57 protein-coding genes, 1 tRNA gene and 5 pseudogenes (1 of these 63 running past the window's edge) are annotated in these 54,261 nt (G+C 61.5%); 34 read left to right on the top strand and 29 right to left on the bottom strand.

Translation table 11 applies throughout. The features are described 5' to 3' along the window. The first annotated feature begins 310 nt into the window (after positions 1-310). The 5 genes and pseudogenes from ACFOJ9_RS25345 (at position 311) to ACFOJ9_RS25325 (ending at position 4,210) form a co-directional block, all read left to right on the top strand. The gene (locus ACFOJ9_RS25345; RefSeq protein ID WP_127326738.1) at positions 311-544 is read left to right on the top strand and encodes a hypothetical protein; all 234 of its coding nucleotides are present in this window, start codon (positions 311-313) and stop codon (positions 542-544) included. Further along, positions 541-1,851: pseudogene (locus ACFOJ9_RS25340) on the top strand (TolC family protein); the annotation flags it as partial. The gene ACFOJ9_RS25345 and the pseudogene ACFOJ9_RS25340, both read left to right, overlap by 4 nt. A 163-nt stretch (positions 1,852-2,014) precedes the next feature. Continuing rightward, entirely contained in the window at positions 2,015-3,373 is a 1,359-nt protein-coding gene (locus ACFOJ9_RS25335) for a multicopper oxidase family protein (RefSeq protein ID WP_378982407.1), read from the top strand. A 43-nt stretch (positions 3,374-3,416) separates the two neighbouring features. Next, a complete protein-coding gene (locus ACFOJ9_RS25330) occupies positions 3,417-3,905 on the top strand; it encodes a cupredoxin domain-containing protein (RefSeq protein WP_378982405.1) in 489 nt (162 codons plus the stop codon). A 26-nt stretch (positions 3,906-3,931) separates the two neighbouring features. Then, positions 3,932-4,210: a copper-binding protein gene (locus ACFOJ9_RS25325; RefSeq protein ID WP_378982403.1), complete on the top strand. Its 279-nt coding sequence runs from the start codon at positions 3,932-3,934 to the stop codon at positions 4,208-4,210. A gap of 74 nt (positions 4,211-4,284) precedes the next feature. Here the strand turns inward: ACFOJ9_RS25325 and ACFOJ9_RS25320 are convergent, their stop codons facing one another. After that, positions 4,285-4,650, bottom strand: a complete 366-nt coding sequence (locus tag ACFOJ9_RS25320) for a hypothetical protein (protein ID WP_378982401.1) — start codon at positions 4,648-4,650, stop codon at positions 4,285-4,287. A 241-nt stretch (positions 4,651-4,891) separates the two neighbouring features. Here ACFOJ9_RS25320 and ACFOJ9_RS25315 point away from each other — a divergent pair, with 241 nt between their 5' ends. From ACFOJ9_RS25315 to ACFOJ9_RS25290, 6 genes are all read left to right on the top strand, one after another. Beyond that, entirely contained in the window at positions 4,892-5,224 is a 333-nt protein-coding gene (locus ACFOJ9_RS25315) for a hypothetical protein (RefSeq protein WP_378982399.1), read from the top strand. Positions 5,225-5,812: 588 nt separating this feature from the next. Continuing rightward, positions 5,813-6,220, top strand: coding sequence for a FixH family protein (locus ACFOJ9_RS25310; RefSeq protein WP_378982397.1), 408 nt, complete (start codon positions 5,813-5,815; stop codon positions 6,218-6,220). Further along, a complete protein-coding gene (locus ACFOJ9_RS25305; protein ID WP_378982395.1) occupies positions 6,217-7,662 on the top strand; it encodes an efflux RND transporter periplasmic adaptor subunit in 1,446 nt (481 codons plus the stop codon). Before ACFOJ9_RS25310 ends, ACFOJ9_RS25305 begins: the two co-directional genes overlap by 4 nt. Continuing rightward, a complete protein-coding gene (locus ACFOJ9_RS25300; protein WP_378982393.1) occupies positions 7,659-10,838 on the top strand; it encodes an efflux RND transporter permease subunit in 3,180 nt (1,059 codons plus the stop codon). Before ACFOJ9_RS25305 ends, ACFOJ9_RS25300 begins: the two co-directional genes overlap by 4 nt. A gap of 313 nt (positions 10,839-11,151) precedes the next feature. Further along, positions 11,152-11,343, top strand: coding sequence for a hypothetical protein (locus tag ACFOJ9_RS25295; RefSeq protein ID WP_378982392.1), 192 nt, complete (start codon positions 11,152-11,154; stop codon positions 11,341-11,343). 256 nt (positions 11,344-11,599) lie between these two features. Continuing rightward, positions 11,600-11,839 carry a hypothetical protein gene (locus tag ACFOJ9_RS25290; protein WP_378982390.1) on the top strand — a complete coding sequence of 80 codons (240 nt, stop codon included), beginning with the start codon at positions 11,600-11,602 and terminating at the stop codon, positions 11,837-11,839. Between the two features lie 87 nt (positions 11,840-11,926). Here ACFOJ9_RS25290 and ACFOJ9_RS25285 read toward each other — a convergent pair whose 3' ends face one another. Beyond that, on the bottom strand, positions 11,927-12,556 hold the full coding sequence (locus ACFOJ9_RS25285; protein ID WP_378982388.1) for a TetR/AcrR family transcriptional regulator: 630 nt from the start codon (positions 12,554-12,556) through the stop codon (positions 11,927-11,929). A gap of 229 nt (positions 12,557-12,785) precedes the next feature. Between ACFOJ9_RS25285 and ACFOJ9_RS25280 the strand changes: the two genes are divergently transcribed. After that, positions 12,786-13,907 (top strand): ferredoxin--NADP reductase, encoded by a 1,122-nt coding sequence (locus ACFOJ9_RS25280; RefSeq protein ID WP_378982386.1) that lies wholly within the window; start codon positions 12,786-12,788, stop codon positions 13,905-13,907. Positions 13,908-14,087: 180 nt separating this feature from the next. Here ACFOJ9_RS25280 and ACFOJ9_RS25275 read toward each other — a convergent pair whose 3' ends face one another. Continuing rightward, positions 14,088-14,516, bottom strand: coding sequence for a MerR family transcriptional regulator (locus ACFOJ9_RS25275; protein ID WP_378982384.1), 429 nt, complete (start codon positions 14,514-14,516; stop codon positions 14,088-14,090). Positions 14,517-14,602: 86 nt separating this feature from the next. On the opposite strand from ACFOJ9_RS25275, the gene ACFOJ9_RS25270 reads away from it, so the two are divergent. From ACFOJ9_RS25270 to merBA, 4 genes are read left to right on the top strand one after another with little or no spacing between them, the layout of a single operon-like run. Beyond that, a complete protein-coding gene (locus ACFOJ9_RS25270) occupies positions 14,603-14,995 on the top strand; it encodes a mercuric transporter MerT family protein (RefSeq protein ID WP_378982382.1) in 393 nt (130 codons plus the stop codon). A 20-nt stretch (positions 14,996-15,015) separates the two neighbouring features. Next, entirely contained in the window at positions 15,016-15,309 is a 294-nt protein-coding gene (locus tag ACFOJ9_RS25265; protein WP_378982380.1) for a cation transporter, read from the top strand. A gap of 1 nt (position 15,310) precedes the next feature. Further along, positions 15,311-15,493, top strand: coding sequence for a mercury transport protein (locus tag ACFOJ9_RS25260; protein ID WP_378982378.1), 183 nt, complete (start codon positions 15,311-15,313; stop codon positions 15,491-15,493). Beyond that, entirely contained in the window at positions 15,490-17,793 is a 2,304-nt protein-coding gene (merBA, locus tag ACFOJ9_RS25255) for a bifunctional organomercurial lyase/mercury(II) reductase MerBA (RefSeq protein ID WP_378982376.1), read from the top strand. The genes ACFOJ9_RS25260 and merBA overlap by 4 nt, the downstream gene beginning before the upstream one ends. 858 nt (positions 17,794-18,651) lie before the next feature. Here merBA and ACFOJ9_RS25250 read toward each other — a convergent pair. Beyond that, positions 18,652-20,656: pseudogene (locus tag ACFOJ9_RS25250) on the bottom strand (DUF4396 domain-containing protein). 85 nt (positions 20,657-20,741) lie between these two features. Beyond that, positions 20,742-20,978 (bottom strand): heavy-metal-associated domain-containing protein, encoded by a 237-nt coding sequence (locus tag ACFOJ9_RS25245; protein ID WP_378982374.1) that lies wholly within the window; start codon positions 20,976-20,978, stop codon positions 20,742-20,744. Positions 20,979-21,246: 268 nt separating this feature from the next. Here ACFOJ9_RS25245 and ACFOJ9_RS25240 point away from each other — a divergent pair, with 268 nt between their 5' ends. The 5 genes from ACFOJ9_RS25240 to ACFOJ9_RS25220 all read left to right on the top strand — a co-directional run bounded on the left by ACFOJ9_RS25240 (position 21,247) and on the right by ACFOJ9_RS25220 (position 27,419). After that, positions 21,247-23,703: a heavy metal translocating P-type ATPase gene (locus ACFOJ9_RS25240; protein ID WP_378988040.1), complete on the top strand. Its 2,457-nt coding sequence runs from the start codon at positions 21,247-21,249 to the stop codon at positions 23,701-23,703. Between the two features lie 77 nt (positions 23,704-23,780). Continuing rightward, complete coding sequence (gene cueR / locus ACFOJ9_RS25235) at positions 23,781-24,245, top strand: Cu(I)-responsive transcriptional regulator (RefSeq protein WP_378982372.1); 465 nt, start codon at positions 23,781-23,783, stop codon at positions 24,243-24,245. A 124-nt stretch (positions 24,246-24,369) separates the two neighbouring features. After that, positions 24,370-25,449 carry an IS630 family transposase gene (locus tag ACFOJ9_RS25230; protein ID WP_378977646.1) on the top strand — a complete coding sequence of 360 codons (1,080 nt, stop codon included), beginning with the start codon at positions 24,370-24,372 and terminating at the stop codon, positions 25,447-25,449. A 10-nt stretch (positions 25,450-25,459) separates the two neighbouring features. After that, a complete protein-coding gene (locus ACFOJ9_RS25225) occupies positions 25,460-26,965 on the top strand; it encodes a multicopper oxidase family protein (protein WP_378982370.1) in 1,506 nt (501 codons plus the stop codon). 13 nt (positions 26,966-26,978) lie between these two features. Then, the gene (locus tag ACFOJ9_RS25220; protein WP_378982368.1) at positions 26,979-27,419 is read left to right on the top strand and encodes a YqaA family protein; all 441 of its coding nucleotides are present in this window, start codon (positions 26,979-26,981) and stop codon (positions 27,417-27,419) included. Here ACFOJ9_RS25220 and ACFOJ9_RS25215 read toward each other — a convergent pair. Beyond that, positions 27,402-28,016 (bottom strand): cytochrome b, encoded by a 615-nt coding sequence (locus ACFOJ9_RS25215; RefSeq protein ID WP_378982366.1) that lies wholly within the window; start codon positions 28,014-28,016, stop codon positions 27,402-27,404. The genes ACFOJ9_RS25220 and ACFOJ9_RS25215 overlap by 18 nt on opposite strands. A gap of 42 nt (positions 28,017-28,058) precedes the next feature. Here ACFOJ9_RS25215 and ACFOJ9_RS25210 point away from each other — a divergent pair, with 42 nt between their 5' ends. After that, positions 28,059-28,856 (top strand): YdcF family protein, encoded by a 798-nt coding sequence (locus tag ACFOJ9_RS25210; protein WP_378982364.1) that lies wholly within the window; start codon positions 28,059-28,061, stop codon positions 28,854-28,856. Between the two features lie 77 nt (positions 28,857-28,933). On the opposite strand, the gene ACFOJ9_RS25205 is transcribed toward ACFOJ9_RS25210, so the two are convergent. After that, positions 28,934-29,500 (bottom strand): Crp/Fnr family transcriptional regulator, encoded by a 567-nt coding sequence (locus ACFOJ9_RS25205; RefSeq protein ID WP_378982362.1) that lies wholly within the window; start codon positions 29,498-29,500, stop codon positions 28,934-28,936. Between ACFOJ9_RS25205 and ACFOJ9_RS25200 the strand changes: the two genes are divergently transcribed. Then, the gene (locus tag ACFOJ9_RS25200) at positions 29,487-30,149 is read left to right on the top strand and encodes a Spy/CpxP family protein refolding chaperone (protein WP_378982360.1); all 663 of its coding nucleotides are present in this window, start codon (positions 29,487-29,489) and stop codon (positions 30,147-30,149) included. The genes ACFOJ9_RS25205 and ACFOJ9_RS25200 overlap by 14 nt on opposite strands. 189 nt (positions 30,150-30,338) lie before the next feature. Here the strand turns inward: ACFOJ9_RS25200 and ACFOJ9_RS25195 are convergent. The 15 genes and pseudogenes from ACFOJ9_RS25195 to ACFOJ9_RS25125 form a co-directional block, all read right to left on the bottom strand. Continuing rightward, positions 30,339-31,032, bottom strand: a pseudogene (locus ACFOJ9_RS25195) (DUF1007 family protein). A 67-nt stretch (positions 31,033-31,099) separates the two neighbouring features. Next, positions 31,100-31,288, bottom strand: a pseudogene (locus tag ACFOJ9_RS25190) (hypothetical protein); the annotation flags it as partial. Next, positions 31,285-32,247 (bottom strand): L,D-transpeptidase family protein, encoded by a 963-nt coding sequence (locus ACFOJ9_RS25185; RefSeq protein ID WP_378988036.1) that lies wholly within the window; start codon positions 32,245-32,247, stop codon positions 31,285-31,287. The pseudogene ACFOJ9_RS25190 and the gene ACFOJ9_RS25185, both read right to left, overlap by 4 nt. Positions 32,248-32,521: 274 nt before the next feature. Then, a complete protein-coding gene (locus ACFOJ9_RS25180; RefSeq protein WP_378982358.1) occupies positions 32,522-33,058 on the bottom strand; it encodes a hypothetical protein in 537 nt (178 codons plus the stop codon). Between the two features lie 51 nt (positions 33,059-33,109). Beyond that, positions 33,110-33,850 carry a cytochrome c biogenesis CcdA family protein gene (locus ACFOJ9_RS25175; RefSeq protein WP_378982356.1) on the bottom strand — a complete coding sequence of 247 codons (741 nt, stop codon included), beginning with the start codon at positions 33,848-33,850 and terminating at the stop codon, positions 33,110-33,112. Positions 33,851-33,882: 32 nt separating this feature from the next. After that, positions 33,883-34,674, bottom strand: coding sequence for a DsbA family protein (locus ACFOJ9_RS25170; RefSeq protein ID WP_378982354.1), 792 nt, complete (start codon positions 34,672-34,674; stop codon positions 33,883-33,885). A gap of 39 nt (positions 34,675-34,713) precedes the next feature. Next, positions 34,714-35,403: an SCO family protein gene (locus ACFOJ9_RS25165; RefSeq protein ID WP_378982352.1), complete on the bottom strand. Its 690-nt coding sequence runs from the start codon at positions 35,401-35,403 to the stop codon at positions 34,714-34,716. A 50-nt stretch (positions 35,404-35,453) separates the two neighbouring features. Then, positions 35,454-35,789 carry a hypothetical protein gene (locus ACFOJ9_RS25160; RefSeq protein WP_378982350.1) on the bottom strand — a complete coding sequence of 112 codons (336 nt, stop codon included), beginning with the start codon at positions 35,787-35,789 and terminating at the stop codon, positions 35,454-35,456. A gap of 14 nt (positions 35,790-35,803) precedes the next feature. After that, on the bottom strand, positions 35,804-36,331 hold the full coding sequence (locus tag ACFOJ9_RS25155) for a TlpA family protein disulfide reductase (protein ID WP_378982348.1): 528 nt from the start codon (positions 36,329-36,331) through the stop codon (positions 35,804-35,806). Further along, entirely contained in the window at positions 36,328-36,933 is a 606-nt protein-coding gene (locus tag ACFOJ9_RS25150; RefSeq protein WP_378982346.1) for a DsbE family thiol:disulfide interchange protein, read from the bottom strand. The genes ACFOJ9_RS25155 and ACFOJ9_RS25150 overlap by 4 nt, the downstream gene beginning before the upstream one ends. Before the next feature lie 90 nt (positions 36,934-37,023). Then, positions 37,024-37,464, bottom strand: a complete 441-nt coding sequence (locus ACFOJ9_RS25145) for a DUF411 domain-containing protein (protein ID WP_378982344.1) — start codon at positions 37,462-37,464, stop codon at positions 37,024-37,026. 29 nt (positions 37,465-37,493) lie between these two features. Next, entirely contained in the window at positions 37,494-38,930 is a 1,437-nt protein-coding gene (locus ACFOJ9_RS25140; protein WP_378982342.1) for a multicopper oxidase family protein, read from the bottom strand. A gap of 137 nt (positions 38,931-39,067) precedes the next feature. After that, positions 39,068-39,463 (bottom strand): hypothetical protein, encoded by a 396-nt coding sequence (locus ACFOJ9_RS25135; protein WP_378982340.1) that lies wholly within the window; start codon positions 39,461-39,463, stop codon positions 39,068-39,070. A gap of 98 nt (positions 39,464-39,561) precedes the next feature. Continuing rightward, positions 39,562-39,795, bottom strand: a complete 234-nt coding sequence (locus ACFOJ9_RS25130; protein WP_378982338.1) for a GDCCVxC domain-containing (seleno)protein — start codon at positions 39,793-39,795, stop codon at positions 39,562-39,564. A gap of 205 nt (positions 39,796-40,000) precedes the next feature. Further along, complete coding sequence (locus ACFOJ9_RS25125) at positions 40,001-40,669, bottom strand: ArsR/SmtB family transcription factor (protein WP_378982336.1); 669 nt, start codon at positions 40,667-40,669, stop codon at positions 40,001-40,003. 69 nt (positions 40,670-40,738) lie between these two features. Here ACFOJ9_RS25125 and ACFOJ9_RS25120 point away from each other — a divergent pair, with 69 nt between their 5' ends. Then, on the top strand, positions 40,739-41,479 hold the full coding sequence (locus ACFOJ9_RS25120; protein ID WP_378982334.1) for an MBL fold metallo-hydrolase: 741 nt from the start codon (positions 40,739-40,741) through the stop codon (positions 41,477-41,479). A gap of 3 nt (positions 41,480-41,482) precedes the next feature. Beyond that, on the top strand, positions 41,483-42,739 hold the full coding sequence (locus ACFOJ9_RS25115; protein ID WP_378982332.1) for an MFS transporter: 1,257 nt from the start codon (positions 41,483-41,485) through the stop codon (positions 42,737-42,739). A gap of 73 nt (positions 42,740-42,812) precedes the next feature. Here the strand turns inward: ACFOJ9_RS25115 and ACFOJ9_RS25110 are convergent, their stop codons facing one another. Continuing rightward, complete coding sequence (locus tag ACFOJ9_RS25110) at positions 42,813-43,001, bottom strand: DUF1059 domain-containing protein (protein WP_378982330.1); 189 nt, start codon at positions 42,999-43,001, stop codon at positions 42,813-42,815. 189 nt (positions 43,002-43,190) lie between these two features. Between ACFOJ9_RS25110 and ACFOJ9_RS25105 the strand changes: the two are divergent. The 3 genes and pseudogenes from ACFOJ9_RS25105 to ACFOJ9_RS25095 form a co-directional block, all read left to right on the top strand. Next, positions 43,191-43,374, top strand: a pseudogene (locus ACFOJ9_RS25105) (hypothetical protein); the annotation flags it as partial. 27 nt (positions 43,375-43,401) lie between these two features. After that, positions 43,402-43,797 (top strand): YkvA family protein, encoded by a 396-nt coding sequence (locus ACFOJ9_RS25100; protein ID WP_378982328.1) that lies wholly within the window; start codon positions 43,402-43,404, stop codon positions 43,795-43,797. Next, positions 43,794-44,306 carry an IS66 family transposase gene (locus ACFOJ9_RS25095; protein ID WP_378982326.1) on the top strand — a complete coding sequence of 171 codons (513 nt, stop codon included), beginning with the start codon at positions 43,794-43,796 and terminating at the stop codon, positions 44,304-44,306. The genes ACFOJ9_RS25100 and ACFOJ9_RS25095 overlap by 4 nt, the downstream gene beginning before the upstream one ends. A 199-nt stretch (positions 44,307-44,505) precedes the next feature. Here ACFOJ9_RS25095 and ACFOJ9_RS25090 read toward each other — a convergent pair. Then, positions 44,506-44,582: transfer RNA gene (locus tag ACFOJ9_RS25090), tRNA-Met, on the bottom strand. Between the two features lie 240 nt (positions 44,583-44,822). Here ACFOJ9_RS25090 and ACFOJ9_RS25085 point away from each other — a divergent pair. Then, positions 44,823-45,782, top strand: a complete 960-nt coding sequence (locus ACFOJ9_RS25085) for a Gfo/Idh/MocA family protein (protein ID WP_378982324.1) — start codon at positions 44,823-44,825, stop codon at positions 45,780-45,782. 185 nt (positions 45,783-45,967) lie between these two features. On the opposite strand, the gene mnmA is transcribed toward ACFOJ9_RS25085, so the two are convergent. Next, entirely contained in the window at positions 45,968-47,158 is a 1,191-nt protein-coding gene (gene mnmA, locus ACFOJ9_RS25080; RefSeq protein WP_378982322.1) for a tRNA 2-thiouridine(34) synthase MnmA, read from the bottom strand. A 288-nt stretch (positions 47,159-47,446) separates the two neighbouring features. Between mnmA and sciP the strand changes: the two genes are divergently transcribed. Further along, positions 47,447-47,722 (top strand): CtrA inhibitor SciP, encoded by a 276-nt coding sequence (gene sciP / locus ACFOJ9_RS25075; RefSeq protein WP_013529904.1) that lies wholly within the window; start codon positions 47,447-47,449, stop codon positions 47,720-47,722. Positions 47,723-47,794: 72 nt separating this feature from the next. Here the strand turns inward: sciP and ACFOJ9_RS25070 are convergent, their stop codons facing one another. Further along, a complete protein-coding gene (locus ACFOJ9_RS25070; RefSeq protein ID WP_378982320.1) occupies positions 47,795-48,721 on the bottom strand; it encodes an NADP-dependent oxidoreductase in 927 nt (308 codons plus the stop codon). A gap of 91 nt (positions 48,722-48,812) precedes the next feature. Here ACFOJ9_RS25070 and ACFOJ9_RS25065 point away from each other — a divergent pair, with 91 nt between their 5' ends. Further along, positions 48,813-49,211: a winged helix-turn-helix transcriptional regulator gene (locus ACFOJ9_RS25065; protein WP_378982318.1), complete on the top strand. Its 399-nt coding sequence runs from the start codon at positions 48,813-48,815 to the stop codon at positions 49,209-49,211. Between the two features lie 96 nt (positions 49,212-49,307). Here ACFOJ9_RS25065 and ACFOJ9_RS25060 read toward each other — a convergent pair whose 3' ends face one another. Further along, positions 49,308-49,685, bottom strand: a complete 378-nt coding sequence (locus tag ACFOJ9_RS25060; RefSeq protein WP_013529907.1) for a flagellar export protein FliJ — start codon at positions 49,683-49,685, stop codon at positions 49,308-49,310. 452 nt (positions 49,686-50,137) lie between these two features. Between ACFOJ9_RS25060 and ctrA the strand changes: the two genes are divergently transcribed. Then, entirely contained in the window at positions 50,138-50,833 is a 696-nt protein-coding gene (gene ctrA / locus ACFOJ9_RS25055; RefSeq protein ID WP_006203583.1) for a response regulator transcription factor CtrA, read from the top strand. 108 nt (positions 50,834-50,941) lie between these two features. On the opposite strand, the gene ACFOJ9_RS25050 is transcribed toward ctrA, so the two are convergent. Both ACFOJ9_RS25050 and chpT read right to left on the bottom strand, forming a co-directional pair. Then, positions 50,942-51,346, bottom strand: a complete 405-nt coding sequence (locus ACFOJ9_RS25050) for a response regulator (RefSeq protein WP_378982315.1) — start codon at positions 51,344-51,346, stop codon at positions 50,942-50,944. 238 nt (positions 51,347-51,584) lie between these two features. After that, positions 51,585-52,214, bottom strand: coding sequence for a histidine phosphotransferase ChpT (gene chpT, locus ACFOJ9_RS25045; RefSeq protein WP_378982313.1), 630 nt, complete (start codon positions 52,212-52,214; stop codon positions 51,585-51,587). Between the two features lie 414 nt (positions 52,215-52,628). On the opposite strand from chpT, the gene ACFOJ9_RS25040 reads away from it, so the two are divergent. After that, positions 52,629-53,165, top strand: coding sequence for a DUF1134 domain-containing protein (locus ACFOJ9_RS25040; protein ID WP_245270509.1), 537 nt, complete (start codon positions 52,629-52,631; stop codon positions 53,163-53,165). A 247-nt stretch (positions 53,166-53,412) separates the two neighbouring features. Next, positions 53,413-54,261 carry the 5' portion of a hypothetical protein gene (locus tag ACFOJ9_RS25035; RefSeq protein WP_378982311.1) on the top strand. It continues 282 nt past the right edge of the window, so 849 of the gene's 1,131 nt are visible here — the first part of the coding sequence; it begins with the start codon at positions 53,413-53,415; its stop codon lies beyond the right edge, outside the window.

Below are 54,261 nucleotides of genomic sequence, written 5' to 3'. Positions count from 1 at the left end.
GATGCGGTCGCAGCGGCCAAAACGGGTGTGGACAAGAAACATCCCGGTGGTGAGAAATCGGCAGATGAGAGCTGCGAGGTCCACTGCGCGCAGGTGTATGCAGTGCCGGTCGACTGTCCTGAGCTGGACCGCGTTGTCACCCGCTGCTTTCCGCCTGTCGTTGCCGAAGTGTTGCCAGGCGGCGAGTATACGGTGCACATAAGGCCTCCCAGACCCCTGAACTGACGCCGCCCCATCGAGGGCGCTCGCGAGCAGCGTGCGGAATCCGTTCCGGCGCGGCCTAACGCACACGTTTAGCTTCAGGTCTACAATGAAATTCGCAAGCCTCGCGATGCTCGCATCGCTTTTGGTTGCCGGATGCGCGGTAACCAGCCCACCGACCGTCCTTCCAGCTTTCAATCCGGCCGATCCCGTGATGGGCATCCGTGATGCGCACTATCACCCGGTCGTCGCCAATTATCACCAGCGGGAGCCCGTCGATCCGCAGAACTGGCGGCGTCTCAATGAAGAACGCTCCCCTGCAAAAACGGGAGCCGGATCATGAAGCGCCGGTCTCTGAACATAGCTGCGGCCATGGCCATCCCGCTGATCGCTGCCGGATGTACCACCACCGCTGGCCTTGACGACGTTTCCGACCCCGTCGCCGGCTTCACGACAGTCGCGGCACGCGCCGGAGCTGTGACCGGCAAGAGAACGGTTTGGGTGCAATCCCGCGAGGAAGCGCAGGCTCTTTCCGCGCAAGTAAAGAGCCTGGTGCAGAAGAAGACCATTGGTCCGGACGTCGCGGTGCAGGTCGCCCTGCTCAACAACAAGGGCTTGCAAGCGGCCTACGCCGAGATCGGTCTGTCGGCGGCCGATGTCTGGCAGGAAGGGATGCTCGTCAATCCGACAATCTCGGTTGGAATGATCGGCATCGATCCCGTACGCACGATCGAGGGGGCTGTTGCCAGCAACATCCTTGCGCTGATGACCCGTCAGCGACGCGTCGCGGTCGCGGATACGCGCTTCCGCCAGGCCCAGCTCCGCGCCGCCGAAGAAACGCTACGACTGGCCGCGGACACGCGGCGGGCCTGGATCAATGCTGTCTCGGCCCGAGAAAGCGTTTCCTATCTCAGTCAGGCGCAGGCCGCCGCCGACGCCGCGTCCGAACTCGCTCAGAAACTAGGCGAGACCGGCGCTTTCACAAAAACCGGCCAAGCCCGCGAACATGTCTTCTATGCCGAGATCACTGGTCAGGCGGCGGAGGCGCGGCTCGCCGCCAGGACCGCCAAGGAAGAGCTCACCCGGCTGATGGGTCTATGGGGACCGGACGTCGATTACTCAGTCCCCAACACGCTTCCAGCCCTGCCGAAGGGCGCCAAGGCCAAACGCGCGATCGAGGCGGAGGCGCTAAAAAACCGCGTCGACCTTGAGATCGCGAAACTTGAGCTGGAAGCGTTGGCGAAATCCTACGGCCTGACCGAGGTGACGCGCTACATCACCGATCTCGAACTTCTCTCCGGCGTGGAAGTGGAACGGGAGGAGTCGGAAGAGGGCGGAACGGAGACGACTGTCTCCCCCACTCTGGAACTCGAGGTTGTGATTCCGATTTTCGATACCGGCAAGGCCCGCATGCGCAAGGCCGAGCTTGCCTACATGCAAGCCGCAAACCGGATGGCGAAAAAGGCGGTCAACATCCGGTCCGAGGCCAGGTCCGCCTATGACGCCTACCGTTCGACCTATGACATTGCTCGGCACTATCGGAACAGTGTTGTGCCGCTGCGAACAAAGATCGAGGCGGAGTCGGTCCTCACTTACAACGGCATGATTACCAACACGTTCGAGCTTCTGGCGGACACCCGCGCGAAGATCAGCTCGATCATGCTTTCCCTCAACGCCAAGCGCAATTTCTGGCTGGCCGACGTCAATCTCGGAACCGCCATCCATGGTGGCGGCGCGAGCTCGCCGGGGGCGGCGACGCACCGGCCGCGGCCGAAGCCGGCGCCCAAGGCCACTGAACTCAAGGAGAAGAAAAATGCTTTCAAGACGTCAGTTGCTAAGCGCGGGAGCCCTGCTCGCCGGCGCCACGGCATGGACCAAGACATCTGCGATGGGCTTGCCGGACGCCGCTGTTATGGAATCGCCGGACATGCAGCCACCGATATTTCCGACGAGCGGACCGGACTACCAGCCGGTCGTGACGCTCAACGGCTGGACGCTGCCCCACCGCATGAACAATGGTGTGAAGGAATTCCACCTCGTCGCCGAGGCGGTCGAGCGGGAACTGGCACCCGGATCGACTGCCTATCTCTGGGGTTACAACGGTCAGTCCCCCGGGCCGACCATCGAGGCGGTCGAGGGCGATCGGGTCCGCATCTTCGTGACCAACAAGCTGCCGGAGCACACCACCGTGCACTGGCACGGCATGATCCTGCCCAGCGGCATGGACGGCGTGACCGGTCTTACCCAGCCCGGAATCCCCCCCGGCAAGACCTTCGTCTACGAGTTCGACCTCGTGAAGAGCGGCACCTTCATGTACCACCCGCACGCCGATGAAATGGTCCAGATGGCGATGGGCATGATGGGCTTCTTCGTCATCCATCCCAAGGACCCGAAATTCATGCGGGTGGACCGCGACTTCGTCTTCCTGCTGAACGCCTTCGACATCGAGCCCGGGTCCTACGTCCCGCGCATCATGGAGATGACGGATTTCAATCTGTGGGCCTGGAACAGCCGAATCTTTCCGGGGATCAGTCATCTTCCAGTGGCGAAGAACGACCGGGTCAGAGTCCGGGTCGGCAACCTGACGATGACCAATCATCCGATCCACATGCATGGCTACGACTTCGAGGTGACCTGTACCGACGGCGGCTGGGTTCGCCCGGAGGCGCGGTGGCCGGAGGTGTCGATCGACATCCCCGTCGGCGCCATGCGGGCGTACGAGTTCGATGCCAAATACGAGGGCGACTGGGCTATCCATTGCCACAAGTCGCATCACACGATGAACGCCATGGGTCACGACGTGCCTACGCTTATCGGTGTCGACAACTCGAAGGTCACCGACAAGATCCGCCGCGTCCAGCCCGACTATATGGCGATGGGTGACCGCGGCATGGCCGACATGGGCGAGATGGAAATGCCGCTTCCCGACAACACGGTCCCGATGATGACCGGCTGGGGCCAATTCGGCCCCATCGAGATGGGCGGCATGTTCTCGGTCGTGAAGGTGCGTGAAGGCCTGTCCGCGAACGATTACGCCGATCCCGGATGGTACAAACATCCGGAAGGAACCGTGGCCTACGAGTGGACCGGTGATGTTCCAGCCCCCACAAAATCAGGCGACGCAAAAACGATGGCCCCGGCAGCGCACGGCGGTCACGGCAAACAGGGATGAGAAACCGAAACCCCTCAACCTCAACAATGAGAGAGTGTGCAGCATGAAACATATAATCGCAGCGGCCGTTTTGATGGCGGTCAGTTCCGGAGCAGCTCTTGCCAGTGGAACGCACGCCGGAGGCCATGGAGACAAAGCTGCCACGATGCCGATCGGCAACCCTGGTGAGGCTGGCAAGGCAAAGCGGACTGTCAACATCTCCATGTCGGAGAAGGCTGACGGAACGATGTTGTTCCAGCCGGCTGTCCTCAAGGTGAAGAAGGGCGAGACCGTTCGCCTGAAGTTCGTCAACAAAGGCCAAGTCGACCACGAATTCGTCATGGACGTCCATGAAGGGATCATGGAGCACAAGGCGCTGATGGAGAAGTTCCCCGAAATGGAGCACGCCGACCCCAACTCGATCCGGCTGGGGCCCGGCGCCAGGGGCGAGATCATCTGGACCTTCGCCAATGCCGGCGAATTTGGTTTCGCCTGCCTGGTCCCGGGTCACTACGATTCCGGCATGAAGGGCGATATCAGCGTCGCCAACTGAGTTCGAAAACCGCAAAGGAAGCAATCATGACACTAAAAGTACTCTCGACGCTCGCGCTCGTACTCGCCATTGGCGGGAGCGCGCTTGCGCAGGAATACGTGAAGGGCGAAGTCATCAAGGTCGACGCCAAACAGAAAAAGCTGACGATCAAACATGAGCCGCTGACGAATCTCGACATGCCCGCGATGACGATGGTGTTCGTCGTCGCGGAGGACGGCATGCTCAAAAAGGTCAAATCGGGTCAGGCGATCGAGTTTACAGCCGACCGCGTCAACGGACGCATCACGGTCACCGGTATTAAGTGATCCGGGACTAGCGCCGCGGGTTCACAATCAACCCGCGGCCGCTGTCCGATCGGGCAATGCCGTGAGCACGGGTGTCACGATGAGGGAGCCGCGCAGAATGTTATCCAGAGATCTTCTTTCCAATCATCATGTGTCGAGCGGCTCAGAGGCATCGCTATAGGATATGTTCGCGTGCCGACGCTCACATACGCCGGGTAGGCACAGCGAACGCGGGCACGATGCCTACCGGTATCTTCATACTTGATGGTGCCGCTCGCGTCCGTCTCGACCAAGCCAATAGCGACGTCAAAGTCATAGTCACCATCTTGAGAGACACTATTATTCAGGACGCTGAGCCGGACTGACGTGGCATCTGGAAAATTGGCAGTGTAAAAGATCAGTTGCTCCGCCATCGTGGGCGTAGCCACCAACACGCCGGCAAATAATGCAATGGCGCGCATTTCCTCCTCCCGAGGACCAAAGGCGAGACTATCATCTCTCGCATCGATATTCGAATCGAATCTCTGATCCAGCAATGGGCCGCGCCAGTGGCGACGCTACGCTGATTGCTTGCGCGCGCCATAATGCTGCCATGCCGCCCGCCGTTTTCTACGTGCCCGGCCATGCCAGTAGCGCAGGCCCTGGCGATTGACCGGATCACCCTGACGGAAACGTGAGCGCTCAAGGCGGCAGTGGGGCATCGTGGCGCTGATCGAGGCGAAGGAAGCCGAGCGACGTGTAGTGCGCGGCCCGTACAAAGCGATGCATAATAATGCCGCGATGGAACCTCATCATAATGCCGCGATGGAACCTCATCCCGATGGCAGCGTTAGCGGTTCAGAGGGTCTGTGGATGGCGGACGAGTCCAATAAACTCCAATCGGTGGACGGGCCGCGGGACGAGCCGGTGATTATGCGGCTAATCAAAGAAACAGGCATCACCCAAGAGCAGGCTCGGGAGATTGTCAGCCTTTTGGGCACCGTCAATTGGTCGTCGCTCATGCGAGAAGCGCGGTTGCTAAAGCCAAAACGCTGAACGCAAAATTTTTTCAAACTGACCCACCTCGTCAAGGCTCTTTTCTTGCGCTGTACCATATGCCATAGAGCCTTTGTGAAGATCCGGACCTTGTTGCCCCGCCTGCTTACGATGCTGGCTGTTTTGAGCCTTCTGACCGCACCGATGGTGACACCGTCTGCTGCGGCGATGATGGTTGTCGATCCTGTGGCGACGACAATGGCCGATATGGCATCCATGCCGGACGGCATGCCGTGTCCTTCGGACCAGAGGCAGCAAGTACCTGACTGCCAGAAATCCTGCCCCCTCGCGACCTTATGCATCGCCAAGTGCTTTCCGAGCGCGTCGATGACGGCAGCAATCACGCTAACCCGGTTGTCTGCGGCTGAGGTGATCGCGCCTGGCAATGACATTGGGCGGGATCTCCTGCCTACTCCGCCACCTCCCAGACCTCCACGAACCTGAATTCATCAACGGCTCCATCGGGGCCGTTAGTCGCCGCGTGGCTGCTGGCCTCGCGGCGAGAACTCGTGGTTTTGGCATGAGCCTGACCACGAACCTGCCGAGCACTCCGCGCGGCCGAACGATGAACTTTGGGAAAATCTGACAATGAACTTTTGTAATGCGAAGCACGTCGCAGCCGCGGCGCTGATCGGTCTTGCTGTCGGCGGCGCCAATTCGAAGGCCTGGGCTGGGATCGACGACTATGAATTTCAACTCGTTCAAAACGCGATCAAGCAGAGCGATGCCGCGATCGTCGCGGTCCGCCTCATCGACAAGCGTTCCGGCAAGGTGGTGCCCGACGCGGTGATCTTTGCCCAGCGCGTCGACATGGCGCCAGACGGTATGGAGATGATGACGGCGCCAGTCGAGCGGTTGCCCTCGACGGAGCCCGGCATCTATCGTTTCAAGGCCAATCTGATGATGCCGGGCGGCTGGCGCCTGTCGCTCGGCGCCAAGGTGCAGGGCGAAACCGGGTCTCTCGAAAACAAGCTCGAATTCAAGGCCACGCCATGAGTCGCGCAGGCCATGCTGGCCTCACCCTCGCCGCCATTTTGGCCGCGGGGGCTGGAGGCTATTGGGCGGGACACCGCAATCTCGCGCTGCCTGCCGCTCAGTGGCTGCAAGCTGTCGCCTGGCTCGAAGGCAGTGCGGCGGCCCCGGCGAGCGCCAACCCTGCGCCTGCCGGACCCGTGATCTACTACCGGGATCCCGACGGCCTCCCAGCCTATGCGGCAACTCCGAAGAAGACCGCCGATGGGCGGGACTTCCTGCCCGTCCTGGCCGGGGAGGACCTGAGGTTCGAGGACAAGCCGCCGGCCGCCGCCGCGACCGTCGCCGCTGCTCCTGCGAACGGCGAACCGAAGCGGATCTTGTACTACCGCAATCCGATGGGCCTCCCGGACACCTCGCCGACGCCAAAGAAGGATTCGATGGGGATGGACTACATCCCTGTCTACGCAGGTGAGGATGACGACGGTTCGACCGTCAAAGTCGCGGCCGGCAAACTGCAGCGGACCGGCGTCCGCTCGGAGATCGCCACCGAGCAGGTGATCGTTCGTCCGGTGCGAGTGCCCGGCACCGTACAGCTTGATGAACGGCGCATGACAGTGGTCGCGACGCGCTCCGATGCCTTCATCGACAAGGTAGCGGACGTTACCACCGGGGACCGGGTCAGAAAAGGGGAGCCGCTGATGCGGCTGTATTCGGCCGAGATCGCCACGGCGAGCGCCCAATACCTCACCGATCTGAACGGAAGCGGCCGTGCCTCGGCCGGGGCTCGCCAGCGCCTTGAAAATCTTGCGGTCCCACCCGATGTGATCGCCACAATCGACCGCACCCGCCAGGTTCTGACTTCCATTACCTGGAGCGCGCCGCGCGATGGCGTGATCCTCGAGCGCAATGCGGTCGAAGGCATGAAGGCGTCGCCCGGCGACGTGCTCTTCCGCCTCGCCGATGTCTCGACCGTCTGGATTGTCGCCGACGTGCCCGAATATGAGCTGGGAGCCGTGAAGGTCGGCGCCGTCGCCACGATCCGGGTGCGAAGTCTGCCCGGCCAGACCTTCAGCGGCCGTGTCGCCCTGATCTATCCGCAGGTCACCAGGGAAACGCGCACCACCAAGGTGCGGATCGAGATCCCCAATCCGGATGGTCTATTGCTGCCGGACATGTATGCCGATGTCGAGATCGGCAGCGGCAGCAATGCCCCCGTTGTCGCCGTCCCCGACAGCGCGGTGATCGACACCGGCACGCGGCAGGTCGTGATCCTCGACAAGGGCGAGGGCCGCTTCGAGCCGCGAGAGGTCAAGATCGGCCTTCAGGGCGGCGGCTTTACCGAAATCCGCAACGGTGTTGCCACTGGCGACCGGGTCGTGGTCTCGGCGAATTTCCTGATCGATGCCGAGAGCAATCTGAAGGCTGCGCTGAGCGGCATGACGAACCCGGAGAGTGCGCCATGATTGCCCGGCTCATCGCGTGGTCGGCACGCAATCTCGTCCTGATCTTCGTCGGCACAGCCTTCGCTGTGGCCGCCGGAGCCTACGCGCTGAAGACGCTTCCGCTGGACGCCATTCCAGACCTTTCGGACGTTCAGGTCATCGTCTACACCGAATATCCTGGCCAGGCGCCGCAGGTGGTCGAGGACCAGGTCACCTATCCCCTGACGACTGCAATGCTGACCGTGCCGAAGTCCAAGGTGGTGCGTGGGTTCTCCTTCTTCGGTGTGTCCTTCGTCTATGTCATCTTCGAGGACGGCACGGATACCTATTGGGCGCGCAGCCGCGTGCTCGAATATCTCAACGCCGCCGCGCAGCGCCTGCCGGCCGGCGTCACGCCGGGCCTCGGCCCCGATGCGACCGGCGTCGGTTGGGTCTACCAGTACGCCGTCGTTGCCAAGGACATGACGCTGGCCGAGTTGCGGTCGCTGCAAGATTGGGTGGTGCGATACGCCGCCTCCAAGGCAGAGGGGGTCGCAGAGGTCGCGAGCGTCGGCGGCTTCGTCAAGCAGTACAACATCGTCGTCGATCCGTTGCGGCTGCGCGCCCAGGGGATATCGCTCTCGATGGTCCGTGACGCCGTACGCGCCAGCAATCGGGATGTCGGCGGGCGCACGCTGGAGCTTTCCGAATTCGAGTTCATGGTGCGCGGCCGCGGCTATATCAAGTCGATGGCCGATATCGAAGACATCGTCCTGAAGACGGATCAGGGCGTGCCGCTGCGCCTCAAGGACGTCGCCAGGGTCGAGATCGGTCCCGACGAACGGCGCGGCATCACCGAACTCAATGGCGAAGGCGAGGTCGCGAGCGGCATCGTCCTGCAGAGGTTCGGGGCCAATGCACTGACTGTGATCGAGAACGTCAAGCAACGCCTGAGCGACATCGCCGGGAGCCTTCCCAAGGGTGTCGAGATCGTGCCGGTCTATGATCGATCGCAGCTCATCGAAGCGGCGATCGAGACATTGAAGCGCACGCTGGCCGAGGAAAGCATCATCGTCGCCCTGGTCTGCGTCGTGTTCCTCCTTCACCTGCGCAGCGCGCTCGTCGCCATCTTGATGCTGCCGGTCGGCATCCTGATGGCGTTCGGCGCCATGAAGGCGATCGGGCTCGGGTCCAACATCATGAGCCTCGGCGGCATCGCCATCGCCGTCGGCGCCATGATCGACGCCGCTATCGTCATGATCGAGAATGCCCACAAGCATCTGGAGCGTGCCCCGCCGGGTAAGCCGCGAGTGCAGATCCTGATCGACGCGGCGAGCGAGGTCGGCCCGGCGCTGTTCTTCAGCCTCCTCGTCATAACGGTATCGTTCCTGCCGATCTTTACGCTCGAGTCGCAGGAAGGCCGGATGTTCGGTCCTCTCGCCTTCACCAAGACCTTCGCCATGGCGGCCGCAGCAATCCTGTCGATCACGCTGGTGCCGGCCTTGATGGTGGTCTTCGTGCGCGGCAGGATCATTCCGGAACACAAGAACCCGATCAATCGGTTCCTGATCTGGATCTACCGTCCCGTCATTCGCGGCGTCCTGAAGGCGAAGACGCTCACCATCGCGCTCGCGCTTGTCGTGCTTGGCGTCTCCGTCTGGCCGGTGAGCCAGATCGGCTCGGAATTCATGCCGAGCCTGAACGAAGGCACGCTGATGTACATGCCGACAACCCTGCCGGGGATCTCCGTCACCAAGGCGGCGGAACTCCTGCAAATGCAGGACCGAATTATCAAGTCTTTTCCGGAGGTGGATTCGGTCTATGGCAAAGCCGGGAGAGCAATGACCGCGACCGATCCGGCCCCTACCGAGATGTTCGAGACGATCATCAATCTGAAGCCGAAGGATCAATGGCGGACCGGTGTCACCATCGACAGCCTGAAGGCCGAGATGGACAAGGCCCTGCAGTTCCCCGGCGTCTCCAACGCCTGGACCATGCCGATCCGCGCCCGCATCGACATGCTTTCGACGGGCATCCGAACGCCGGTCGGCGTCAAGGTGTTCGGCACCGATCTTGCGGAGATGGAGAAGATCGCGCGCCAGATCGAAAAGGCCCTCAAAACGGTTCCGGGCACCTCGAGTGCCTATGCCGAACGGGTGATCGGCGGCTACTATCTCGACATCGTCCCGGACCGCCAGGCGCTCGGCCGGTACGGCCTTGCCGTCGGCGATGTCCAGGACGTCATCGCGACCGCGCTCGGTGGCGAGACCGTGACGACAACCGTCGAGGGACGGGAGCGATATGGGGTCAACATCCGCTACCCCCGTGATCTGCGCTCGAATCCACAGTCGATCGCCACCGACGTCGAAGTGCCGTTGCCTGGCGGCGGCGCCATCCCGCTCGGCGAGGTGGCGAAAGTCCAGCTCACGCGCGGCGCGACCTCGATCCGAACTGAGAATGGCCAGCTCGCGACCTACATCTTCGTCGACATCAACGGCCGGGATCTCGGCGGCTATGTCGCCGACGCCCAGAAGGCCGTCGCAGAGACGGTGAAGCTGCCGCCCGGCTACTCGGTCGCCTGGAGCGGGCAGTTCGAATATCTGGAGCGAGCCGCGGCGCGGATGAAGATCGTCGTGCCGGTCACGCTGCTCATCATCTTCCTCCTGCTCTACCTTAACTTCCGGGCTCTCACCGAGACTTTGATCGTCATGCTGTCCTTGCCCTTTGCCCTGGTCGGCGGGGTCTGGCTGATGTGGTGGCTTGGCTTCAACATGTCGGTGGCGGTCGCGGTCGGCTTCATAGCGCTCGCCGGCGTCGCCGCCGAGACTGGTGTCGTCATGCTGATCTATCTGGAGCAGGCCATGGCCGAAGTGAAGGCAGAGCGGGCCGCACGTAATCAACCATTCAATCGGGCAGATCTCTATCAGGCGATCATGATTGGTGCCGTGGAGCGTGTCCGGCCGAAGATGATGACTGTCGTTGCCATTATGGCCGGTCTGATCCCAATCCTCTGGAGCACTGGCGCCGGCTCGGAAGTGATGCAGCGGATCGCCGTGCCGATGATCGGTGGTATGATCTCATCCACCCTCCTGACCCTGGTGGTGATCCCCGCCATCTACGGGTTGGTCAAGGGCTGGCGACTGCCGAATGGCATTGCCTCGACGACCGACGGCGTTGCGCTCACGGAACCCGCATTGTTCGACCTTGCTGCTGAATGATGGGATGCCGCAATGATGAACGACATGATGGGACCCGGGATGACGTGGGCCATGGGCGCCGCAGGCTTGCTCCTGGGCATTTTTGTTCTGCTTATCATTGCGGCCCTAATCAAATACGTGTTTTTCGATGACTTCGGTGGACCCGGACGAAGCTCACCGCCTTGACCAATGGGCTCACTCTCACCGATGTCGACCGACTTTCGTCGCGCGTAAAAAGGCGGAGGCTTCGGTAGCTTGTCTTGTATTAGAAAAGCCTTGACCTTCCGGTGGCTGGAACCCTTAGCCTGACGGGGGTATCTCCGGAGTTCATCCGATGACACAAGCAACCATCGATCTCGAAAAACGGATACTGACTCTCTTCAGGCTGGCGTATCAGCAAGGCAGAACGGATATCGCGGAGCATTTGCTCCGGGCGCTAGAAGAGTTAGACAAAACCACCGTTTTACCGTCACCGTTCGGCAAGAACGCTTTGACCGAAGCCTATCGTGAACTCATTCGCAGATAGGGTCTACGATGTCCCCCGGGGAAGCTCGCCGACGCAGGCGCCGCGAGATGTAGATTGCTTTCCGAAAAAGGTTGCGATCAAGAATTCAAGAACCTCTCGCGGACCAATGTTTGACGACTTCAAGGGGCCGCCGAATAACAGCGGACAGGCATACAGAAGGTCCCGCTTGGTGATTGCTGTAGCCGGCGCTGCCGTGTACTATCGGCGTGCCGGTCTTCGATGCAACTCATTCCGCGGCCGGCAGGGAGGAATAGCCATGTTACGTTCAATTTCTCTTGCGCTTTTCTTGTCGGTTATCCCAGCGACCGCTTTTGCGAATTCATGCCCGACCATCATGGCCGCGATCGACGCGGCGTTACCGTCCGCAACCCTCGCGGAGGCCGATATGACCAAAGTCAAAGACCTGCGCGCCCAAGGCGAGAAATTGCATGCCGCCGGCGATCATGCAGGATCAGAGGCTGCGCTCAACGAAGCCAAGAAGATGCTCGGCATATAGTTGCGGCTTTCGTGACTGATTGGGCAGGCTTGTTTGTCGGGTAAATGTCAAAGGGGCGTTTGCGCGGCGCGCACATGTTCTGCCCGTTCACGACAACCGCAGATTTGGCGAGTGTGAGCTGCTTTCGGCAAGCAGCGGCAGGATTCCATCGGTCGCCAAGCGCCTGAACATCGCATCGACCCGCACAGGCGGCGGCTTCGCACCCCGATCGAGCCACCAGGTCAATACGGCCATGTAGGCGCCAACGACGTACTGGACGATGAATTCGTCTGGGACGGCGTTCGCGGAAGTCTTGTCGACGGTTGTGGAAAGTTCGCCGCGCACCACATCGGAAAGTATCTGGCGGATGCTGCCGAAGCTGACGCCGCCGCCATGGCCGCCGGCCAGCGCCCGATAGAGGTCGAGATGGTCTCGGGCATGTTCGAACATGGGCAGGCTAAAGGCAAGGTGTCGGTCCTTGCTGTTTCCCGGCATCGCCAGGGCGTCCTTCTGCCGATCGACAAGCAGCCTGCGAAGGTTCTCGTCGAGGCCGCTCTTCTTCAGATCATCCTTGCTCGTGTAGTGGGCGTAGAAGGTCGATCGACCGACATTGGCCGCCTCGCAGATGTCCTCAATCGTGATCGCCTCGTAGCCCTTTTTCAGGATCAAGGAGATCAAGGCGTGTTGCAGCATCCCCCTGGTGCGGGCGACGCGGCGGTCTATCGATCTTTCTGTCATCTGCATCACCATTCACGGTCATATCGACCGGATCGCCCAATACTGGACATTTCGGCCTGTGTGTTCGTTGACAAAATTCCGGATACATTGTCTGTTTTTGGACACCATGTCCAGCTTACTGGCAGACGGATTTAGGGGCAAATCTGTTGTGTTCATGCCCGCTTTGCTGAAGGCTCGGGCTCAAGGTGAGGCCGGAAGGCTTGGCGCTGAACTGATGAGGAAGACCCGCATGGACCACGAGCGCTATCGTCGAATGCACGGCAGCTCAGGAGCTTCAATGAAGACGGCATCATTTGAAGTGTCGCTGAAAGGCAAAAGACAAATAGCGGAAGGCACCTGGGCCTTCGCTTTTGAGAGACCGGACGGCTTTCATTTCAAGGCTGGCCAGCATGTGCGGATGACGCTCATCAACCCTCCCGAGACGGACAGAGAGGGCGATAGTCGGTTTTTCTCGCTCGCCAGCACGCCGCAGGAGCCCGACCTGGTGATCGCCATGCGGATGCGCGACACGGCATTCAAGCGGGTTCTGGGACGCATGCAGATCGGAACCAAAGTTCTCGTACAAATGCTGCTGGATGTTCCGCACGGGGCGTTTGCGCTACACGACGATCCTTCACGGCCTGCCGTCTTTCTCGTTGGCGGCATCGGCATCGTCCCGGCCTTCTCAATGATAAAAGACGCAGTGGAGACAAAGCTGCCGCACAGACTATTTTTGTTCTACTCGAACCGGCGGCCGGGGGACGCCGCGTACCTGGAGGAGTTGCAAAAGCTCGCGGAGCAGAACCCGTCCTTCAAACTGATTGCGACGATGACCGAAGCAGAAAAGTCGGCCCGTTCATGGATAGGCGAAACCGGGCGCATAACCCATTCCATGCTTGGCAGATATGTCGATGACCCGCTGCTTCCCGTCTATTACATTTCCGGGCTGCCGGAGATGGTCAGCGCCATGAAAGCGATGCTCGGTGGTTCAGAGGTCGGCGAGGCCAGCATACAGGTCGAAGAGTTCACCGGATTCGATCTCAACAAGATCGGCCCGAATGAGATTGGCAAAGTCACCGGCCATGGGTGGAGGCGGACCATTCCGATGGCCACAACGGTGCTGGCCGTGACCGCGCTGGTGATCCTGCACGCCGGCGCTGCCGTCTCGATATTTCGCAACGGTCTCGATGGAATCTCCGCGGCGAACCCGATCTGGTACGTGACGATTGGGATTTTTCTTGTTCTCGCCATATTCAAGGTCAGGTATTTCGTCGGCCGGCACCTCACCGGCAGGAGCCTTCTTGGCAACGCTTTCGGCAGGCACCGCGACCGCACATCGCACGCCACAAGACATGGCCGGAAACAGCCGTGACATGACATCCGGTGCGCGCAAAATTTACGCTATCCCCTGCATGTTGCTCCGCCTACAAGCGTGGGGCGGGACCAATATTGGAGGTGGCAAACAGCCTGGCGGGTAATGCTTAATCGCGAGGAGATCATATCCACTCTTCGTTCTTGCCAAGTGCGTGATTTCGAGTAGTCCTTGGTGCAATCAGTTGACCGGACCCTCCCGGAACAGAGTCTCGATCAGCGGGCATTCTGGCAGCGTGCCGTCGGCGCATTGCGCGACCACGTCCTTCAACACCCGCTCCATGCGTTTCAAATCGGCGATTTTCGCCCGCACGTCGTCAAGGTGAGTGGCGGCGACCGTGCGAGCCTCGGAGCACGGCTGGTCGCGCTCGTCGGCGAGACGCAAAAGCTCACGGATTTCATCCAGGGAGAAGCCGAGTTCGCGCGCCCGCAGCACAAAGCGCAGGCGCCGCTCGTGCGCGGTGTCGTAGCTGCGATAGCCACTCGTCGTGCGCGGCGGTTCCGGCAGAAGGCCGACCTTTTCGTAATAGCGCACCGTCTCCAGATTGCAGCCCGTCCGCCGGGCCAACTCGGCCCGCTGCAGGCCCTTCACCACGGCGTGATCGCCCATCGCGAAATTACCTCTTGACCCTGTAGTTGCTACAGACCCTATGTTACGGCCTGCATAGGATTTCGGCAAGGAAAGCGAGGCCGGACATGGATATTTCGCGACCCGTACTCGCGTCGGAGCAAGGCGAGGTCGGACGGCAGCGCCTGGTCGCCGTCGGCGGCATTCTCGGCGCGCTTGCCGCCTCCTCCTGCTGCATCATCCCATTCGTCCTGTTCAGCCTCGGCATCGGCGGCGCCTGGATCGGCAATCTGACGGCGCTCGCGCCCTACAAGCCGCTCTTCGTCGCCGGGACGACGGGCGTTCTCGGCTATGGCTTCTATCTCGTCTACTGGAAGCCACGGCGGGGCTGCGCCGACGACGCTGCCTGTGCACGCCCGGTCCCCAGCCGCCTCGTGCAGACCGCGCTCTGGATCGCAACGGTCCTCGTCGCGGCTGCCTTCGCCTTCGACTATATCGCGCCGCTGTTGCTCCGCGCCTGAGCAAAGAGGAGATTCATTCCATGAGCACGTATTTGAGCGCTCTCGCTTTGATTACCTCGGTGATGACGTCGCCGGCCGCCTTTGCCGCCGAGCGCACCGTCATCTTTGCCGTCGACAACATGACCTGCGCCTCCTGCCCCTACATCGTGAAGACCTCGATGGCGGCGGTGCCGGGCGTCACCGACGTAGCCGTCTCATTCGAGGCGAAGACCGCGACCGTGACCTTCGACGACGCGAAGACGAACCCCGGCGCCATCGCGGCGGCGAGCATGAATGCCGGCTATCCGGCCCACCCGAGGCAGCAGGGCAGCTGATATGAATGACAGCAGCCTGGTCCCCGGCGACACGGTGGGCGTCATCCTCGCTCCGATCTGCTGCGCGGCGCCACTCCTTGCCGCGACCCTGCCGTGGGCCGGCCTCGGTGTTGTCCTCCATCATCGCCGTGCAAAGGTGACCTGTTCCAACACGAAGATTCTGAATGAAGGCATGAAGCCATGAACGACTGCTGCGCATCCTCCTCGTCTCGCGATAAGGTGACGGCCGCCTCCGCCGAGACACAGCCGAGCTTTGCCGTGCGGTCGAGCGTGACGTTTCCGGACTGGTCGGTGGTTTCGTCGCCCGCGGTCAAAGACGCCCTGCTGGCCATGGTCGGGTCCAACCATGTGCTCAACCGCTGGAGCGGCTACGACCCCGCGACGGACCGCGTTCGCGTTGCGTTGCTCCGGCTCTACGCCGAACACGGACGAGCCCCGACCCACGGTGCGCTTGCGGAGCGCACGGCGACGAGCGAGACAGCCATCCAGCCGCTCCTCCAAGAACTCCGCCGGCGTGACCTCGTCGTGCTCGACGGCGACAGGATCGTCGGCGCCTATCCCTTCACCGACCGCGACACGGGTCACCGGGTCACACTGGACGGACGTTCACTCAATGCCATGTGCGCGGTCGACGCGCTCGGCATCGGCGCCATGAGCGGCCACGACGTCGCGATCGCATCGCACTGCCGCCACTGTGGCGCGCCGATACGGATCACCACCCGAGATCGAGGCCGGGCTCTGGCCGACGTTGCGCCGGTGACGGCCGTCGTATGGCTCAGCGTCCGTTACGAAGGCGCGTGCGCCGCGAACTCGCTATGCGCGGCAACGTCATTCTTCTGTTCGGACGATCACCTCGCCGCCTGGCGTCGGGAGCATCAATCCCACGAACCGGGATTCCGGCTGTCGATCGAGGAGGCTCTGGAGGCAGGTCGGGCGATCTTCGGGCCAAGCCTCGCCGGCATCGACGCAATCGCAGGCCAAGGCGACAACGCGGCCGAGACACGAGGCGAGCGCCAATCCTCAGGCGATACGGCATCGCCGGACAGGCCCGTGACACACCGGCGCCTTGGCGCGAATGGCCGCAACAATGGTTCCTACGACCTTGCCGTGATCGGCGCCGGCTCGGCCGGCTTCTCGGCCGCGATCACGGCCGCCGGTCAAGGCGCGCAGGTGGCCCTCATCGGCAGCGGCACCATCGGCGGCACCTGCGTCAATATCGGCTGCGTGCCGTCGAAGACCTTGATCCGCGCCGCCGAGACGCTCCACAATGCCCGCGTGGCAGCCCGTTTCGCCGGCATCTCGGCCGAGGCCGAACTGACCGACTGGCGGGGGACCGTTCGTCAGAAGGACGCGCTCGTTTCCGAACTGCGCAAGGCCAAGTACATTGACCTGCTCCCCGCCTACAACGGCATCGCCTATGGCGAAGGGCCGGCGCGCCTGGTAGAGGGTGGCGTCGAGGTGGGCGGCACGCGCATTCCCGCCGGCAGGGTCATCATCGCGACCGGGGCGCGGCCGGCGGTCCCCGCCATCCCGGGCATCGAGGCCGTGCCGTACCTGACGAGCACGACGGCGCTTGATCTTGAGAAGCTGCCACGCTCGCTGCTCGTGCTCGGCGGCGGTTATATAGGGGCGGAGCTTGCTCAGATGTTCGCCCGCGCCGGCGTCAAGGTGACGCTCGTCTGTCGGTCCCGCCTGCTCCCGGAGGCCGAGCCCGAGATCGGCGCGGCACTCACGGGCTATTTCGAGGACGAAGGCATCACCGTGGTATCCGGCATCGCCTACCGTGCGATCCGCAAGACCGAGAACGGTGTTTCACTGATCGTTGCGTACGGCGGCCAGGAGACGACGATTGGCGCCAATCAGGTGCTGATCACCACAGGGCGCACGCCCAACATCGAAGGCCTTGGGCTCACAGAGCGCGGCATCGCCGTCTCGCCGAAGGGCGGCATCGTCGTCGACGACCGCATGCGTACGACGGAAGCCGGCATCTATGCCGCCGGCGACGTCACGGGCCGCGACCAGTTCGTCTATATGGCCGCCTACGGCGCCAAGCTCGCCGCCAGGAACGCCCTCAACGGCGACAGCCTGCGCTACGACAACAGCGCCATGCCGGCCATCGTGTTCACCGATCCGCAGGTGGCGAGCGTCGGGTTGACCGAGGCAGCGGCGCGCGCGGCCGGACATGCCGTGCGCGTCTCGACGATCGGTCTTAACCAGGTGCCGCGCGCGCGCGCCGCTCGCGACACCCGCGGGCTCATCAAGCTCATCGCCGATGCAGGCAGCGGCCGCTTGCTCGGCGCACATGTCCTCGCGCCCGAAGGCGCCGACAGCATCCAGACCGCGACGCTCGCGATAAAGCAGGGACTCACCGTCGACGACCTCGCCGATACGATCTTTCCGTATCTCACCACTGTCGAAGGCCTGAAGCTCGCGGCGCTGTCGTTCGACAAGGACGTGGCCAAGCTGTCGTGCTGCGCGGGGTGAACGCGCAGGGCCTAAGGCTCGCTTGGTCGCAGACGCTTCTGGTGAGGCCGCCCAACCTTGGTAGGCGACATGTATATCGACGCGGATGACCCAAACGCTGGACTTGTACGGCGAACAAGAGGGTGGCAATGCGCGCCTGCTTCATTGTCCCCCTCGATTCTGGCTTGGCAGGAGCGTTTGTGATCCGCGCCGGCCGTGCGCGATATGCTCAGGCAGCCAATTTTTCGTTGTCGTAACCGGCTGACCTGATGACATCGCAGATTGCGGTTTCGTCCGCCTTGGTCTCCGCCGTGACCGTCACTGATCCGAGGTCGATTACCCCTTGAGCTGTCGGATCCGTGTTCGCCGGTTCCTATCACCGCGACGGCGCTATCGGTCACCTCATAGCCATCGCAAATTGGACAATAACGCAACAGTCCGCGCGACAGAGCCTCATCGTGGATATTGGCAGGCATGCTCGGTCTCCGGTTGAAGACGCCCGTTGCCATCAGCACGGTGCGTGCTTGAAACATCCCTTCCATTGCATGGGCTACAAATATGCCAAGCCCTCCCATCAATGAAACGACCTTTCCAGCCCATTGGCGTACACCGTAGAGCCTTCCTTGTTCCCGCACGCGCGCGCCAAGCTCGGACCCCGCGATTCCATCGGGAAAACCTGCAAGGTTATGGGTGAGCGGAATCAGGTCAGCCCGGCTCTCACCACTATCGGCGACCAGGACCGAGAGATGGAATCAAGCAAGGTATATGGCCGCCGTCAAACCGGCCGGTCCTCCTCCACCAATCAGACAATCGAGCAGTTGGGCTGCGTCGGAAGAAACACCAGAGATTGGGGGCATCGATCAAAAACCTCGGCCGCCGCTAGTTAACATCGATGATCATCGTCAGCCCGCCGCCGCCCTTCTCCTCAACATTGTTGTTCGTCGTGTGATGCGGGATGTGGCAATGCAGCAGCCACTTGCCAGGCCGAAGCGCTCGCCACAGGACGTCGAACCTCTGCCCAGGCCCGACATTGACGGTGTCGGCCGTATACCGAGCGTTTTGGGGCAGCGCCGCGCCGTCGATGGCGGCCACCTCGAACGGCCCGCCGTGAATATGCATCGGATGGATGGCGGTGGTGTTGGACCCCACGAAACGGATCTTGAGCAACTGACCCACCTTCATGTTGATCGTCTCCGTCGCCGGATAAGACTTGCCGTTGATGGTGAAGAAATTGGGGAAGCCGCCGTCCATCGGCATGGACGGAAAGGTCAGCCCTTCCCGTTTCAGCCATTCCTGGAGCTGAACGGTATATTCCAGGTCGGCGGTGATTGCGTCGGCCGGATTCTTCGGGCCGATGATCAGCGCGCCATAGAGGCCGAGCGCCTGCTGACGGTCGGCATGATCGTGGGTGTGATAGAAATATGTGCCGGACTGTTCAACGGTGTATTCGTAGGAAAAAGTTTCGCCGGGCTCGATAGGCTTCTGTGACGTGGGCCGGGCCATCCATCGCATTGGGCACATCGAGGCCATGCCAGTGCACGGTCGAGCTTTCGGGCAGCCGGTTGGTGACGTTGATGCGAACGCGATCGCCCTGGGTAACGCGCAGCGTCGGACCGGGAACCTGCTTGTTGTAGGCAAAGGCCTCGACCGTCACTCCAGGCAGAATCGACCAGCGGATAACCGAAGCCTCGAGATCGAATACCTTCACGCCATTCTCGATTCGCGGTTCGAGGACCGCGCCTCCCTGTGCCGCGGGATCAGCCTTGAAACTCATCAACCTCGGATCGACCGCCGCCATATCGCGCATGGCAGCGCCCGGCGTGTCGCGATCCATGATCATGCCGGGCGGCATAATGGCTCCGCCGACATCGCGGGCCGACAGCGTCAGGTTCAGCCAGTTCGCCGGCGCCATCATGCCGATCGCCAGCGCAATCAGGGAAACCACACTGAGCGCAGCAATCTGAGGCGTCGTGGCGTCCGTCTCCATTCGGTGGCCGCCGCTCCCTTGGCTCGCGTGAGATGAATGGCCTCCTTGTTGCGCGGGGTGGGCGGGCATCGCCTGCGCGGCATGAGAAGTCTTCGCCTGTGCCGGTGCCTTCGCTCTCGCCGGAGCTTTCGCAGGCGCGGTCTTCCCGGTATCTCCGGCATGGCCTTCTTTCGCCATGTCGGATGCCCCGCCATGCGCGTGCTTTGTCTCCTGATCGGGTTCAACGGCCTGCGGGCGTTGCGTCATCAGCCCATGCTTCAGCTTGCGGGCCACCAGCCAGACATTGGCAGGGTAGGCGAGCGTAAAGCCGGCAATGACGCCGATCGACATCACGCCCCAGAACAAAAGCTCCGTCGGCTCCATCGCGCGCATGTCGCGGCCCATCATCAGAAAGCTCATGACCGGGGCCATGCCGGCCATCATGAAATTCATGGAGATGAACTCTGGCAGGAAGCTTTTGCGGACGTTTTCCCAATAGGTGCCGCCCATCATCGATTTCATGAACAGCGACTGGAATATGAACAGTCCGAAGGCGAAGCCGGCGACATAGTCGACGATGAGATCGAGCCACATCGGCAGGCCTAGCGTCGCCGTAATGACGGCGGCGAGAATGATGCCTGTCGCATCCCCGGCAACGCAGTGGATCGTTGAGCCGACGCCCTGCTTCCACAGCGGTCTGGTGAAGTCCTCGTGCTCGCCCGGGCGGGGTTCCTTGTCGGCAAGCACATAGAGCAGCAATCCAAGCGGACCCATGTAGAGGGTCACCAGGATAAAACCCCATTTCATCACCACCGGTTCGGGGTTGTTGCGGTACTGATCGAAGCCTACGTACAGCGTCGAGGCGGCCGCAATCGCGAACCAGGCAACGAGAAAGTAATCGATTGGTTGGATGAGCATGAGGGTCTGCCCTTGGTTTCTCGCCGCATTCTATCAGACGGCCCAGCGTACCAAGCCTCAATGCAAATGAACGCGGCCTGCGCGTTTATGATCCGCGCCGACCGCGCATGATATCCTTCAGGCCGCCAATTTCTCGTTGTCGGTAGCCGGCAGACTTGATGACGTCGCGGATAGTGGCGTCGTTCGCCTTGGTTTCCACGGCGACCGTCGATGCGCCTAGGTCGACTATCACCCTTGCTGCAGGATCAACACTTTTTACGGCTTTTTCGATCGTGCTGGCACAATGGCCGCAGCTCATATCCGGAACTTTCAATTTCAACATGGCAGCTCTCCTTTTTTCGCTGATAGATACGTTATGGGGCTTCCCATCGTTGGAAGGTCAAGGGTCTATTTTTTCGTCGATGTAATCGTCGCGGTTGCGTTGGAGTGCTGATTGAAATTTGCCCCTTGACCTTCCTATCATGGGAACCTTTATATGATGTGGCAACCACTCAGAATGGAGTTGCAATCCCATGAACGCCGTTACCCCGCACACGCCAAACGGACCCGTTTCGGTTCCTGGTTCCACAATTCAGATTGGCATCGAGGGCATGACGTGTGCCTCGTGCGTGCGACGCGTCGAAAAGGCAATCGCCTCCGCGCCAGGTGTCGTTGGGACATCGGTCAATCTGGCGACCGAACGTGCCGAGGTGATCTTTGCCGGCAAGCCGGACATTGCTCCCGTTATCGCGGCAGTGTCGGCCGTTGGCTACGAGACACGCGCGGATACGATTGAGCTTGCGCTCGCAGGGATGACCTGCGCCTCCTGCGTCGCACGCATCGAAAAGGCTCTGAAAGCCGTACCGGGTGTGACCGATGCCAGCGTCAATCTGGCAACCGAGCGCGCCACCATCCGCATCGTCGCGGGCACTGTCGAGGCCGCCACGCTTGAGGGAGCGGTGGCGGCAGCCGGCTACGAAGCGCGCCAGATCCTGCCGGATGCCGGCGGAGACCGCGAGCGCGATGCCCGCGAGGTCGAGATCCGCTCGCTCGGCCGTTTGCTTGTGCTCGCGGCGCTTCTGACGCTGCCGGTCTTTACGCTCGAAATGGGCTCCCATCTCGTGCCTGCGTTCCATCATTGGGTGATGATGACGCTCGGTGAGTGGAACTGGCGCCTGCAATTCGTGCTCACAACGATAGTTCTCTTCGGACCCGGCCTTCGCTTCTTCCGGAAGGGATTGCCGGCATTGCTCAAGGGCGCACCAGACATGAACGCGCTGGTCGCGCTTGGCTCGGGTGCCGCCTGGGCCTATTCGCTTGTCGCGACCTTTATTCCCGATGTCCTGCCGGCAGGCACTGGCAACGTCTATTACGAAGCCGCGGCCGTGATCGTGACGCTGATCCTGCTCGGTCGCTATCTCGAAGCACGGGCCAAGGGCCGGACCAGCGAGGCGATCAAGAAACTCGTCGGATTGCAGCCCAAGACGGCGCGCCTCGTCAGGAACGGCGTTACGGTCGAGGTGCAGCTGGCTGAGGTGCGGGTCGGTGACGTGGTGGTGGTCCGCCCGGGCGAAAAGATGGCGGTAGACGGCGAGATCGTCGAGGGCTCGTCCTTCGTCGATGAATCCATGATGACCGGCGAACCGCTCCCTGTCGCCAAGGGTGTTGGCGCGGAAGTGGTCGGCGGCACGATCAACAAGACCGGCAGTTTTTCCTTTCGTGCTACCAAGGTCGGTTCGGCAACGCTGCTCGCCCAGATCATCCGCATGGTTGAATCGGCTCAAGGCTCGAAGCTGCCGATCCAGGCGCTCGTCGATAAGGTGACTGCGTGGTTCGTGCCGGCTGTTATCGCGGCCGCCTTGCTCACCTTCGGGGCCTGGCTTGTGATGGGACCGGAGCCTGCGTTGTCCTTCGCGCTGGTCAACGCCGTTGCCGTGCTGATCATCGCCTGCCCGTGCGCCATGGGCCTCGCCACGCCAACCTCGATCATGGTCGGTACGGGGCGGGCGGCCGAACTGGGCGTGCTTTTCCGCAAGGGCGAGGCTCTGCAGACACTGCGGGATGCTACGGTCATTGCTCTCGACAAGACCGGAACGCTCACCGAGGGTCGGCCCGAATTGACCGATTTCATCGTGACAGACGGATTTGTCGAAGCCGACGTACTCTGGCTCGTCTGCTCGGTGGAGGTTCGCTCCGAGCATCCCGTCGCCGAGGCGATTGTGCGGGCGGCCGAACGGCGCGGCCTCGTGCCAACCGATATCGAGAACTTCGAGGCCATTCCCGGCTTTGGGGTGAGTGCTGTCGTCGAAGGACGCAAGATCGAGATCGGCGCCGATCGCTTGATGATTCAGCTTGGCCTGGACATTTCAACCTTTGCTTTGGCGTCAGCGCGCCTCGCCGACGAGGGCAAGACCCCGCTTTATGCGGCCATCGATGGCAGGCTTGCTGCAATCGTCGCGGTCGCCGATCCGATCAAGGCATCGACGCCGGCGGCCATCGCAGCCCTGCATGCGCTCGGTCTCAAAGTGGCTATGGTGACCGGCGACAACCGGCGCACGGCTGAGGCGATCGGGCGGCGGATCGGCATCGACGAAATCGTCGCCGAGGTGCTGCCCGACGGCAAGGTCGAGGCCGTGAGGCGGCTTGCCGCACATGGGGCTCGTGTTGCCTTTGTCGGCGACGGCATCAACGATGCGCCGGCGCTGGCAGCGGCGGATGTCGGCATAGCGATCGGCACCGGCACGGATATCGCCATCGAGAGCGCCGACGTCGTCCTGATGTCGGGCGATCTGCGCGGCGTGGCAAACGCGATCGCCCTCTCCAAGGCGACAATCCGCAACATCGGCCAGAACCTGTTCTGGGCCTTCGCCTACAACATCGCGCTCATCCCCGTGGCCGCTGGCGTGCTCTATCCGCTGAGCGGCACGCTTCTGTCGCCGATGCTGGCGGCTGGTGCCATGGCGCTGTCCAGCGTCTTCGTTCTGACCAATGCCTTGCGCCTCAGGCGCTTCCGGGCACCGATCGACGACGGGACGCAGGCCGATCAATTCTCCGTTCAAGTCGTATGACAGATTTGATGCCGATACCTTTTGCCCTAAGTTCCGGATGTGATTTCGCCGGGACTGCCAACCTGCAGGATGCGATCATGAACATAGGTGAAGCTGCCGCGGAATCAGGCGTCTCGGCCAAGATGATCCGCTACTATGAGTCGATCGGACTCATCTCGAACGTTGCCCGAACCGACGCAGGCTACCGGGTCTATTCTGGCGATGACGTTCATACGCTCCGCTTCATCCGCCGTGCGCGTGATCTTGGCTTTTCGGTCGACCAGATGACCGATCTGCTGGCTCTATGGAGCGATCGCTCGCGGGCGAGCGCCGATGTCAAGCGGATTGCGATGGAACATGTCGCAGAACTCGAGCGGAAAATGCGCGAACTCCGCGATATGTCAAAAACGCTGCGACATCTGGCGGAGCACTGCCAGGGGGATGGTCGGCCGCACTGCCCGATCATCGAGAACCTTTCCAGCGGTCAAGAGGCCGGACCAGCCAAGTCGTCCAAGCGCCCGAAGCTAGGCGGCGAGATCGCCAGGCAACGGCAGGCTTTCTGAATCATACCGCGCGCTGAATCATATCGCGCGCCGACGCGCGCCAGTCTTTGACCTAGTGGATTGATCGGGACAGAAGAGTCCTTTTTGGGATTCCCCGGATCGCTTCGGCATGCGACATTGCGGGATGCGCACTGGTATCAGCATCGACATCACGGCTTCGGACAGAATTCGGCTTGAAGGGATCGTCGCAGCACGGAGTTCGCCTCAGAAGCATGTCTGGCGAGCGCGGATCATTCTGTTGAGCGGTGATGGCCTGGGGACCGCCGCGATCATGACGATGACAGCCAAGTCGAAGACCTGCGTGTGGCGCTGGCAGGAGCGCTTCATGAACGAAGGCGTCGACGGCCTGCTGCGCGACAAGACGCGGCCACCGGGCATTGCACCGCTTCAGTCTGTGCTGGTCGACAGGGTCGTGGCGCTGACACTCGATCCGCCAGACCACGAGGCGACGCACTGGACGGTCCGCGCGATGGCGAAGGCGGTCGGCATCGCGGCGTCTTCGGTGGTGAAGATCTGGCACGACCATGGCCTTGCGCCTCACCGCTGGCGCAGCTTCAAGCTGTCCAACGACAAGGCGTTTGCCGAGAAGCTTCACGATGTGGTCGGGCTCTACGTCTCGCCCCCCGCTCATGCCATCGTGCTGTCGGTCGACGAAAAGAGCCAAATCCAGGCGCTCGACCGCACTCAGCCGGGGTTGCCGCTGAAGCGCGGTCGCGGGGCGACAATGACGCACGACTACAAGCGCAACGGCACGACGACCCTGTTCGCCGCGCTCAACGTCCTCGATGGCTCGGTGATCGGCCGTAATATGCAGCGCCATCGCCATCAGGAGTTCATCCGCTTCCTCAACGCCGTCGAGGCTGAACTTCCGCCCGACAAGGCCGTCCATGTGATCCTCGACAACTATGCCACTCACAAGCAGCCCAAAGTACGCGCTTGGCTGGCCAGGCATTCGCGCTGGACCTTCCATTTTGTGCCGACATCCTGCTCATGGCTCAATGCTGTCGAGGGCTTCTTCGCCAAGCTCACACGCCGCCGGCTGAAGCACGGTGTCTTCTACTCCGTCGTCGATCTCCAGGCCGCCATCAATCGCTTCATCACCGAGCACAATCAGCAATCCCGACCGTTCGTCTGGAGAGCCGACCCACACAAAATCATCGCCGCCGTCAGGCGCGGGCACCAAACGTTGGAATCAATCCACTAGGAGATAGCAGATGCATCGACGCGCTTTTCTGGCGGCAGGTCTTGTGACGGTTTTTGCGAGCCCGCGCGCCATCGCTCAAATGAAGATGGATGACATGCCCGGCATGGATATGGGCGGTCACGCTGGTCACGATATGTCCGCAGGGCCGCAAGGCGCGGCCGTGCTGCCTGAAGGAGAAGCACTTCGCGACTTGCCCCGCCTCGCCAACGAAGCCGGCACCCCCGGCCTGTTCAAGGCGAAGCTGACGGCCGAGTCCGCCACGGTGCGTTTTGCGGAAGGACTGGATACGCCGATCCTCGGCTATAACGGCACCAGCCCCGGGCCATTGATCGAAGCGACCGAGGGCGACCGCGTCGAGATCACATTCGCCAACCGAATTCCTGAAGAGACGAGCACCATCCATTGGCATGGCATGCCCGTTCCGGCTGACCAGGACGGCAATCCGATGGACCCCGTCGCAACGGGCACTGAGCGCACCTATAGCTTCGAACTGCCAGAAGGCAGCGCGGGTTCATATTGGTATCATCCGCATCCGCACGGCAAGACGGCCGAGCAGGTCTATCGCGGCCTTGCCGGGGCGTTCGTGGTCAAGCCGAAGGCCGATCCGATCCCGGCCGCCTATGGCGACACCGTGCTGGTGTTCACTGACCTACGCCTTGCTGCCGATGGCACCATGCCGGACAATACTATGGTCGACCTGATGAATGGGCGCGTCGGCGATCATGTGCTCGTCAACGGACAGAAGAATCCTCGGCTAGCGGCTCCCTTTGGCACGAAGCGGCGCTTCCGGCTCTATAACGCGACAAACGCACGTTTCCTTCGACTGTCATTTGAAGCGCCAATGACAGTTATCGGAACGGACGGCGGCCTGTTGGAAGCACCGATCGCAGCCGACGAGATCCTTCTCAGTCCCGCGGAACGCCTTGAACTGATTGTGTCTTTTGACAAGCCCGGCCCAGCTACGCTGTACACGCTCGATTACGATCGCGGCTGGATGGGCGCGGGCCGGCCTCCCGATGCAGGCCTGACACTGCTGACAGTCAATGTTTCCGAGACGCCGGCGGAGTCGGTTCCGCCGCTACCGGACAAGCTTCGGCCGATAGCGCAACTCAGCGCCCCCGCCGTCAGCCGGCGCTTCGTCTTCACCGAGACCATGGCCATGAACGCCAACGGCATGGAGATGGGGTTCCTGATCAACGGCGCCGCCTTCGATATGAACCGCGTCGATATCGTCGCCAAGGCAGGCGAGGTCGAGCTTTGGGAGGTCATCAACAAGGCCGACATGGATCATCCATTCCATGTGCATGGGACGCAGTTTCAGGTGGTCGAGAACGAACGCGACGGCCAGGTCTCGAAACCGGCCTACTTGGCCTGGAAGGACACCGTCAACGTCGCGCGCGGCGAGACAGTGCGGCTCCTGCTGCGTCAGGACCGTCCGGGGCCACGGATGTACCACTGCCACATCCTCGAGCACGAGCAGCTTGGCATGATGGGCATTGTCGACGTGCAGGCATAGGCCGGCGTTCGACGTGGCAGCACTGGCAATCTATGGCGGTCTGTTCATCAGCGCGTTCCTAGCCGCAACGGTTCTGCCGGTGTCATCGGAGGTGGTGCTCGCGGGCTTGATCGCCACGGGCCGTGGCGAGCCGGCGCTACTCTTCACGGTTGCCACGATCGGCAACACGCTCGGCTCGGTGGTGAACTGGATTCTGGGGCGAGGCATCGACTCGCTCCGGACCAGGCGCTGGTTCCCCGTAACGCCTGAGCACTATGAGCAGGCAAGCCGGACGTTTCGACGCTTTGGCGAATGGACACTGCTGTTCGCCTGGCTGCCGGTTGTCGGAGACGCCTTCACCATTGCGGCAGGCGCGGCCCGCGTGAACCTCGGCGTGTTCGTTGCTCTCGTCGCATTGGGCAAAGCGGCCCGGTACGCGGTGATCATTGCGGGAGGATTATGGGCGATCGCGTGAGCAGCCGGCTTCATCGCCGACCGCAAGCTGCGCTTGCTCTTCGCGCGAAGCGATGTCCGGCCGCCCAAAGAACATGGTGCGCATGACACCATCGCGAAGCACCAGGAAATGCACAAGCGCAGCCAATACGTGAACGCCGACAAATCCAAGCAATATCCAGACCAGCTTTTCATGGACGAACGCGAAAGCTCTTGCCGACAGCGCGCCGACAGATGGTGCCAACGGCACGGGCAAGTTTCCGAAAAGCCGTGCGGCAGGCATGAAAGGCTTTGGCCGATAGCCCAGCCATCCCGTTATCAGGACGGCAAGGATCATGACGTAGAGAGACACGTGGAAGAAGGCAGTCGCAAACCGCACGGACCGTGTGGTGGGCCTGACAGGGGGCTGGGTGAAGATGCGCCAGCAAAGCCTGAGGACAATGATGGCAAGGATCGTCACGCCGATCGACATGTGGAGCGGAAGCCAGTTCATCGTCGCCATCCCCGGCCCGTTCATCGGTCCGAAGGCAATGGCGATTTGCGCCGCGAGCGCGATCACGGTCAGCCAATGCAGCAGACGAATGCCGAAATGCCAGCGCAGGCGAGGATTCTCTCTCACCTCTGAGGCCCGCCGGTTGTCAAATGCGCGCGCGAGGGCGTGATGTTTTTCGTCATCTCCAAGCTCATCGAGTTTTTCCTGCTCCCTTCCAATCTTGTCGCGCTCCTCGGTCTGATCGGCATTCTTGCCATGCTCGTTGGCAGGTCCCGCCTGGGGCGAGTATGCATCATAATGTCGGTTCTATTGCTGGCCATCTGCGGTTGGAGCCCTCTGGGACCGGCTGCGTTGATAGTGCTTGAGAACCGCTTCCCCCAACCGGTCATCGACGGGCCGGTCACCGGCATCGTACTGCTTGGCGGAGCCGTCGATACCCATATCAGCGGCGACCGCGGCACCTTAGCGATGAATGAGGCGGGAGAACGGCTGACCGCGACCGTCGATCTCAGCAGGCGCTATCCCGATGCAAGGATTTTTCTGTCCGGGGGATTAGGCCACATCGACGGCGCCGGCAACCTGACCGAATCCCAGGTTGCTCGTGACATTCTCGTGTCGTTGGGAGTTGTGCCGCAGCGGATCGACATGGAAGAACGATCGCGAAATACCTGCGAGAACGGCACCGAAAGCGCCGCCTCGGTCCAACCGAAGCCAGGCGAGCGCTGGCTTCTGGTCACGTCAGCCAGTCACATGCCCAGGGCGGTAGGATGTTTTCGCGCCGCGGGATTTAATGTTACCCCCTATCCAGTCGATTATCGAACGCGTGGCCCAGCGGATCTCAAGCACCCGACCGGTTCGATCGCCGTCGGCTTGGCTGCGACCGATCTCGCTGCGCATGAATGGTTCGGATTGCTGACCTACAGGACTGCCGGCCTGACGGCTGAGCGGTTTCCTTCGTTGCATTAGGCATAGTGCGCCGGGCGAAGGTATACTTTTTCATGCCATCGAATAGCCTGCCAATCGCTGCCATGCCGGCTCGACGACTAATCCGAGCCGGCGAGGGGAGATGATCTCCGCTTGGCGAGTTCGCGGTAGAGCGCCTCTGGGGTGATCCCGATTTCCGAAGCCAACCCGCGCCAGTGACCCTTGGGCGGTAAGATCCCGTCATTGAGGACAATCCAGGCTTCGATCCGTTGCGCCACAGTTTTCAACGACAATATCTCGGCGACTGTCCGCGTCCGCTGCACTTCCTGCGCCAAATGGCGTATCAAAGCTCTCGCCAGGTCGGAGTCGGACGTCAGAGCCGCCTGCAACTGCCGGCGCGGCACGACCCGCAGCACGGAAGCTTCCGTGGCGACGGCCTCGCAGTGATAATTTTCGGCGAACAGTGACGCCTCGGCGAGGACGGCACCTGCGCCGGCACGCTGCAACGTGAGTTCGAACCCGTGCGGCAGCGAACGGGTGAGCCGAAGTTCTCCCGAGGCGACCAAAAACAGCGAAAGGATGGGGTCGCCAACGCGAAACAGCACGTCGTCCGCAACGAGTTTTTGCTCGCGCTCAGCCAGTTTCGACAATTCGGCAGTCAGGGAGTTCGACATGATCGCGATCATGTTCGGATCAGACCATCGCTGGCAAGAGTGGCGGATCAACAAGAACGAGGGAGTGACGAGGATGTTTCAGGTTACGCTGTGGCTTGCTCTGGTGTTTACCGCTGGCGGAGCTGTGGCAGCACAACAGCAGGGTAGCGTGGCAATGCCCGGCCATTCTGCGGGATCCTCGACGACAAACGCCTCGCCCTATGCAGGAATGGATCGGCGCGTGGTGAAGGCGCTGTCGGATCAGGATATCGCCGATCTCAAGGCTGTCCGCGGCATGGGCCTCGCGCGTGCGGCCGAACTCAATGGCTATCCAGGCCCTTCGCACGTGCTCGAACTCGCTGACGCGCTTCATCTGAGCAACGACCAGAGCACGAGGACGAAGGCCCTGCTCGACGCCATGAAAACAGAGACCATACCGCTCGGCGAACGACTTCTCGGCGAAGAGATCGCGTTGGACCGGCTGTTCGCTGACAGGACAGTGACCCCGGCATCGCTGGGTGCGGCGGCCACGCGGATTGGTGCTGCGCAAGGCGTGCTGCGGGCAGCACATCTACGCTACCATCTGGCAATGATCGAGGTTCTTAACCCCGACCAGATCGCCCGCTATAATCAGTTGCGAGGCTATGCGAAAGGCATGACCCACCAAGGTCACTCTGACTGAAGCGATGATCTCACGCCTTCCGACCGTGATGCAGAGGCGACCCGCGGCCATCGCCAAGTTTCGCTTCGACTGCCATCACGCATGCGACTGACGAGGCGGACAGCGTTCGGCTCGATTAAAACCGCTTTGCGCTCGGCCCTGTCGCGCGCTGCACCCACCACAACTGCAATCGTGAGCCTAACGTAGCCTCTAACCCTTGGCGCCACAGGATAGTTCGAGTTTCGTCGCAAATATCTTGCTCATATCGGTGCCAGCTGGATCGTTGAAAAACGCATCTGTAAGGGTCTTCTGGTTCTGCGATATGGCTTCGTCGGCGTTAGGTCGGATGACGGCGCGAGTGCATGCCGCAGGCAATTGATCGACTATTAGGTTGTCATCAGTCAGAAAATCGATGGCAGTATAGAAGCTCGGATCGTAGACCCCAAAATCGATTCTTCCAACGAGCATCAGGGGGCCTTTGGGCTTCGATTCGAACGAGATGATCAACTGGTCATTCTCGAACATTGTCGTGAGTGAAGGTGGGGAATCCATCACAATGTCTTTGCCATCAACAGTCACGATGTCTTTGCCATCAACAGTCACGATCTGAAAATAGTTATAATCCGCGAGCGATGCATAGACTGTTTCGGATACGAGTTTCATCTCCGATTGATCGAGCAGGAGGTCCAGATTCTTGTCGAACTCCATCATTACTGTGCTGGAAAATATCTCGTCGAAACGCCATAAATGCTGCAGTGAGCGGACAGACGATTGATCGTCAGACAGTGTGATACGGAGGCGGGCTTCGGCAAAAAACATGTGGATGCGCGTTTGCTTGGCTCGCCATCGAGACGGCGACGAGCTGCGCCGCTGATGCGACTGCAAATATTGATTTGCCGTTCATTTGGCATTCCTCTACACGGCAAGAAACTTAGCATCCCTGAGGCGACGTTTCATCACTTGGGAACAGTTTAGCAAATTGTTCCGCGGTCTTCGCCCTTGGCGCTCGCGACCTTCAGCGAATCATTGTCTTCCTGCTTGAGCAGGTCGTCGATGCGCTCACGTTCGCGGTGGAAGGCGACTAGGTCATCGCCCTTCAGCACCTTGCCAACCGGTAGGCGGACACGCATCGGGTCGACTTTGGTGCCGTTGACGATCATTCGCTCGGACTATGCGGGTCCGCCAAGGCGGCCTCCGGCCGGCTAATCGGCACTTCGTCCAACGACGTTTTCTTGGCAAGGGCCGCTGCGCCGCGGCTTTGTAGAAGTTTCCGGAAGCTTGGGTGCATGCCTCCATCTGAATAGGCATGAGCTTCGATAGTTGCGCCGGAGGCGACAAGCGCTTCCGTCTTGCGTGCATCGGCATCGTCTCGAGCGGCCACAGCACCATTTTCCGAATTCAGCACCGGGGGACATGAAGCGAGCGGATCGCGTGGATCGCCACCTTCAAACTCGGCGTCAAAAACATAGCGTCCTCCGCAGTAGGAGATCTTCGGCGGACGGCCTGTGACTTCAAAATTGTCATAACCCTGCTTGAGATTTTTCCAGAAATCAAAATTGGGACTATTTCGGTTCTTCGCCATATTTTCCGGGGTCATTCGGAACGGAAAAGCCTGTACCTGAAACGACGATTGGCCGCCTCTTATGGCTTCCCGGACGACCGAATAGATTTCCGCAACGCCGGCATCCGTGAGCGCGAAGCAACCCGATGATGAGCAAGCGCCATGGACCATCAACGCTTCGCCGCTGTAGCCAAAGGCACTTTCCAGCTTGTTCGGGTAACCGAGATTGAAGGAGAGATAATATTGCGAATTCGGATTCATCATGCCCGCGGACACCTGATAAAATCCCTCTGGCGCCTGCCGGTCGCCATTCCTGGTTTTGGGTCCGAGTTTGCCGGACCAGCGGCACATGGGAAACGTCTTCAAGAGCGCATACCGCCCCGAGCGATTGCGTTTCCAGATCTCCAGCTCACTCTCATCCTTGAAGATCCGGATCAGAATCGGATCGGCCGGTGTCATTTTCCGCCTGCCCATATCGCTGACGAGGCTTGCATTGATTGGCTGGTTTGCCTTGTCCGCGACGTCAAGAGCAGTCGAAACGCATCCTGACATGAACATGGCAAGCGTGGACAAGGTCAAGAATCTGAACAGTTTCTGCAGCACCGTAATATCGTCCCTAGGATCCAGTTCCGGTCCGGCCGCGTTATGTCGCGAGTTGCTGATAGCAGTAGCAGCATTGTCCGTCAGCAGGGTTAACGAAATTTGCGGCTTCTTCGGCTCTGGTCAAAAGAGAAAGGAACTGCGTGTTCATCAACCGATGACGCCGCATCCGAGTATCTCACTTGGTACATCACAGGATTCGGGTTGTACCCACGCTTCGTAGTAATCAGGCTCACCCTCCGCTCCCGCAGCCATCCGACAGGTCCCAGACCTCTACGATCTGCTTGCCGGTGAAACCGTGCTCGTGAACCAGGAACTTCGCCAGTCCGCCATACACTTTCCAACGCCAGCATTGGCAGCAGCATGGTCCCTTCTCCTCGGAATTTGCCATGGCATAGTCGTAGGCCTGCTGTTCGGCGCTGGTGAGTTTCACATCGTAGTAAAGCATCGTCTTCTGCGCGGTCGCCGCCGGGATGTCGTAGGGGTCCTGTGGAATCATCGCGATGTCGAGGTATTTGGTCAGGCCGTTCACCTGCTCGACATAGCGCTTCAGTTCCATCGGGCTGCAACACGAGCCCTTGATCCGCGAGATGCTCGGCATGGTCGCGATCGACTCCGTGAACTTGGCCGAGCAGGTGCTGTTGCCATTTTGGCTGAGATCCTGGAAACGGCTCGCCAGGCCGGGGTCCTCCGCGGCGAATGCCGAATTCGAACCTTTGAGGAAGCCGACAACCGTAGCGGCGCCAAGAACGCCGCCTACAACAACCATTCGTCTGTTTGGGCACATTGTCCGTATCATGGCGAATTCCTTTCCCGGCCTTCAGCCGATGCGCGTGAAAATGGGAAACTGCTCGAGCAGCCAAAACGAGAATGTCGACATCTGTCCCGTGATCATGGCGAGCCCCATGATCACCATGATTGCGCCGGCCGCCGGTTGCAGCAGCCGGCCCGCCTGGCGCATCGCCTTCAGCCGCTGCGTCAGACTGTCGGTGAACAGCGCGGCAAGCAGGAAGGGAAGGCCGAGGCCGAGCGAATAGATGGCGAGCAGCGCCACGCCTTCGGCAACGGTCGCCGACGCGGCGCCGACGGTCAGGATGGCGCCGAGGATCGGGCCTATGCACGGTGTCCAGCCGAAGGCGAAGGCAAGACCGAGAACATAAGCCGACGCCGCCTTGCCGCCGGGGATGTCGGCATGAAACCTCGCTTCGCGCATCATCCAGGACGGCCGAACGAGACCGGTCAGGAACAGTCCGAACAGGATGACGATCGCGCCGCCGACGAGATTGAGTTCATAGCGATAGCCGATCAGCATTCGGCCAAGCGCCGAGGCACTGGCGCCCAGCACGATGAACACGGTCGAGAAGCCGAGCACGAAACAAAGGCTGAGGCCGATCGCCGGCAGCCGGAGCGTGGTCCTGCCATCGACCGGCGCCGCCATCGGCGTCCGGCCGGCGATATAGGAGACATAGCCGGGCACCAGCGGCAGCACGCAAGGCGACAGGAAGGAGAGGACGCCCGCCGTGAAGGCGCTCAGCACGCCGATGTTGGAGATTTCGGGCATCGATCAGCTTTTCCAGGTTTCGGATAGAGACCTCATTTCTGAAGAGCTCGCGCCTGCTCGATCAGTTTCTTTATCGTCGCAAGGTCGGTGGCGCCGGGGAAAATCTGCTCGCCAACGACGAAGCCCGGCGTTCCGGTGATTCCCAGCGCCTGAGCCAATTGTGCATTCTTGTCTATGGCCGCCTGGATATCCGGAAGCTGCATGTCGGCCTTCAGGCGGGGTATGTCGAGGCCGACCTCGGCAGCAATCCTAAGCACGATCGTCTCGGTCACCCGGCTCTTAGCGTCGTACAAGGCCTTGTGGAACTCCGCGTATTTGCCCTGCATCTGAGCGGCGAGCGCCGCTTTGGCCGCGAACATGGAATCCGGGCCGAGGATGGGGAATTCCTTGTAGACGATCCTGAGTTGCGGGTCGTCGGCTACGGCTTGCGCCATGATCGGCGCCACCTGGCGGCAATAGGGGCAGTTGTAGTCGAAGAATTCGGCCATGGTGACATCTCCGCTGGCGTTGCCGCCGACCGGGCTGGCCGGGTCCCGGAAAATCTCGTCGGCCTTGGCCGCCAGCGCGGCTTTCGCATCTTTTGCAGCGGCCTCGCGCTGGCGGGCATCCAGGCTCTGCAGCGCCTCCATGATCACTTCGGGATGCGCGAGGATATAGTCGTGGATGCGCTGGTCGAACTGGTCCTGAGACGTTTCGCCGGCCGCGATCGCTGATCGCTGATCGCCCTGGAAGCCGAGCAGGAACCATCCTGTCACGCCGGCAAGCAGAATGGCGCGGACAAACCAGCCATTGTGTCGATTTGCCTGTTTCGTCTTGCTGATCATGTGCATCTCTCCTTGTGGTGTCGGCATGCCGCCGGTGCGTCAAAAGAGGTTTTTCAGTTTTGCCAGCCAGCCTTCTTCCGGTTCATCGTGCGGACGCTCGACATTGTTGGTGAGCGCATTGACCAAGGTGACGAGACTGACCGGCGCGAAATTCAGGCCGTGGAAATTCGCCCGCCAGCGGCCCTCCTTGTCGATCACATGGGTCACGGTGCCGTGCATCTGATAACCGTCATCCGTCAGGGTAAACTTGTGACCGAAGGCTTCGGCCAGCTTGCGGGTCGTGTCCTCCGGTTGACCTTGGGTGGTGGTCAGGGACAGCCAGTTCACGGGATCGAGCCCGTGCGCTGGTCCGTAGTCGCGCATGACGTCCGGTGTGTCCCGCGTCGGGTCGGTGGTGATGGTCACAAAGGTGACCTGGTCCTTCATCGGCGTGGCGTTCACCATCGCCTGGACCTCGGCGATCTTCTCGGCATGTAGAGGGCACACATCCGGGCACGACGTGTAGATGAAGTGCAAGACGACGACCTTGCCGCGCAGTTCGGCCATTCGCATGACGCGTCCGTCGGCGGTGTGCAGGTTGAAATCGGGCGCCGGCTTGTCGATCGGCTGGAAATACTTCTCGTCGCCCTGAAGCATGGCGTCGACTTCATCCAGCGAGTGCGCTTGCGCGCCGTGGATAAAGCCGGAGATCAGCGCCGTCAGAGCGACCAGGCCGCGCAGCAAGCGCATCCCCAAAGCCGGCGAGAGAGCCCGCGGCTCGCCTTGGAACCGGACAAGCATCAACCATTGCCTTTCAGATTGATGGGCACTGCCTTGGCGCCATCGGTGTCCCCGTCGGCTTTTGGGGCGACATTTTCGGTCGAGCAGGCGCGGCCGGTCATCCGGCTCATGCACAGGCCAAGCGCGCACATGGCGACGCAGGGCAAGACGCCGAGAAGCAGAGGCGCAATCCCCGCGGCGACCAGCCAGGTCCAGTTGAAGGCGAGGCCGGCGACGGCAATGGCCGCGCCGGCGGCGATCGGGCCGCGTCGACCCGCCAGATAATTGCGGACGGTGGAGCGGGCATTGCGACCGGGCGAGGCCGGCTTGGTTTGGGTGAGTTCTGTCGCGCTCATTTATCTGTTCCTTCTCAGTTGGCGGCAAAATGGCTGCGAATGAACGCGACCATTTCGGGTGAATCCCATTCGGCCGGGCCGATCAGCCGGCCGATTTCCTTGCCGTCGCGGTCGATCAGCAATGTCATGGGAAGGCCGAGGGCGCCGAGCGTGAACATCGTCTTGCCCGATGTGTCGATGTTGAGCGCGAGATGCTCGACGCCGATCTCGGTGAAGAACTGTTTCACCTTGTCCGGACCAGCGCGATCCATCGACAGCGCGACGACTTCGAAATCCGGCCCGCCGAGTTTGGCCTGCAGCCGGTCGAGCGTCGGCATTTCCTTGCGGCAGGGCGCGCACCACGTCGCCCAGATGTTGAGCAGCACGACCTTGCCGCGGAAATCCGCGAGCGTTTTGGTCTGCCCGTCCGCGTCCTGGAATTGGATTTCCGGCACCGGCACGGGAGCCTCATGAACGGCAAAGTTCTGCGGCTGTTCGACGGCGGCTGCGGGCTGCGCCACCGCGAGCAAGGCGCCGAGGAGGGCGAGAGCGAGCATCTTCATGGTTGCCGCTCCTCGGCCTCGGCCCTCAGGCGCTCGACCAGGGGCAGGATCGTCTTGTCGAGCGCATCTTGCGTCACGGCGCCGATGTGCTTGTAGGCAATGCGGCCGTCGGCGCTCACCACGAAGGTTTCCGGTATGCCGTAGACACCCCAGTCGATGGCAACATGGCCGTTCAGGTTCGCGCCAGTACGCGTGTAGGGATCGCCCATCGTGTCGAGCCATCTCGCGGCGTCATCGGGCCTGTCCTTGTAGTTGAGCCCATGCAGCGGCACCTTGCTGTCTGCCGCCAGCTGCAGGAACACGGGATGCTCCTCGCGGCAGGCCAGGCACCATGACGCAAAGACGTTGACCAGCGAAACCTCGCCTCGGAGGTCACCGCTCGACAAGCCAAGCGTGCGGCCCTGGACCGGCGGCAGGCTGAACTCGGGCACCGGCCTGCCGATCAGTGCCGAGGGAATGTCTGACGCATTGCGGGTGAGTCCCCAGGCAAGCACGATGGTGAGCCCCGCGAAAATCATCACGGGCAGGACGACCATCAGCCGTCGCCACCTGGCGCGCCGGACGGCGGCCACATCGGATTGAACGACGTTACCGCTGGTCATCATGCATCCCGCCGATTGCGGTTCGACGACCCGATGGCAAGCCACGTTTTGGCAGGACAATCGGACAGGCTGGTCATCATCGCGGGGCCCTCAGTCCGTGGCATAGACGGTGGGCGCCTTACCGTCCTTGGTGAAGGCGTAGACGATGAAGGGGCCAGCCTTCTCGCCACCCATGCCAGGAGCACCGGTCGGCATGCCGGCCAGCGTGATGCCGGTGATGGCAGGCCGTTCGGTCAACAGTTTCTTGACGATGTCGACCGGCACCAGCCCGTCGACGACATAGCCGTCGACCATCAGCGTGTGGCAGCCTTCGAGGTCAGCCGGCACGCCCGCATCGCTGCTGATCTGGGACAGGTTGTTGACCGGCTTGATATCGACCTTGAAGCCGTGCTGCTCAAGATAGGCGGCATAGGACTCGCAGCAACTGCATTGTGGGTTCTTGTACATCACCGCTTCGATCGTGGCGGCGACCGCGGGCAGCGGCGTTGCGATCAGCGCGGCAAGGGCGGCGAGGCGGTAGGTCAGTTTCATTGCAGGTCTCCTTGGTTGAATGAATGGGTTCAGGTTACGCGGAAGACGGTCATCAGGCCGGCCATCTGGTGGTCGGCGACATGGCAGTGCAGCATCCAGTCGCCGGGATTGTCGGCGACGAAGGCGCATTCGATTGTGTCCTTGGGGGCCATCAGCACCGTGTCCTGCCATTGCCGATGCGGCGCCGGCGAACCGTTGCGCGACAGCACCGAAAGGCTGAAGCCATGGACATGCATGGGGTGCCACCAGGCGGATTCGTTGCGCATGGTAAGATGGCAAGACGCGCCCCGTTCGAGCGTGAACTGCGGCGTCATGCCGGCATGGCCGTCGCCGGTCATCGACATGCCGTTGATCGCCCAGGCGGGGGCGCCGTTCATGCCGGGCATCCCCATGCCCATCATGCCGCCGACGCCGGCGAGTTTGCCGCCACCCATCATGCCGCCCTGCAGCACGATCTCCTGGCGCACGGCGTTCGCCAGGACCGGCGTGGGCAGCGGATTGCGCGGCAGGGCAAGCGGCTCGTCGAGCGAATGCGCCCTGAGCGGCGGCGCCGTGTCATAGGCAAGACTGGTCAGCGCATAGGCAAGCCCGTCATAGAAGTCGTCGATCACGGCATGGCGGCTGCCAGGGTCGCCCTGCATGTCGAGCACAATGTCGATGCGCATGGCTGGCGCCAGCACCAGACGGCCGCCCTCCGGGTCGTGCGGTTCGCAGGGCTGGCCGTCGATGGCGACGACGACCGGCCGGTGGCCTTCGAAGCGCAGTGCCATCATGCGGGCAAGCGCGGCATTGGCGAGCCGCAGCCTGACGCGCTCGCCAGCCCTCACGCCGAGGGCGGCCTGCGCCGCGCCGTTGATGGTGACGGCATTGCCGAGGCGGCCGGACATCGATGCATCCATCATGCTGCCGAAGCCGCCGGCGATCTGGCCATCGGCCGCAAGCCGCCAGTCCTGAAGCAGCCACAAGAGGTCGCGGTCGACAGCGACGGGCTCGGCCTCCTCGACGATCAGCGCGCCGGCAAGGCCGCGGCCGAGCTGCACCAGACTGTTGGCATGCGGGTGATACCAGAAGGTGCCGGCGTCGGGCGGCGTGAACTCATAGACGAAATTTTCGCCCGGCTTGATCGGCTTCTGGGTGAGGCCCGGCACGCCATCCATGGCGTTCGGCAGCCGGATGCCGTGCCAATGCACCGTGGTGTCCTCATCCAGTTCGTTCTCGACGGTGATGCGGATCGGCTCGCCTTGCCGCAAGCGCAGCGCCGGGCCGGGGACGGTGCGGTCATAGGCCCAGACGGCGGTCTGCGGACCACCGGGGCCGCTGAGCCGGGCTTGGCTCGGCGCAACCCTGATCCGGCGTTCGTCCACGGTGGAGGCGCGGGCGGGACGCAGCGAAGCGGACACGGCAGCACCCGTCGCCGCGATGAGAAATCCGCGACGCGACACGATGTAGTGGAAATCGTCATTCACCCTTGTAGCCCTTTGCGATCTCGATCGATGGCGAGCGGCTCGACATCGAACTGATTGCTACGCGCACCCACGGCGCGACAATGCGCGCTCAGGGCGATCAGGCGCCGAAGATCAGCCGCAAGAGGGCTGAAACGGCGTCAGGCGCTGGCTCTGGGAGGGTATGGATCGGGCAGGGAACTTCGCCCGTGCAGGAATGGAGCGGGCAGGGCCGGCGGCTGCTGCATGCGCGGAGTCGCGGTCATGGCAAGGCCCTGTGGCAGCACGGCGAGCACGGGCGCGATGCAGCTTGGCGGACAATGCATCGGGCCGCCCTTGTCGCCGGCGTCCTTTGGGCATGCCTTGCAGCCGCCATTCATAGCGCCGCCGGCCATCTTGCCCATGCCGGCATCGGAAGGCATGGCCGTGCCGCTGCCGGCGGCCATCGCCATTGTGGCCGACATGACGCTGGCCTGAGCGGCGGACAGGCTGACCCCGGCGGTCAGGAAGACCGCGAGCAGCATGACGAGCAGATGTTTTGGCGAAAGTCGGGCCATGATCCGCTAGGCTGATCGCAAAGTGCTGCTTTTGCAAGTCCCAAGCCCGTGATTGCCCGGCGCTGCAGGACCGCTCGGCTTGGCCTGGCGCGATTTCGTCAACAATGACAATCCCCATCACCGCAGGGCGCCGGCCGTCCACCCGCCTCCTGGACCGGCGGACACGGCACGTCTGCGTAGGAACAGAAGACGCAGCAGTCCCCCGCCTTCGGCCGAAGCAACGTCCCGCAGCCCTTGCACTCATAGAAGAACTGGCAGGCATCGACCGGCATCGTTTCGGCAGCCCGATGTCCGCAATGGGGACAGGTAAGTGTGGTTGTGAGTTGCGTCATGCGGATCGCACCAGCTCGACAATCAGTGGAGAGAATGCTCGCACTGGCCGCGATCCGCCAGCACTCGATTTGGCGACAAGCGTGCCATCATCGGCTCAGGCTGACTTCGAAACGCAGCATTTGTAAGGGAGTTTTTAAGCCGTGCTCATCCATCGCGGCGCCAGCATCATGTCATCCGCCAGACACTTGTGGGTGCTGTGTCAATTCAGGTTGCAGTTTCAATTGGCAGCCCGGCAGCTTTCCATTCCGGATAGCCATCCTCGAGTCGGTGAACTGTGTAGCCGCGCGACCGCAGAGCCGCGACAGCCTCGAACGAGAGAACGCAATAGGGACCGCGGCAATATGCGATGACCTCCCTGTTCGGCGGAAGCTCGGCCAGTCGGCGCTCAAGTTCAGCGAGCGGGATGTTCAGGGCGCCCGGAAGATGTCCGAGTGCGAATTCGTCCTCCGGCCGAACGTCGAGGACCGTGACAAGGCCATCATGCAGCCTTGAGATAAGGTCTTCGCGCGACACCGCTTCCAGCGCGTCACGAGCATGGAAATAGTCCGTCATAACGCGGTTGACCTCGGCGACGTTTCGCTCGCCCACGCGCCCCAACGCCTGCATCAGTTCTATCACCTGGGCATCCCCGGCAAGACGATAGAGCACATGCTTGCCGTCGCGCCGCGTCTCGACGAGCCGCGCACGCCGAAGGATTTGAAGGTGACGCGAGGCATTGGCGAAGTTGAGGCCCACCCGTGCGGAAAGTCCCTCTACGCTCCGTTCCCCTTGGGCGATGTGTTCCAGCAGTTCCAGCCGATGCGCATGCCCGAGGGCTTGGGCCACTTCGGCAAGGCTGGCGAAGATTGCTTGTTTTGGCCCGATGCTTGACATGCGCTCTTCTCGATGAAACATTCAGCAGAATAATTGAATGTTACCGAAGCGAGGCAGGGAGCGCAAGCCATGATCCTCCGTCAGTTCCTCCATTCCGATCCCGTCGCCGCCTCTTATCTGTTCGGCTGCGCTGGCAAGTCGGCCGCTGCCGTCGTCGATCCGGTCGGCGACATCGCGCCTTATCTCGAGGTTGCCGAGGCAACCGGCATGCGCATCCTCTATGTGGTCGACACGCACATTCATGCCGACCACATTTCCGCCGGGCGGGCGCTCGCCGCGGCTTCCGGCGCGCAATATGTGCTGTTCGAAGGCGCGGAAGCCGGTTTCCCCTTTCGGCGCGCCAAGGACGGCGACGTGCTCGAACTCGGCAACGTTATCATGACCGTCATGCACACGCCCGGGCACACGCCGGAGCACATCTCGCTCCTGGTCACCGACAAGACGCGCGCGGCCGAGCCATGGTTCGTGCTGACAGGCCACACGCTCATGGTTGGCGATCTCGGACGAACCGAACTGGCAACCAGCGCCGAGGCCGGCGCGCGGACGCTGTTTTCCAGCGCGCGGCGTCTCAAGCAACTGCCGGATCACGTCGAGGTGCTGCCCGGCGCCTACTCCGGCTCGGTCTGCGGGCGCTCGCTCAGCGGCAAGCCGACATCGACGATTGGCTTTGAGAAGCGCTTCAACAAGGCGTTCCGCATCGATGACGAGGAGGCTTTCGTCGCCACGATGATCGCAGACATACCGCCCCCGCCACCGGATGCGGCGCGCAACCGTGCCGCCAATGCCGGCCTGGTCGCCGCCACGGCCTGACCGATGATCGACACGGCAGTGGTTTCGCAGCCAGCAGGCTCGACCGTCAGGCTTGGGCTCAAGGAAAACTGGCGGCAGTTTGCTCTCCTGATGCTGGTGAATGCCTTTGTCGGCGGCATGGTCGGGGTCGAACGAACGGTCGTGCCGCTCATCGGGTCGGAAGAGTTCGGCATCACCTCGACGACACTCGTCGTTTCCTTCATCGTCAGCTTCGGCGTGGTCAAGGCGCTTGCCAATCTGGTCTCGGGCCAGCTCGCCGACACCTGGGGGCGCAAGCGTGTTCTCGTCCTCGGCTGGCTTGTCGGCTTGCCGGTCCCGTTCATGATCATCTGGGCTCCGAACTGGGGATGGGTGATTGCGGCCAACGCACTGCTCGGCATCAACCAGGGGCTCGCCTGGTCGATGACGGTGATCATGAAGGTCGATCTCGTCGGCCCGAAGTCGCGTGGCCTCGCCGTCGGCCTCAATGAATTTGCCGGCTACCTCGCCGTCGGTGTGACGGCGTTCCTCACCGGCTATCTTGCCTCGCGATACGGTCTGCGTCCCGTGCCCATCTATCTCGGCATCGGCTACGCCGTCATCGGTGCCGTGTTGTCGGTTCTGCTCATCCGCGACACCCGCGACCACCTCCGGCTGGAGGCATCCGCTCACGCACGGCAATCCGCGCCGATCAGCTTCCGGGAGGTTTTTGCGCTGACCTCGTTTCGGGATCGCAATCTGTTCGCGGCGTCGCAAGCCGGCCTCGTCAACAACCTCAACGATGGCATGAGCTGGGGTATTTTCCCGTTGTTCTTCGCGTCCTTCGGCCTCGGCATCGAGCGTATCGGCGTCCTGAAGGCGATCTATCCCGCGACGTGGGGAATCCTGCAGATCGTCACCGGCCCGTTGAGCGATCGCGGGGGGCGCAAGGGCCTGATCGTCGTCGGAATGTGGATCCAGGCCGGCGGCCTGTTTCTCACCGCGGCCACAAGCCGGTTCGAATGGTGGCTCGTCGGCAGTCTTCTTCTCGGCCTTGGAACGGCGATGGTCTATCCAAGCCTGATCGCGGCTGTTTCCGACGCCTCGCATCCAACCTGGCGTGCCCGCTCGCTCAGCGTCTATCGGTTCTGGCGCGATCTCGGCTACGCGATCGGCGCGCTCTCCGCGGGTCTCATCGCCGATCGCTTCGGGCTCTCATGGGCGATCACGTCGATCGCCGCATTGACGTTTCTCTCTGGCGCGATTGTCGCCATCGTAATGCAGGAGACCGCCAAGGGTTGATCCCGTCCGACGGTCGGTTGTCGTGAACGGCATGATTGGATCAATGAGTTCGGGCCTCTACAAAAAGCAAAATTTAGCTAGCTTGAATGAGCTTTTTCATCTGTTGCCGGTCTTCCGGTGACCACTGCTCTGGGTTCTCCTGATGGGCGATGGCGGCGTGAAGCTCGATGTGTTTCCACAGCTCCGTCTCGGTCTCAGCCGTAAACGATCCTGGACAGGCTTCCATTCCAGGGTAGTCCTTGCACCGATATGAATAGGCCATATCTACACCTCCCTAGTTTGCCCGGTTAGCAGGCGAGGACGCGGCGCGCTTGTCAATTCACAGTTTTCGAATGCGCAAGGACGCGCATTTCATCCAAATCGGATCAGCGCTTTTGACCAAGTTAACTCGGATCGTCGCGGAAAGGCCGCCCCACGGATAGTTGGGCCGTTCGAGATCGGGGAGCCAGCGAAGGCGGTGTTTCTGGTGACGATCACAACAGGCATCACCGGTCTGTGGCCCGAGGTCCTAGCCGATACCAGCGCGACGGTGCTTTGTGACCACAAATGCCATGCTACTGTTGCGGTGGAAGAGCGCTTTGGCAGGCAGCGACACCCGAGAATCGCTGGCAATCCTTGGTAGTGGGGCAGTTTGAAATCTGCGGGACGCAACGGATAGAGGTGTGATGGCTTTCGCGTCTCTCAAAACCTGGGCAAGAAGCATAAAGCGTGACGTGGTGGCGCTGTGGATAGCCGCGCGCGATCCGCGCGTCCCTTGGTATGCGAAGCTGACAGCGGGCGCCGTCGCCGCTTATGCCTTAAGCCCAATTGATCTCATACCCGACTTCATCCCAGTGATCGGATACTTTGATGACATCATCATCGTGCCGCTCGGAATCCTACTTGCCGTCAAGCTCATTTCTGCGCCGCTGATGGATGAGTTCCGGCAAGAGGCGATCCGCCGCGAAGGCAGACCGAAAAGCTATTGGGGCATGGCGGCGATAGTTGCAATTTGGTTGGCGGTTGCCGCTTGGCTGATTTGGATGTTTTGGCCGGGCTACAGCAACATTTCAAATTGACCCACTACCGTCTGGCCCACAAACTCGACACCTTCTGCGATCTGCACCGCAAAGCCCAGAAGCACATCCGATCGATGATCTGGCAATTCTATCGCGATCTCAATGCCTACAAGCGACAGCCCTCACGCCGCCGAAAGGCTCAGATGGCGGCGCGCTTCGACCGTATCTTCAAGCGCCGCACCGGCTTTGCCATGCTCGATCGACTGCTGGCCAGGCTTCATGCCAACAAGGCCGAGTTGCTGACCGTCCTCGATCGGCCCGACATCCCGCTTCATACCAACGGCTCCGAGAACGACATCCGCTGCCAAGTGATCAGGCGCAAGATCAGCGGCGGTACCCGCAGCAATCGCGGCCGCGCTTGCCGAGATGCCTTTCTCGGCCTCGCAAAGACCTGCAGCAAGCTCGGCATCACCTTCTGGGACTATCTCGGCGATAGGCTCGACATCCCCAATCACCCAAGCGTCCCACCCCTCCCAAACCTCGTAAGGATGCGATGCGCCACCATCTAAAGACCGGACTTTTGCCCCTGTTACCATCCTCCGAGCCCATCATGGCTCAGTTCGCTAAAACGCATCGCGAGACACAACTTGTGAATTCAAGGCTGCTCCTGAGTGGGTGCTCCGTTGATTTCATTGTGAAATCCCGTCAGACGCTGCTACCACATTAGTGGGGATTTTAGTATACATTTCAGTGAGTTAATCAAAATTTTGGTAGCGGGAGAGGGACTTGAACCCCCGACCCCAGGATTATGATTCCCGTGCTCTAACCAACTGAGCTACCCCGCCAGGGCGGCGAAAGGCCCGAAATCCGCCTCAAATCGAAAGGCATGTCGGGGGCGTTCGCCAAGGTCGCGCGGATATAAGGTTGGGAGGGTGAGCCTGTCAAGCTTCGAAGCAACCGGCTTGCCGGCTTATCGTCATTATCGAAAAGCTTTGCCGCGCAGACATTTGGTTGCTGCCGCCGGGGTTGAGTTCGAGGGGGCACGTCGCTATGTCTCGGCCACGAGTTTTTAGAGTTTGAAACAGATGAAGCCGCGCATTGCAGTCCTCGGTTGCGGATACTGGGGCAGCAACCACATCCGCACTCTCAAGGCGCTCGGCGCGCTGCACGCGGTCTCCGACACCAACCGGGCCCGCGCCGAAGGCTTCGCCAGCGAGCAGGACTGCCTGGCGATCGAGCCGGACCAGTTGTTCGTCCGTGACGATATCGACGCCATCGTCATGGCACTGCCGCCGCAATTCCATGCCGACCTTGCCGTGCGTGCCGTCGAGAGCGGCAAGGACGTGCTGGTGGAAAAGCCGATCGCGCTGACGGTGGCGGACGCCGAGCGTGCGGTACAGGCGGCCAAGGACAATGGCCGCGTCTTCATGGTCGGCCATGTCTTGCGATTCCATCCCGCCTTCGAAACCCTAAAGGGGCTGATCGACAAGGGCGAGCTCGGCGAAGTCCGCTACATCCACTCGCACCGGCTCGGCCTCGGCAAGTTCCATACCGAAAACGACGCGCTGTGGGATCTGGCGCCGCACGATCTGTCGATGATCCTGGCGATCACCGGCACCGAGCCGATCGAGGTGCGCGGCGAGGGTGCAGCGCTGCTCGACAATCTCAGCGACTTCGCGCATCTGCACATGCGCTTTCCCAACGGACTGCGCAGCCATCTCTTCACCTCGCGGCTCAATCCCTATCGCGAGCGGCGGCTGACCGTGGTCGGCACCAAGGCGATGGCGGTGTTCGACGACGTCGAGCCATGGGAGCGCAAGCTAGCCGTCTACCGCCACGCGGTGTGGCAGGACAGCGGCCAATGGGCCTTCACCACCAATGAGCCGTCCTATGTCGCGGTTGCCCAGGGTATGCCGCTGACACGCGAGCTGGAGCACTTCATCCAGTGCATCGAGACGCGTGCCGAACCGCGTACCAGCGGCGAGGAAGCGATCAGGGTGCTGCGCATCCTGACCGCCGGCACGGTCACCCACACCAAATCCTGAGACCGTTTGGAAATTCTACTCCGGCGGCCATCTAGTGGCGTTTTCTGCGCTTCCCCGTTCTACTGCGTCGACGCAGTAGAACTGTGCTCACGGACCCAAATGTCCGCTCCGCTCCGGTTCTCGAAAACACCACTATATGGCTCGCCAGAGCGAATTTCGAAACGGTCTCCGAGAGGACGGAGCCCCTATTCGGCGGGAATCTGAGCCGGCCTGGCGGCAAGCCGGGTCAGCATGGCCTCGGCCTCGGCGCCACGCTCCGAACGCTCGATGAAGCCGCCGCCGAAGACACGCGCCTCATTGCCGTCGTCGGAATAGAGCACGCAGGCTTGGCCCGGCGCGATGCCGGACTCGCCGTCGACCAGTTCCACCCATGTGGCGCCGGCACGATGATGCAGCACGGCCGGGCGCGGCGATCGGGTCGAGCGGACCTTGGCGAACAGCTCCAGGCCGCCAGCAGGGACATCTGTGAGCGGGTCGTCGCCCAGCCAGTTCATGTTGCGCAGACAGATCTTGTGCGTCTCCAGCGCCTCGCGCGGGCCGACCACGACGCGGGCGCGGTCGGCATCGAGATGGACGACGTAGAGCGGCTCGCCGGAAGCGATGCCGATGCCGCGGCGCTGGCCGATCGTGTAGCGCAGGATGCCCTCATGGCGGCCCAGCACGCGGCCGTCGATGTGGACGATGTCGCCGGGATTGGCGGCAGTCGGCTTCAGCTTGGCGATGATGTCGGAATACTTGCCCTGCGGCACGAAGCAGATGTCCTGGCTGTCCTGCTTGGCGGCCACCGTAAGCCCCATCTCCTCGGCGATAGTGCGAACCTGCGGCTTCGACAGGCCGCCGAGGGGAAAGCGCAGATAATCGATCTGCGCCTGCGTGGTGGCGAACAGGAAATAGCTCTGGTCGCGGTCGGCATCGACCGGCCGGTAGAGTGCGCGGTGGGCGCCATTGGCGCCGGAGCGGATGTAGTGGCCGGTGGCCAGCGCATCGGCACCAAGCTCCTTGGCGGTGGCCAGGAGGTCGGCGAACTTCACCGTCTGGTTGCAGGAAACGCACGGGATCGGCGTCTCGCCGGCGACGTAACTCTCGGCAAAGGGATCGATGACCGCCTTGCGGAAACGCTCCTCGTAGTCGAGCACATAATGCGGGATGCCGAGCGTCTCGGAGACACGGCGGGCATCGTCTATGTCCTGCCCGGCGCAGCATGAGCCGGCCCGGTGCGTTGCCGCGCCGTGATCGTAGAGCTGCAAGGTGACGCCGACGACATCATAGCCTTCGCGTTTCAGCAGGCCAGCGACGACCGATGAATCGACACCACCCGACATGGCGACGACGATGCGGGTGTTTTCGGGACGTCCGGGGAGATCGAGACTGTTCATGGTTCTTTCGTTCTGCGCGGCGCTTCAATGCCAATGACGCGAATATAGGTCAAGCTTTGCGGCTACGCCAGCTTGCAGGGCCGATCGACAGGCAGCGACCGGTCCGGGGAATGGGCGGATTTTCCGTGCGCAGCTGCCGCTTCCAGGCGGATGTTTCAAATGCCGGTGAAAAGACTAACGCGGCGTTCATGATCCTTACCTAGTCATTAGGGTCTGCTTAGGCAATTTTTAAAGCTGTGGCGGTAACGTGGCGGGGATTGGGTCTTTGAGTTTTTTGTAGAGAGTACGATGACCGATCTGGTTAGACCGAGAGTCAAATACGTTATCGGGCCTGACGGCAGCCCTCTTACGATTGCCGATCTGCCGCCGACGAACACACGTCGCTGGGTTATCCGGCGCAAGGCGGAAGTGGTTGCGGCCGTGCGCGGCGGGCTTTTGAGCCTGGACGAGGCATGCCAACGCTATAAGCTCACCACCGAGGAATTCCTGTCCTGGCAGGCGTCGATCGACGAATATGGCCTTGCCGGGCTGCGCACGACGCGCATCCAGCAATACCGGCACTGACCGGTGCGAATTTAGACGAAGGGCGCGGGTAAACCCGCGCCCTTCTGTTTTCCATGGTCACTGTTCCGGCGCTCAGACCGTCAGCACAACCTTGCCGATCGGCTTGGTGGCGAGGAAGGCGTGAGCGGCCCCCGCTTGGTCGAGCGGGAAGCTCTTCGCCACACGGACGGTTAGTTTTTTCGCATCGATCAACCGAGCCAGTTCCAGCAGGCTCTCCCTGTCGGGCACGACGGACATACGCTCGACCCGGATATCGCGCGCACTGGCCTGCGCTCGGGTGTCGTCGCTGACATCGAGCAATGACACCAGCACGCCGCCACGCTTGAGCACCTTCAGCGACCGTTCGGCGTGGTCGCCGCCTATTGGATCGAGCACCAGATCGATGTCGCGAACCTGGTCGGTAAAATCGCCCTTGGTGTAGTCGATGACCTCGTCGGCGCCGAGCTTGCGGGCGAAATCGAGCTTGGCTGGGCTGGCCGTGGCGACGACGAAAGCGCCGTGTGCCTTGGCGATCTGTACCGCGAGATGACCGACGCCGCCGGCTGCGGCGTGAATCAGCACGCGCTGGCCCGATTTCAGCCCTCCGTGACGAACAAGCCCTTGCCAGGCGGTAAGGCCGGCCAGCGGCAAGGCGCCTGCCTGGAGGTGGTCGGCGCCCTTCGGTTTCAGGGCGATTTCATCAGCAGGCACAGCCGCCAGTTCGGCATAGGCCGCCGCCTGTTTGGGAAAGCGCGGCATGCCGAACACCTCGTCGCCGATCTTGAAGCCGGTGACGCCAGCGCCGAGCCCTTCGACCGTTCCCGAAATATCCCAACCGAGGATGAAGGGCGGTTCGCCGAGCAACGGGTAGTAGCCGGCACGGACGGCGCCATCGACCGGATTGATGCCCGCGGCCTTGACGCGGACCAGCACTTCGCCGGCATTTGGCGCAAGGTCGGGCTGATTGACAATGACAAGGACGTCGGGTCCGCCGACGGAATTCTGGATAACGGCACGCATTGAGATGTCTCCTGCTTGGTTGGGTGCCACTATCATTTGGATAGTAATAGTTCCTTGTCTAGTATGTACCTTTCTGATATATACGTACCTCATGGATAGTGAAGACGACTGCGGTTTCGGCTATGATGCGTTCCGGCGAACGTGTCCTTCGCACACCGTGCTGGAGATGCTGGCCAGCAAATGGGTCTATCTGGTGGTTTGCGCGCTGCGCAAAGGCCGGCTGCGCAATGGCGAGCTTGCCCGCAAGCTCGAAGGCATCACACCGAAGATGCTGACGCAGACGCTGCGCGTGCTTGAGCGTGACGGTCTGGTACGGCGCGAGATCTTCCCGGTCATCCCGCCGCGCGTCGAATATGAATTGACCGAGCTCGGCCACAACCTGGCGGGACTGCTTACCCAGATCAGATCATGGGCAGAGCAGCATGCACCGGACATCAAGGATGCCCGTGCGAGGGCAATTGCCGATGGCGAAGAGGATAGGGCCGCTTAGGGCGGTTCTCAGTTCTCTTGGTGGCCTTCCGACCAAGGCTGGAAGCCGAGAACATGCACTTGCCGGGTGGCAAGTGCCGCTGACGCGCCGGGGTGTTCAGCCGATCATGGCGCTGCGGCCGCCGACTTCGGCTTCGCGAATCTTGGTGTCACGCGATTCCAGCATTTCCGCCTTGGAAAGCTCCGCTTCAGCTTCGCCGAGTAATGATTCGGCAGCGCTTCGCTGCTGGGCGAGGTCGCTTTGGGAATTTCTGAGGTTGTCGCGACGCAAACGCGCTGCCTTGGCAAAGGTCGGATAGGCGAAATGGTTGATGTCGGTGATGCCGGCTTTCTTTTCTTCGGCGGTGATCTGAAGCTCCAGCTCGACGGCCATGCGCTCGAACTCGGCGATCATCATGTCGAGTTGCAGCAGCTGCCGCCGCTTCTCATTCACCTGAAACTGTTTCAGCCGAACGAGGTTTTCACGTGACTTCATGATTCGGTACTCCCGGAAACGCACACCCGCACTTATCGTCCAAACCACCTGGAAGGGCCCAGGCCGCACCCGTGTCCACCGGCTTTCCCCGAACTATGGGAAACAAAACCCTAAAGTTTTTTGCCGACGGTAACCATTCGTTTACGGGCATTGTTAATCATACGGGTCAGGACTTAAGGCCGGGTAAAAATTCCGGCCACCGATGCGGAAGCGACGTCGATGAGTCCCTGGAGTCACTTAGTCCAGGTTATTAATGTGTTGCATTAGGAATTTGGTTCTGAGATTCGTTATTGGATTCAAGAGGGTGTAGAAAGAGGTTAAAAAATCTGGTACCGTCGTGGACGGGAAATTAGGTTTTGTTAACCATTTAATGGCAGCCTCTGCACAAGGCAACCACTGCTCCGGGTCCGGACGGGTCGTGAAATGGTCCGGCAGCAGAAAAGGGGAATGAAATGCGTGTTCTGCTGATAGAAGATGACAGTGCAACCGCACAAAGCATCGAACTGATGCTGAAATCGGAAAGTTTCAATGTCTACACGACCGATCTCGGCGAAGAGGGTGTCGATCTAGGCAAGCTCTACGATTACGACATCATCCTTCTCGATCTCAACCTGCCTGACATGTCGGGCTACGAGGTCTTGAGGACGCTCCGCCTTTCCAAGGTAAAGACGCCGATCCTCATCCTCTCCGGCATGGCCGGCATCGAGGACAAGGTGCGCGGCCTCGGCTTCGGCGCCGACGACTACATGACCAAGCCGTTCCACAAGGATGAGCTGGTTGCCCGCATTCATGCCATCGTGCGGCGCTCCAAGGGGCATGCCCAGTCGGTCATCACCACCGGCGACCTAGTGGTCAACCTCGATGCCAAGACTGTCGAAGTCGGCGGCCAGCGCGTGCATCTGACCGGCAAGGAATACCAGATGCTGGAGCTGCTCTCGCTGCGCAAGGGCACCACGCTGACCAAGGAAATGTTCCTCAACCATCTTTATGGCGGCATGGACGAGCCTGAGCTCAAGATCATCGACGTCTTCATCTGCAAGCTGCGCAAGAAGCTCGACGCGGCATCCGGCGGCCAGAATTACATCGAGACGGTTTGGGGACGCGGCTATGTTCTGCGCGAACCGGAAGACATCCGCGTCAGCGCCTGAGCGACGGACATCGTCAGACTTTCTTCAATAAAAACCCGGCTCTGGCCGGGTTTTTTGCGTGATGGGCTGGTAACTATCTCTTTTTACGCAATTCCGGATGGAAAACCGTCACGCGCTTTTCCTGGAATTGCTCAACGCCGCCGAATCAGGTGCGATCTTCAAGGTGCGAAAGCGCTCGAGCAGTTGCGGTCGGTTGAATGGCTTCAACAGATAACCCTGGGCGCCGGCGCGCTTGGCCCGCATGATCGAAGCGATGTCGAGTTCGACCAGTGAAATCAGGATCTGCGGCTTTATCGGGCTCTCCATGGCGCGCACGCGACGGATGAGATCGACCGCCGCTACATCAGGCAACGCGCCGTCGACGACGATGATGTCGGGCATGTCGGCGGCGCACATCTCCAGCGCGTCCAGTCCGCTGGCTGCCTCTATGACAATCATTTCGGAACCGCCCAGGATGCGTTTTGCAACCTTCCTGATGACGCTTGAATCGTCGACGAACATGCAGCGTTTCATTTCCGGGTCCTCTTTGCCTTGTGGCAATCCGGTAGCGTCGGGGGCATCCAAGATGCACCATAGGCCAATCTGGTAAAGAAGCCGAAAAGGCGTTAGGTAAAATTTTTACAAAGATGGCGGCTGCTTGCTTTTATTCGCGAATGCTTCAATGCTGCCTAGGCGATTAGGCGCATTTCATGCCGACGAGCCGGCATTACAGACTTCGATGTGAAAATACTTCGGCTTCTCGACTGCGCCATCAGGCTGCCGCAAGCACGATTTCTTCCGGCGTCGCGTGGATCGTTATCGTCATGCCGGCTTCGCGCGCCAGAAGCAGCGTGTAATAGGGCTGCACGGAGTGCGCGTCGATCGGTTCCTCCGGCTTGAGGCCGGAATGCAGTTCGAGGAATTTCGGCGGCACACGCAGCATCGGGCCAGCCGCCGCAAGTGCGAAACGCGGCTCGGTCTCGAGGTTTTCCAGCGTCACCGAAAGCTTGCCGCCGCGCGGAATGGCGGCGTTGGCGACGAGGATCAGGTTGAGCAGCAGCTTGACCTTGTTCTTGGGCAGCAGCGCACGGGTCCCGTTCCAGATCAGTTCCGGTTTCTCGTTCTTGAGGAAGGCGATGGCGACCGCTTCGGCATCGCCGGTATCGATCAGCATGCCGGCCGAGCCAGCGGCGCCGAAGGCGATGCGGGCGAACTGCAGGCGGGCCGAAGCGTTGCGGGCGCTCTGACGGATCAGCTTCATGGCATCTTCGTCGGCGCCGCCTTCATCGAGCAGTTCGAGCCCATTGTTGATCGCGCCGACCGGCGAGATGATGTCGTGGCAGACCCGGCTGCACAAAAGCGCTGCCAGATCGGGTGCGGAAAGGGTGAACAGATCGGCCATCGGCGAAAATCCCTGCAAAATTTCACTACTCGTGGCCGAGCGATCGATCGTCGCCTGCCCACACGAATCACGCTCTCTCCTCGGGCTTTCTGAATACACAGCGCCCGTGCGTGCAGCAACAAATCCAAAATTGTGGCTATGGAAAATGGCGTGTTCACGCAGGCCGTCGACCCCCTGTGCGCCCCAAACAGCCTTCGAACCGCCATGTTCATGTGGGAGCTTAATGGTTGAAAAAGGATTACGGCATAGTTTGCCCGTAACAGTTACCCTTAACGGCCGGCTAAAAGAGCCGTACGGGGTGCGAGGCGTCGGCGAAGGTGCTCCCTGACGGAGATTGGAAGCATGTTTTCCCGATACTACGACCGGAGCTTTCTCCGTGTCTTCTCTGACCGGACATTTCTCCGTGTCTTCTCAATGGCGGTCACGCTCCTGGGCGTTCTCGTCTTCTCGACTTCAGCCCTGCGGGCCCAGGAATATACCGCTCAGGAGATTGTCGATTCCGGTCACAAGTTCTTCGGCGCGACGTCGGGCGGGCTCGCCACGGTCGTCGAGAAGATTTTTGCTTCCTACGGCCTGCCCAACGGCTATCTGCTGGGCGAAGAGGGCTCGGGCGCGCTGATCGGCGGCCTGACCTACGGTGAAGGCACACTCTACACCAAGAATGCCGGCGATCACAAAGTGTTCTGGCAAGGTCCGTCGCTCGGCTGGGATTTCGGCGGCGAGGGGTCGCGGGTGATGATGCTGGTCTACAATCTCGACGATGTGGGCAGCCTCTACAACCGCTATGGCGGCGTCGCCGGTTCGGCCTATGTGGTGGCTGGTGTCGGCTTCAACGTGCTGAAGAACAACAATGTGATTTTGGTGCCGATCCGCACCGGTGTCGGTGCCCGGCTTGGCGTCAATCTCGGCTATCTGAAGCTCACCGAGCGCGCCACGTGGAATCCGTTCTGAGCTAAAGGTCTTTGGCTTATGCATGTCGTTCTCCCAAAGGACCGCTTTTGGGCGACATGCATTAAACCCGTGCCGTGGCGGCAAACCCTTGCCGCAACGCTGGATTTCCGCCATGTCAACGTGGCACAGTCAAAAGCGCTCGACGCGCTTTTGGTTTTATCTTGTTGCATGTCGTTGTCCCAAAACCGGTTCCCACTTTTGGGCGACATGCATTGTTTGATGGTTGCCGTCCACAACGGGTAGTCACTTGGTTCAGTCGGTCCTGTTCTTCGTCCTCGGCTTTCTCTGCGCCGGCTTTCTGGCGCTTATGGTGGCTCCGGCCATATGGCGTCGCGCCGTCGCCCTGACGTGCAAACGTGTCGAAGGCTCGATCCCTCTGACGCAAACCGAGATCCAGGCGGACAAGGACCGCATCCGCGCCGAGTACGCCATGTCGACGCGTCGCCTCGAAATCAACGTCAAGGCGTTGCGCGAGAAGGCGGCCGAACAACTCGTCGAGATTGGTCGCGGCCACGAGGCCCTGAAGGGGCTGGCGGTCGAGCGCATGGACAAGAACCAGGCGCTAACCGAACTCGGCGTCAAGAACCAAGCGTTGCGACAACGTGAGGGCGAGTTGCAGCAGCTTTCGGAGCGGTTGAAGGAAACCGAACGCAAGCTGGAAAAGCGCGCGCTCGAGCTGGGAAAGCTGGAGCGTATGTATGACGACGCGAGTTTTTCCTCCAGCAGCCGGCAGATCGAACTCGTGGCGCGTGAATCCGAAATGCAGAAACTCGCCAGTGACATTGCGCTGCTGCGTGGCCAGCGCAAGGAGGCGGACAGGCGCGGCCAGGAGATCGCGGCCGAAAGCAAGGCCGCGCGAGACGCCCTGAAAGCCGAGACGAAAAGGACCGCCGAGCTCGACAAGAAGGTCGAACGGCTGCTGGCGACACTTGCCGATCGCGAAGACAAACTCGACCGCCGCGAAAAGGAACTGGCGCGCATGCGCGAAAAATCGAAAGCCGAGGACAGCGCACCGGCCTTGCGGCTGGTCGGCAAGGGCGGCGACGTTGCCAAGGGCGATGACCTCGACAAGGCGATCGCCAAGCTCGACAGCGAC

The sequence above is a fragment of the Mesorhizobium cantuariense genome (genome assembly GCF_042647205.1).
Classification (GTDB): Bacteria; Pseudomonadota; Alphaproteobacteria; order Rhizobiales; family Rhizobiaceae; genus Mesorhizobium; species Mesorhizobium cantuariense.
Note: the sequence above shows the minus strand (reverse complement) of the source record. Positions and strands in the feature narration are given on the sequence as shown.

Bases quoted from the DNA above. Each gene is read 5' to 3' on its own strand.
- ACFOJ9_RS25345 (WP_127326738.1), top strand. From the start codon at position 311: ATGAAATTCGCAAGCCTCGCGATGCTCGCATCGCTTTTGGTTGCCGGA.
- ACFOJ9_RS25335 (WP_378982407.1), top strand. From the start codon at position 2,015: ATGCTTTCAAGACGTCAGTTGCTAAGCGCGGGAGCCCTGCTCGCCGGC.
- ACFOJ9_RS25330 (WP_378982405.1), top strand. From the start codon at position 3,417: ATGAAACATATAATCGCAGCGGCCGTTTTGATGGCGGTCAGTTCCGGA.
- ACFOJ9_RS25325 (WP_378982403.1), top strand. From the start codon at position 3,932: ATGACACTAAAAGTACTCTCGACGCTCGCGCTCGTACTCGCCATTGGC.
- ACFOJ9_RS25320 (WP_378982401.1), bottom strand. From the start codon at position 4,650: ATGCGCGCCATTGCATTATTTGCCGGCGTGTTGGTGGCTACGCCCACG.
- ACFOJ9_RS25310 (WP_378982397.1), top strand. From the start codon at position 5,813: ATGAACTTTTGTAATGCGAAGCACGTCGCAGCCGCGGCGCTGATCGGT.
- ACFOJ9_RS25305 (WP_378982395.1), top strand. From the start codon at position 6,217: ATGAGTCGCGCAGGCCATGCTGGCCTCACCCTCGCCGCCATTTTGGCC.
- ACFOJ9_RS25300 (WP_378982393.1), top strand. From the start codon at position 7,659: ATGATTGCCCGGCTCATCGCGTGGTCGGCACGCAATCTCGTCCTGATC.
- ACFOJ9_RS25295 (WP_378982392.1), top strand. From the start codon at position 11,152: ATGACACAAGCAACCATCGATCTCGAAAAACGGATACTGACTCTCTTC.
- ACFOJ9_RS25290 (WP_378982390.1), top strand. From the start codon at position 11,600: ATGTTACGTTCAATTTCTCTTGCGCTTTTCTTGTCGGTTATCCCAGCG.
- ACFOJ9_RS25285 (WP_378982388.1), bottom strand. From the start codon at position 12,556: ATGACAGAAAGATCGATAGACCGCCGCGTCGCCCGCACCAGGGGGATG.
- ACFOJ9_RS25280 (WP_378982386.1), top strand. From the start codon at position 12,786: ATGGACCACGAGCGCTATCGTCGAATGCACGGCAGCTCAGGAGCTTCA.
- ACFOJ9_RS25275 (WP_378982384.1), bottom strand. From the start codon at position 14,516: ATGGGCGATCACGCCGTGGTGAAGGGCCTGCAGCGGGCCGAGTTGGCC.
- ACFOJ9_RS25270 (WP_378982382.1), top strand. From the start codon at position 14,603: ATGGATATTTCGCGACCCGTACTCGCGTCGGAGCAAGGCGAGGTCGGA.
- ACFOJ9_RS25265 (WP_378982380.1), top strand. From the start codon at position 15,016: ATGAGCACGTATTTGAGCGCTCTCGCTTTGATTACCTCGGTGATGACG.
- ACFOJ9_RS25260 (WP_378982378.1), top strand. From the start codon at position 15,311: ATGAATGACAGCAGCCTGGTCCCCGGCGACACGGTGGGCGTCATCCTC.
- merBA (WP_378982376.1), top strand. From the start codon at position 15,490: ATGAACGACTGCTGCGCATCCTCCTCGTCTCGCGATAAGGTGACGGCC.
- ACFOJ9_RS25245 (WP_378982374.1), bottom strand. From the start codon at position 20,978: ATGTTGAAATTGAAAGTTCCGGATATGAGCTGCGGCCATTGTGCCAGC.
- ACFOJ9_RS25240 (WP_378988040.1), top strand. From the start codon at position 21,247: ATGACGTGTGCCTCGTGCGTGCGACGCGTCGAAAAGGCAATCGCCTCC.
- cueR (WP_378982372.1), top strand. From the start codon at position 23,781: ATGAACATAGGTGAAGCTGCCGCGGAATCAGGCGTCTCGGCCAAGATG.
- ACFOJ9_RS25230 (WP_378977646.1), top strand. From the start codon at position 24,370: ATGCGCACTGGTATCAGCATCGACATCACGGCTTCGGACAGAATTCGG.
- ACFOJ9_RS25225 (WP_378982370.1), top strand. From the start codon at position 25,460: ATGCATCGACGCGCTTTTCTGGCGGCAGGTCTTGTGACGGTTTTTGCG.
- ACFOJ9_RS25210 (WP_378982364.1), top strand. From the start codon at position 28,059: ATGTTTTTCGTCATCTCCAAGCTCATCGAGTTTTTCCTGCTCCCTTCC.
- ACFOJ9_RS25200 (WP_378982360.1), top strand. From the start codon at position 29,487: ATGATCGCGATCATGTTCGGATCAGACCATCGCTGGCAAGAGTGGCGG.
- ACFOJ9_RS25205 (WP_378982362.1), bottom strand. From the start codon at position 29,500: ATGATCGCGATCATGTCGAACTCCCTGACTGCCGAATTGTCGAAACTG.
- ACFOJ9_RS25185 (WP_378988036.1), bottom strand. From the start codon at position 32,247: ATGTTCATGTCAGGATGCGTTTCGACTGCTCTTGACGTCGCGGACAAG.
- ACFOJ9_RS25180 (WP_378982358.1), bottom strand. From the start codon at position 33,058: ATGGTTGTTGTAGGCGGCGTTCTTGGCGCCGCTACGGTTGTCGGCTTC.
- ACFOJ9_RS25175 (WP_378982356.1), bottom strand. From the start codon at position 33,850: ATGCCCGAAATCTCCAACATCGGCGTGCTGAGCGCCTTCACGGCGGGC.
- ACFOJ9_RS25170 (WP_378982354.1), bottom strand. From the start codon at position 34,674: ATGATCAGCAAGACGAAACAGGCAAATCGACACAATGGCTGGTTTGTC.
- ACFOJ9_RS25165 (WP_378982352.1), bottom strand. From the start codon at position 35,403: ATGCGCTTGCTGCGCGGCCTGGTCGCTCTGACGGCGCTGATCTCCGGC.
- ACFOJ9_RS25160 (WP_378982350.1), bottom strand. From the start codon at position 35,789: ATGAGCGCGACAGAACTCACCCAAACCAAGCCGGCCTCGCCCGGTCGC.
- ACFOJ9_RS25155 (WP_378982348.1), bottom strand. From the start codon at position 36,331: ATGAAGATGCTCGCTCTCGCCCTCCTCGGCGCCTTGCTCGCGGTGGCG.
- ACFOJ9_RS25150 (WP_378982346.1), bottom strand. From the start codon at position 36,933: ATGACCAGCGGTAACGTCGTTCAATCCGATGTGGCCGCCGTCCGGCGC.
- ACFOJ9_RS25145 (WP_378982344.1), bottom strand. From the start codon at position 37,464: ATGAAACTGACCTACCGCCTCGCCGCCCTTGCCGCGCTGATCGCAACG.
- ACFOJ9_RS25135 (WP_378982340.1), bottom strand. From the start codon at position 39,463: ATGGCCCGACTTTCGCCAAAACATCTGCTCGTCATGCTGCTCGCGGTC.
- ACFOJ9_RS25130 (WP_378982338.1), bottom strand. From the start codon at position 39,795: ATGACGCAACTCACAACCACACTTACCTGTCCCCATTGCGGACATCGG.
- ACFOJ9_RS25125 (WP_378982336.1), bottom strand. From the start codon at position 40,669: ATGTCAAGCATCGGGCCAAAACAAGCAATCTTCGCCAGCCTTGCCGAA.
- ACFOJ9_RS25120 (WP_378982334.1), top strand. From the start codon at position 40,739: ATGATCCTCCGTCAGTTCCTCCATTCCGATCCCGTCGCCGCCTCTTAT.
- ACFOJ9_RS25115 (WP_378982332.1), top strand. From the start codon at position 41,483: ATGATCGACACGGCAGTGGTTTCGCAGCCAGCAGGCTCGACCGTCAGG.
- ACFOJ9_RS25110 (WP_378982330.1), bottom strand. From the start codon at position 43,001: ATGGCCTATTCATATCGGTGCAAGGACTACCCTGGAATGGAAGCCTGT.
- ACFOJ9_RS25085 (WP_378982324.1), top strand. From the start codon at position 44,823: ATGAAGCCGCGCATTGCAGTCCTCGGTTGCGGATACTGGGGCAGCAAC.
- mnmA (WP_378982322.1), bottom strand. From the start codon at position 47,158: ATGAACAGTCTCGATCTCCCCGGACGTCCCGAAAACACCCGCATCGTC.
- sciP (WP_013529904.1), top strand. From the start codon at position 47,447: ATGACCGATCTGGTTAGACCGAGAGTCAAATACGTTATCGGGCCTGAC.
- ACFOJ9_RS25070 (WP_378982320.1), bottom strand. From the start codon at position 48,721: ATGCGTGCCGTTATCCAGAATTCCGTCGGCGGACCCGACGTCCTTGTC.
- ACFOJ9_RS25065 (WP_378982318.1), top strand. From the start codon at position 48,813: ATGGATAGTGAAGACGACTGCGGTTTCGGCTATGATGCGTTCCGGCGA.
- ACFOJ9_RS25060 (WP_013529907.1), bottom strand. From the start codon at position 49,685: ATGAAGTCACGTGAAAACCTCGTTCGGCTGAAACAGTTTCAGGTGAAT.
- ctrA (WP_006203583.1), top strand. From the start codon at position 50,138: ATGCGTGTTCTGCTGATAGAAGATGACAGTGCAACCGCACAAAGCATC.
- ACFOJ9_RS25050 (WP_378982315.1), bottom strand. From the start codon at position 51,346: ATGAAACGCTGCATGTTCGTCGACGATTCAAGCGTCATCAGGAAGGTT.
- chpT (WP_378982313.1), bottom strand. From the start codon at position 52,214: ATGGCCGATCTGTTCACCCTTTCCGCACCCGATCTGGCAGCGCTTTTG.
- ACFOJ9_RS25040 (WP_245270509.1), top strand. From the start codon at position 52,629: ATGGCGGTCACGCTCCTGGGCGTTCTCGTCTTCTCGACTTCAGCCCTG.